Genomic DNA, 55215 nt, shown 5'->3' with positions numbered 1-55215 from the left:
CTCCGAGGCGGAGGAGTACTAAAACACATGGACGACACCGCCCCAGCCCCGCAGGCAGGCCCCGCTCCCGCGACCCCCGTTTGCCGCGACCGCCGGCGCCCCTGGGTGCCGCTGAGCGCGGAGCCCACGGCGCGGGGCATCGTCGACTTCCTGGGCGGGCCGGCCGGGCGCTTTGCCCGCCCGCGCCCGCACTGGATGACCCCGACCCGCGCCGTCATCGCGGTCGCGTGGGTCTTCCTCGCCCTCGGGTTTCTGGCCAAGGCCAACTGTGCGGGCGGCGTCCGGGACGGCGACGGCGCGGTCCAGCTCAACTGGTCCGGCAACCGGCACTACACCTCCGCCTGCTACAACGACATCGTGCCGCTTTTTGCCGGGCGCGGCCTCGACCAGGGCGGCTTCCCTTACGCCTTCTCCTGGGTCGAGGACGGCGTTACCCGCTACATGGAATACCCGGTGCTGGCCGGGCTGTTCCAAGGCGCTATCGCGGCCGTGGCGCGCGCGACCCACCCGTTGGTGGTTTGGGCCGGCATCCCGGCCGCCGGCTGGTACTTCGCGCTAACCGCCCTCTCCATGTCCGTCCTCTGGGTCGCGGCCATCACGTTCGTGATGCGGCTGGTGGGCAACCGCTTTTGGGACACGCTGCTTATCGCGGCCAGTCCGCTGGTTATCGTCCACGCCTTCACGAACTGGGACATCCCCTCCATCTTCTGCATGGTCGCCGCCGTTTTTACCTTCCAGCGCTCCCGGCCGGGCTGGGCTGGGTTCTGGATAGGCATAGGCACCGCGGTTAAGCTCTGGCCGCTCTACGTCCTGGGCGCCTACCTGGTGCTGGCCATCCGCACGAAGTCGTGGCGCCCGTTCAGTGTGATGCTGGGGACTGCGTCCGTGACCTGGCTGGCGGTCAACCTGCCGGTGGCGCTGGCCTACCCGGCGGCGTGGGGCGAATTCTTCCGCCTCAACTCGGAGCGGTCCTGGGAGTGGACCACCGTCTACGCGCTGCTGGCCCGCAACACCGCCTTCAATCTCTCCCCCGGCGTGCTCAATGTAATCTCCTTCGGGCTCTTCGCCGCCCTGTGCCTGTCCATCCTGGTCGTGGGCCTGAAGGCTTCCCACACCCCGCGGGTGGCCGAGCTCATCTTCCTCATCGTGGCCGCGTTCTTGTTGGTCAACAAGGTGTGGTCGCCGCAGTACTCGCTGTGGCTGCTCATCCCGGCGGTGCTGGCCGTGCCGCGCTGGCGCCTGATTACCGCGTGGGCCTGGGCCGAGTTCGCCGTCTGGCCTCTTCTGATGTGGCACATGCTGGGCGCCGAGAACGGCGGCATCCCCCACGAGCTGCTGGACGCCGCCATCCTGGCGCGCGACGGCCTCATCATGGCCATGGTCGTGCTGGTGCTGCGGCAGATGCGCGGCAGCGCCGACGATGCCGTCCGCCGCAGCCACCCCGACCGTCCGTATTCCGATCCCCTGCAACCGGTGCACTAATCATGCTCATCACCATTATTGGCATTATCTCTATCGTCATTGGCTTCGCCAGTGTTGGCACGGCCTACTACCTCTACCAGCAGAAGGGCCAGCGCACCGCGCCCATCGTCCTGGGCCTATTGGCGCTGATTTTCCTCACGATCGTGCCCGCCGGCAGCGCGGTGTTTTTCGCCGCTACCCAGGGCGGCTAGATTTCAGTTTTGGGCCCCGAATGCGGTACTGTAGTGGGGTTGCTTGACGCAACGTACCCTCCTGTCACATCCGCAAAGGTGATGTGGCCGAAAACCATTTACTAGACCATAGGAGGTGATGAGGTCCGTGCGTCACTACGAAGTAATGATCATTCTGGATCCTAGCCAGGATGAGCGCACCGTAACCCCGTCCCTAGACAAGTTCCTCGACTCCGTCCGCAAGGACGGCGGCAAGGTTGAAAACGTCGATGTCTGGACCAAGCGTCGCTTGGCCTACCCCATCAACAAGAAGGAAGAGGGCATCTACGCCGTCGTCAACCTGGAGTGCGAGTCCCACTCGGTACTCGAGCTCGATCGCCGTTTGAACCTGAACGACGCCATTCTGCGTACCAAGGTTCTGCGCACAGACGCTAAATAGCGGATACTGGGGTTTGTAAAAACTACAGTTTCCACGAAAAGGAGTTTAAGAACATGGCACAGGGAGACACCCCAATCACCGTAGTAGGCAATATCGTCGCCGATCCGGAATTGCGTTTCACCCCGTCTGGCGCACCCGTAGCTAATTTCCGGGTGGCCTCTACCCCGCGTTACTTCAATGCGCAGCAACAGCAATGGGAAGACGGCGAAGCTATGTTCTTGACCTGCAACGCCTGGCGCAACATGGCTGAAAACGTCGCAGAGACCCTGACCAAGGGCATGCGCGTTATTGTCAACGGCCGCCTGAAAGCCCGCAGTTTCCAGACCCGTGACGGTGACAACCGCACCGTCTTCGAGATTGACGTTGATGAGGTTGGCCCCTCGTTGAAGTACGCCAAGGCCCAGGTTCACCGCAACCCGCGTGAGGGCGGCAGCGGCAACTTTGGCAATAACCAGGGCGGAAGCAACTCGGGTTCCAACAACTTCGGCTCCAATCAGGGCGGCTTCGGCGGCAACCAGGGCAACCAGGGCAACCAGGGCGGTTTCAGCCAGGGTGGCTTTGGCGGCAACCAGCAGTCCGCGCAGGACAACGATCCGTGGAATTCTGCACCGCAGGCCGGAGGCTTCTCCGGCGCTGATGATGAACCCCCGTTCTAACTAAGTGCGCAGTAATCATCGAATAAACGACTCAATTGAAAGGCAGGGATCATGAAGCTGATCCTCACCGCTGCCGTTGAGAACCTCGGCGCCCCCGGCGAAATTGTTGAGGTTAAGAACGGCTACGGACGTAACTACCTGCTGCCGCGCGGCCTGGCCATCGTTGCCACCCGCGGCGCAGAAAAGCAGATCGAGGGCATCAAGCGCGCCCAGGAAGCCCGCGCAATCCGCGACCTGGACCACGCTCGTGAGATCCGCGATCAGCTTGAACAGCTCAACGACGTCACGGTTGAGGTTAAGACCTCCGAGAAGGGCAAGCTCTTCGGCTCCGTGAACGCTGAGGACATCGTCAACGCCGTGAAGAAGGCTGGCGGCCCGAACCTGGACAAGCGCATCGTCAAGATGCCCAAGGGCCTGGTCAAGAAGACCGGCAACTACCAGGTCGAGCTCCAGCTGCACGCTGACGTTCTCGGCAAGGTGAACTTCTCGGTCGTAGCTGCCTAATTAGGCGCTCGACGGTCAAACCATAGACCCAAAGACAACAGCAGCTTTAAGGCCTTGGGGCCGGCAATCCTATGTGAGGTGGGATTCCGCTCCCAGGGCCTTTTTGCATGCCCACTCTCAGAACATCTTCCCCTTCTCCCCCCGTTTCCCCACCCCACCGGCAACCGCGACTCCCGCAATCACGAGCCGAACTGTGAATGACTGTGGATAAACCTCCCCTTCCTGTGGATAACTTCCGCCGGGCGCGGACGGTTACAAAAAATATACAGCGCGAATGTGACTCCCCGTCCCCGCAGGTAGGAAAGTTATTCACGGTTTTCCTTAAAGTATTCACACTTTTAAACCACTCCTGACCTGCACCTATTAAAACCGCAGGTCAGAAAACCGGGAAGTTATCCACAGCGCCCGGTGGATACTTCGGTGGCGAAAGCAAAGGTGAGAGCGAATTCTACAGATACCTGTGGATAACTCCCCCAGCCTTATCCACCAGGGGCGCCGATTTGTACCCCCGAGGACCACACCGTGGGGGTAGATCCGGGCACCGCTGGCCTGCCGGATGCCTCCCCCGTCCGCGCCCGCGGCGCCCTAAACTAAGAGAATTTCACCGCCGGGGCGCGGGTACTCAATGGCCCAGCCGGGCTAGTTGTCCGCGTTCTCCGCGCCACGGGCGGCCACCGCCGCGCAATCGGGCCGGCCGCAGTGCTGGGTCTCGGTGTGCTGGACGCAGTCGTCGCAGATGAGGACCTGGCGCCGGCAGGTGTCCTCGTTGATGCAGTTGTGGAAGGTATTCGTCCCGGCCCCGCAGTGCACGCAGTGGCCCAGCTGGATAAAGCCGGGATCCTCGGTGCCGATGCCGAATTCGTGGTGCATGCGCTTGTCGAAGACGTACATCGATCCTTCCCACAGGCCGTCGTTGCCGTATTTCTCCCCGTAGCGCACGATCCCGCCATCGATTTGGTAGACCTCGTTGAAACCGCGGTTTTTCATCAGGGCGGAGAGGACCTCGCAGCGAATGCCGCCGGTGCAATAGGACACGACGGGCCGGTCCTTCATCCAGTCGTATTTGCCGGACTCGAGCTCCTTGATGAAGTCGTGCGTAGTGTTCACGTCCGGCACCACCGCGCCCTTGAACTTGCCGATCTCGGCCTCCATAGCGTTACGGCCGTCGAAAAAGACGACGTCGTCGCCCCGCTCGGCGACCAGCTCGTTGACCTGCTCCGGGCGCAGGTGGACCCCGCCGCCCACGACGCCGTCCTCGTCGACCTGCAGCTCCTCCGGCGCGCCGAAGGCCACGATCTCGTCGCGCACCTTCACCGACAGGCGCGGGAAGTCGTCTGCGGAGCCCTCCGACCACTTGAAGGCCATCTTTTTGAAGCCGGGGTAGTCGCGAGTCTTGCGCACGTAGCGCTTGCAGGCGTTCATGTCCCCGCCCACGGTGCCGTTGATCCCGTGCTCGGAGACCAGGATACGGCCTTTAAGCCCCAGGGATTCGCACAGGTCCCGCTGCCACAGCATGATGGCCTGCGGGTCCTTGAGCGGGGTAAAGCAGTAGTACAGGAGAATTTTGCCGATGCTCACGCCTTTGAATTTTAGGCGGGGCATCGGCAAAATCCGAATTGTTGACCTGCGGCTTAGCGCTTGTGGTACAGGCCCTTCTTACGGGCGAAAACCGGGTCCGAGGTCACCAGGACGCCCAAGTTGCGGAAGATACCTTCGTCGACCGAGCCCAGGATGGTGGTGGTGTGGACGTCGCAACCGGTCAGCTCCTTGATGTGCTCGAGGGCGCGGCGGGCGTTGGCATCCTTGGCGGCCGAAGTCGACAGGGCGATGAGCACCTCGTCGGTGTGCAGGCGCGGGTTGCGGGAGCCAAGGTGCTTGGTCTTGAGCGTCTGAATCGGCTCGATGGCCTCCGGGGACAGCAGGTGGATCTCGTCGTCGATACCGGCCAGGTGCTTGAGCGCGTTGAGCAGCATCGCCGCCGAGCAGCCCAGCAGCCCGGAGGTGCGGCCGGTGATGATGGTGCCGTCGGCCAGCTCCAGCGCGGAGGCCGGGTCGCCGGTCTCCTGGGCGCGCCGGCGCGCCGGCTCGACTACCGGGCGGTCCTCGACGCGGATGCCGGCCTTGGCCATGATGACCGCGGCGCGGTCGGACTGGATGGAATCCAGGCCCTCGCGGGCTTCTTCGACCAGGGCCTTGAAGTAGCGGCGGATGATCTCCTGCTGGGAGGCGGCGCAGCAGACGGCGTCGTCAGTAATGCACAGGCCGGCCATGTTGACGCCCATATCCGTGGGGGACTGGTAGGGGGTCTGGCCCGTCAGGCGCTCCAGCAGCGACTTGAGCAGCGGGAAGGCCTCCACGTCGCGGTTGTAATTCACCGTAGATTCCCCGTAGGCCGACAGGTGGAAGTGATCGATAATATTCGAGTCGTTCAGGTCCACGGTCGCGGCCTCGTAGGCTAGGTTGACCGGGTGCTCGAGCGGCAGGTTCCAGATGGGGAAGGTCTCAAACTTGGCGTAGCCGGCCTGCACGCCGCGCTGGTGCTCGTGGTAAATCTGGCTCAACGCGGTGGCCAGCTTGCCGGAGCCCGGCCCCGGCGCAGTGACCACCACGAGGTCCCGGGTGGTCTCGGCGAATTCGTTGCGCCCCAGCCCCTCCTCGGAGACGATCAGGTCCGTGTCGGTCGGGTAACCGGGAATGATGTGGTGCCGAGCGACCTTAAGCCCCAAGCGCTCCAGCTTGTCGATGAAGGCTTCGGCCGGGCCGTTACCGTCCTCCAGCTGGGTCATCACCACGTTGTTTACCAAGAAACCGCGCTCGCGGAAGACGTCGACCAGCCGCAGCAGGTCGTCTTCGTAGAGGATGCCCAGGTCCGCACGCACCTTCTGGCGGGCGATATCCTTGGCGTTAATGCAGATGAGGATTTCCACCTCATCCCGGATGTGCTCCAGCATGGCAATCTTGTTGTCCGGGGTGAACCCGGGCAGCACGCGGGAGGCGTGCATATCGTCAAAAAGCTTGCCGCCCATCTCGAGGTAAAGCTTTCCCCCGATGTCACGCCGCCGGGCACTGATGTGTTCGGACTGGAGTTGGATGTATTTTTCGCGGTCGAATCCAAGTGCGTGCGTCATAAATGGCCCTTCTTGCTCCATCAGCATGGGCGGCGTTACTGCCGTCTTATCGATTTATGTACGCCGCTACAGTCTACGCAACCCCGAGCTAAAAGTCATAGAAATCCTAGTCACCCTATAACGAGACCCGAAAAATTTGTCATCTTCTTTGCGCTGGGGGCATCCGGACGCCGGGGGAGAGCTGGGTGCCAGGGAAGACCCGGATATGTCAAACGGCGCCGCCACCCACGGAAAGGAATATGGGGTGAGCGGCGCCGTTCGCCTCTCTCCAGGAATAAGCGCATCCGACGGTTGCCGCTCTTACCCAACAACCGCCACGCCCGTACCCGACGTCAACCCTCTCGGACGGCGTCGAGTGCCCGTGAGAGTACCGCAGATAGCACCGAAGTTATGAATTCGCTTAAACGGTATCTCGTCCGCAATTGTCCGGTCCACCTTGAGGCTTCCTGATGCTAAAACTGTGCGCAGGGGAGAAGCCCGCAGCGGCGTACAGGAAACGACGATGTTATAGGTAATATGAGTTCCGTCACCAGCCGCGGGCGGCGGCGATGAGTGCCCTGCCGACTAGACTGGGAAACTATGCCCGAAGGTCACGTCATCCACCGTCTAGCCAATCGTCTCAACCGGGATTTCCGGCACCGCGCGCTGCAGGTCACCAGCCCCCAGGGTCGCTTCGCCGCCGAGGCCGCGCAGCTAGACGGGCGCAAAATCGACCGGGCCGATCCCTTCGGCAAGCACCTCTTCGTGCACTTCGATGCACCGCAGCCGGAGCACATCATCTACATCCACCTAGGGCTTATCGGCTCCCTGCGCTTCGAGCCGGCAGAAGACGTCTGGGGACAAATCCGGCTGCGGATCGCCACCGACGGGTTGGCGGCCAACCTGCGTGGCCCGCAGTTCTGCCGGCTTATCACCGAGGAAGACTACGCCGCCCGCCTGACCAAGGTGGGCGAGGACCCGCTGCGCGCGGACGCGAACCCCGAGGTGGTCTGGGAGAAGGTGCACCGTTCCCGGCGCAGCATTGCTTCGCTGCTGATGGACCAGCACCTGTTCGCCGGGGTAGGCAATATCTATCGCGCGGAGGCCCTTTTCCGGCAGGGCATTAGCCCTTTCCTTCCCGGCCAGGAGCTAGACCGTGCGGCTTTCGATGCCCTCTGGGCGGATCTGGTCTTCCTCATGCAGGTAGGCGTGGAGCGCGGCCGGATTGACACCGTCCGCGACGAGCACACCCCGGAGGCGATGGGACGCGATCCGCGCCAGGACGATCATGGGGGAGAGGTCTATGTCTACCGCCGGGCCGGCCTGGGCTGCTACGTGTGCGGCACCCCGATTGCCGAGCGCGCGCTGGAATCCCGCAATCTTTTCTGGTGCCCGAGCTGCCAGCCAGCCTAGGCTGGAGGCATGTTAGCCACCTATAGCACTGCCGCTGTCCGCGCCGCCGAGAAGGAACTGCTCGCCGCCGAGCCCGAGCCGGACCACGTCATGCGCGCCGCCGCCCAGGCCGTCGCCCGCACCGCGGCGGCGATGTCGGCCTCCGGGCGCATCCTGGTGCTGGCCGGACCCGGGGGCAACGGCGGCGACGGACTCTACGCCGGCGCCCTGTTAGCGCAGCTCGGCCGCTCGGTCGAGGCCCTGCTGGTCACTGGCTCCGCCCAGCCGCGGGCCCTGGCCGCCGCGAAGGAGGCGGGCGTCACCATCAACCACAAGGGGCCGCAGCCGGGACAGTTCGATCTGGTCATCGACGCCGTCGCCGGGCTGGGCTCGGCCCGCGGCCTGGACGCGGACGTGCACTGCCTGCTGGCCGGCGCGCAGGTCCTCTCCGTCGACATGCCCACCGGGGTAGACGCCGACTCGGGAGTGGCCGCGGACAACGCGGTCTGCGCCGACGTCACCGTCACCTTCGGCGGAGGCCGGCTGGGCCAGGCCGTGGCGGCCGAGTGCGGCGAGGTCATCGTCGGCGAAGTACCTGGCTTCGCCGAAGCGCTCGGCCGGCATACCCCGGACGCCTATCTATCGACCGAACCCACCGTAGGCAGCGGCTATGTTTGGGACTCGCCATTTCTTTACCCTGCGGAAACTACCGGCCCCATCCCGGATCCCCGACCCGGCATCCACTCCCACAAGTACAGCGGCGGGGTGACCGGGATCTGCGCCGGCAGCCAGCGCTACCCGGGCGCCGGGGTGCTGGCCGCAGCCGGCGCCCTGCGCACGACGCCATCCATGGTCCAGGTCCTCAACAACCCCGGCGCCACCCAGCGCTTCCCGGAGATTGTCTCGGCCACCGGGACGGACGCCCGCGTCGATAGCTGGGTGGTCGGCCCCGGTAGGGCAAAGGCGGCCGCAAAGGAGCTGGAGGCGGTGCTGCAGCGCCCCGAGTGCGCGGTGATCATCGACGCCGACGGCCTGCGCCAGCTGGCCGAAAGCCCGCGCCTGCAAAGCCTGGTCCGCGCGCACCCGGCGGTCCTGCTGACCCCGCACGCGGCGGAATTCGACGCCCTCTACGCCGGCTGCGTGCAGGGCGAAAAGCCCGCCGGGCGCCTGAAGGCGCAGGAGGCTCTCGCCGGGGCATTGGACTGCTGGGTGCTACACAAGGGCCGGATCACCACCGTCGTGGGCCCGGAAAGCGCCGGTACCACCCCGGTCGGCATCAACGCGGGCCATTCGCTGGCCGCCACGGCCGGCTCCGGCGACGTACTCAGCGGGATCCTCGGCGCGCAAGTGGCGCTGGAGGGCATGAGCATGGAGTCCATCACCCACGCGGCGACCATCCACGTCCACGCCGCGGAGATCGCGGCGACGACGGAGTACGGGGTATCGGTAGCAACCGCGGGCCAGATAGCCGCCGCCATCCCCGCGGCTGTCGCGCGGCTACTTGCGCGCCAGTAGCTTGCGGACTAGGCCCTTCGGGCCGATAGGCCGGGTGCGGCGGCGCAGGTTGGGCAGCTGCCACGGCGCGGTCATCGCGGCCCAGGCCGCGCCCACCGCGAGGATCTCGGAGACGATATAGAAGGGCCACGGGCCCAGGTAGTTGATGATGGAGCGGCTGCCCGGCGGGTGGTTCAAGAACCCGTAGTTGCCGTCGGTAAAGCGGTTGACCAGCATGGCGGTGGCCATCCAGACCGGGGTGGTGGCCACGGCCGAGCGGTACCCGGCCCAGGTCGGGCGGTATCCCAGGCCGAAGGTGAGCGCCAGGGGAGTGGCCAGCGCAGTGATGTGGAAGAACCAGTAGGTGGCAAAGCGCAGCCACTTCGGCTCAAAGTAATAGATCACGTCCGGGGTGATGATTGCCTGCGGGTTGAGGATAATCCCCCAGAAATACGTGAGGTTGAGCGCCCGCTCGTTCTCCGTGATGAGACCTATGGCCAGCACAGGCCGCAGGACGTCGCACAGGTGCAGCGGCAGCGACTCCCGAACGTCGAACTGCTTCGGGTCCAGGGAGATAATCGTCCAGGCGGTGCCGGCGACGAGCATGACCCAGCCGGTCATCTTCCGCAGGAAGGATTCCTTGCTGGTGCCGCGCACGCGCCGCGCGGCCACGATGAACACGCCGCAGGCGGCGACCGTGACGGCCAGCATGGTGATATGCGCAGGTCCCCACTGCGGCATCCGGGGATACGCGGTGGGGACTACACGTGCTTTACGTGGGCGTTTTAACATGACCCGAACTAGGTTACTATCGTCTCCTTAATCTTTCCGTCATTGACCTCCACTACGGCGTCGCACTCGGCGGCCAAGCCCCGATCGTGGGTAACCACCACCGTGGCGAGATCGCGCTCGCGGGTAAGCCGGATCAAAAGGTCCATGATCTGCTGGCTGAGCTTGGAGTCCAGCGCGCTCGTCGGCTCATCCGCCAGTAGGACCTCCGGGTCGGCCATCAGGGCGCGGGCGATGTTGACGCGCTGGCGCTGGCCGCCGGACAGCTGCTGCATGCGGCGACCGCCCAGGCCGCCCAGGCCGACCTGCTCGAGGAGCTCGTCGGCGTGGTGCGGGCGGCGCTTGCGTCCGCTGATGTGATCGACAATCTCGAGCTGCTCGCGCACGGTCAGGGAGGCGATGAGGTTGGCCTGCTGGAAGATGATGCCGATGTGGTTGCGGCGGGTTTGGGAGCGCAGCTTGTCCGGGGCATCGGTGAGATCGGTACCGGCGACGCGCACGCTCCCGCTGTCCGGGACCACCAGCCCGGCGCCCACCGACAGCAGGGTGGACTTGCCGGAGCCGGACTCGCCGACGAGCGCGGTGACCTGGCCGGCCGGAACCTGCAGGTCCGCGGCGTCGAGGGCAATGGTCACGGTCGGGCCATCGGGGTAGGTGACGGTGATATTGCGTAGATCAAGTGGGTAATTCATCTTAGGCAGCCCCTCCTAGAGCCAGCATCGGATCGGTACGGGAGACCTTGCGGGTAGCCAGCGCCGCCCCCGCCAAGCCAAGCAGCCAGATGCCCACGGCGGGCACCAGCACGGTGTTGATGGACAGTTCAAACGGCAGCGCCTGGGCCGCGGCTTCGCCCAGCCCCCAGCCCACGACGGCGCCGAGGACCGTGCCCAGCCCCAGGACCACGGCGGCCTGGCCGAGCGCGTCGCGGCGCAGGTAGGAACCGTCGGCGCCGAGTGCCCGCAGGACGGACAGGTCGCGGGTGCGCTGGATGGTCCACACGGAAAGGAAAGCGACGGTCACCAGCGCGGAGATGGCGTAGAGGAAGCCCTGCATGGTCAGCAGCGAGCCGCGCTCCGACTGGTAGCTGGCCAGCCCGCCGAGGGCGTCCTTGAGGGAGACCGCGCCCAGCGCGTCGGCGTCCTCGGTCAGAAGGACAGTGCCGACGACGTCCTGCGGGGCGTGCGCGACCTCGCGCCAGGTCTCCGTGGTGGTCCAGGCAACGGGGGAGTGAGAGTAGAACTCGTCCGGGACGGTCCCGGCGACCCGGGCGTCCTCCCCGCCTACCTGGAGCATCTCCCCGGCGGAGGCGGCGACGTCCTCGGCGGCCGTCTCGGACAGTTGCAGCTGCCCGGATTTCACCGGAGTCTCGGTGCCGGGGACGAGGCTGCCTTCGGGCAGGCCCATCACCGCGACGGTGCCGGCCTCCTCGCTGGAGGCGATCCGGGTCTGGCTTACTCCCAGGGCGGTGGCACCGGGGTAGTCGGCGGCGAAGTCCCGGTCCACCTGGGAGTCGCTGAACGAGGGCTCGTCGCTGCTGAAGACCACGCCAGCCGGGTCGAGCGCCTCCAGGGCGGAAGTGTTTTGCTTGCTGAGGCCGCCGGTGAGTCCGCTCAGCATGACGAGCAATAGGGTAATGAGCCCGACGACTGCGGTCATCAGCGCGAACCGGCCGCGGGCATAGGCGATATCTCGAAGTGCTAAGAGCATACCTTCATCATGGTTTGCCCAGCTCAGAAAGTAATCGGGGCGGCGGTTGATTTGCCAGTCAACCGACTGGTTGATGAAAATCAACCTCCCGCCCGACTAGCGTGGATCGCTGTGAAGTTTGGATTCGACTCCGTATTGAGTGGGCTGCGCGTGGGCCTGCACGTCATGTTCGCTTTCCTGCTGGGCTTTGGCGTGCTGCGCGCCGGCGTGGACGGGCGCCTAGACTACCGCGCCGTCCTGTTGGCGGGCGTCTTGGCCGTGGTCTACGTCGCCGGCACATGGCAGGAAAAGCGGGGCGTGCCGCTGCACCGGGCCACCCGCTATGGCTGGTTGGCGCTGGTCACGCTGCTGTGGCTCGGGCTGGTCGTGCACACGCCGGACTTTTTGTGGCTGGAATTCCCGCTGGCGTTTTTGTACCTGCACCTGCTTCCCACCGTGCCCGGCCTGGTGGCCGTGGCGGGCGCCTGGGCGGTGGCGGCCTTCGTGCCGGCCTGGCTCCACCCGGCGGACTGGACGGTGGCCGCGGCCATCGGGCCGGCCATCGGCACCTTGTTCGCCGTGGCCATCTACTACTCCTACCGGGCCCTGGCGCGCGAGGCGGACCACCACCGGAAGGTGGCCGAGCAGCTGCGCGCCACTCGCGAGGAGCTCGCCGCCGCCGAGCACCAGGCCGGCCGGCTGGAGGAGCGCGAGCGCCTGTCCCGGGAAATCCACGACACCGTGACCCAGGGGCTGAACTCCATCGTGCTGCTAGCCCGCGCCACCCGCGCGCAGGTCCCGGACAGCGCCCAGGAGGGCCTGTCCACCATCGAGTCCGTGGCCCGCGAAAACCTGGCCGAGGCCCGGCGCTTCGTGCGGGACCTGACGGCGGTGGATTCCGCCCGCCCCCTCCCGGAGGCCGCCACCGAGGTGCTAGCGCGGATGCGGCGCCGCGGCAAGGCGCTGGGGGAGCCCACCGCCTTTGAGCTGCACACCCACGGCAAGGCCGCCGCCCTGCCGGAGCCGGTCTACTCCGCCGCGCTGCGCTGCGTGCAGGAGGGCCTCAACAACGTGGTCAAGCACGCCCACGCCTCCCGCGCGGTGGTCACCCTGGGGCTGTTTAAGGACGCGGTGACCGTCGACGTCGTCGATGACGGCGACGGTGCGGACGGGCACTTCGGCTACGGGCTGCGCGGGCTGGCCCGCCGCGTGGAGGATTTAGGAGGTAGCCTGAGCCTAGAATCCACCGGCGCCGCCGGCACCGCCCTGGCAGTCAGCATTCCCCTGACCAGCCAGCACGCGCCCCAGGCCCAACGCCCCGGCCAGGTTTCTGAACCAGGCCCCGGCCCGGCAGAAACGGGCACACAGTAGTAGCGACTCGGTCGCGGACGCACGAGTAGACGAGGAGGACGAGCACCATGGTGGCAGTGATGCTGATTGATGATCACCCCGTGGTCCGCGCGGGCCTGCGCGCCATTTTGGACAGCTTCGACGACATAGAGGTCGTGGCCGAGGGCGCGGACGGCTCCGCGGTCGATGACCTAGACCCGCAGGTCGAGGTCATCGTCTGCGATATCCAGATGCCCGGCGTGGATGGCATTACGGCCACCCAGCGGGTGGTGGAGCGCGGCGGGCCGCCGGTGCTCATCCTGACCACCTATGACACGGAGGCCGACATCGTCGCCACCCTGGAGGCCGGCGCCCGGGGCTACCTGCTGAAGGACTCGCCGGAAGAGGAGCTCCACCAGGCGGTGCTGGACACGGCCGCCGGCCGCCGCACGCTGTCCCCGGAGGTAGCCGGGATGCTCGCCGATAGGCTGGGCCGCGGGCAACAGGCGCTCTCAGCCCGCGAGATTGAGATCCTGCGCGCGCTGGCCACGGGCGTGTCCAACAAGGAGCTGGCCAGCCAGCTGTTTATCTCCGTGGCGACGGTGAAAACGCACCTGATCCACATCTATCAGAAGCTGGGCGTGGACACCCGCACCGCGGCCATCCACCGGGCTCAGGAATTGAAGCTCATCTAATGCTCGACTGCCTGGTTATCGGCGGCGGGCAATCCGGGCTCGCCTGCGGCTACTACCTTCACAAGCGCGGCCTTGACTTCCGGATCCTCGACGCCGAGTCCGCCCCGGGCGGGGCCTGGCAGCACACCTGGGACTCGCTGCGCCTGTTTAGCCCGGCGACGGCCTCAAACCTGCCGGGCATGCCGATGCCCGCCTACCCCGGCTACCCGCCGGCCAGCCACGTGGTGGACTACCTACGCGCCTACGAAAAGCGCTACGACCTGCCGGTCAACCGCCCGGTCACTGTCACGCGGATCTACCACCGCAGCGCCAGCCGCGAGGATAGCCACGGTTGGGGCGGGAAGGATTATTTCGTGGTGGCCCTCCGCGGCGGCGATGCCCCGACGATTACCGCCCGCACCGTCGTGGCAGCGACCGGCACGTGGTCCAGCCCGTTTATCCCGTTCTACCCCGGGCACTTCCGCGGAAAACAGTGGCATTCGGCCTGGTACCCGGGTGCTTCCCCCTTCGCCGGCGCGCGCGTGGCCGTGGTGGGCGGGGCTAATTCCGGCGCCCAGATCGCCGCGGACCTGCTGGGCACCGCGGCCCGGGTGGACTGGTTTACGCACCGGCCGCCGCGCTGGATGCCGGATGACATCGACGGTCGGGACCTCTTCCACCGCAGCCGCGCGCGGCTGCTGGCCCAGAAGGAGGGCCGCCCCGATCCGGGTTCGGAGTCTTCCCTCGGCGATATCGTCATGGTCCCGCCGGTCAAGGCGGCGCGCGATGCCGGGCGCCTGGCCGCCCAGCCCATCTTCGGGCGGCTGGACAAGCTCGATCACGACCACCTCATCTGGTGCACGGGCTTCCGCCCGGCCCTGGGGCCCATCCGGCACCTGGTCGCCGAGGGCAAAGCCCAGGTACCCGGCCTTTTCCTGGTGGGTTACGGCAGCTGGACCGGCCCCGGCTCGGCCACCATCACGGGGGTCTCTCCGTTCGCTAAGCAGACCGCCGCCGCGATCGAGGAAATTGTCCGCGCCTAACCGCGCAGGAGGGTGTAACCCAAGGCGGTGAGCATGAGGGCGGCGACGACGCCGGCTATCAGCGTCAGGCGCCGCAACAGGCGGGTCCGGGCCGCGTGGTCGCAGCGGGCGAACCAGATGCCGCCGAGCGCCGCGCCGATGGTGTTGAACAGCAGATCATCGACGTCGCTGTAACCGAGCGCGAAGATGTACTGGATGACCTCGATGCTCAGGCTGGTGGCCAGTCCCAGAAGCACCGCGCGGCCGGTGCCGCGGGTCAGGGCGTAGAAGGCGGCGCCCACCGGCACGAACAGCAGGATATTGCCGAAGGTATTGGTGTACGGTCCGTACCAGATGGGCGGGGTCTCCCAGCCATCCAGGAATTGCAGATCCAGGCTGCGGATCGCGTGCGCCGAGCCGTTGATGAGGCCGGGGATTTCAATCCACGGCTTGGCCAGGGTCACCAGCCCCACCATCGCGAGGATGACGACGAGGCTGAAGGCCAACCGCCCGCATCCAGCACGACGTGGCCGAGCGGCAGTGGGCTCGGCGACGGCGAGGCGGTAGTTGGCTGACATGTCCTCTACCGTAGCGGCGCGCCCTGCTAATCGGGAGGGGAGACACTGGCAGGAGCCTGAGTCCTCAGAAAAGGTGGTCGTTCTAACAATGCAGATTAGCCGTGGGGCGCATAACATGGTGGACATGACTATTTGGGTAACTCGCAACGATGACGGCTCCGTCCAACACTCGCAGGAGTCCGAGCAGGACTCGGTCAACACCGAAGGTGACGTCGTAGTCGCAGTCAGTCACTCCTCCCTGAACTACAAGGACGCCATGGCCCTGAACGGGGACAAGGGCGTGATGCGCACCAACCCGCTGGTTCCCGGCATCGACGTCGTCGGCACCGTGGAAGAGTCCAGCTCAGAGCGCTTTAACCCGGGCGACCAGGTCGTCTGCAACGGCGACGGCCTGGGCGAGTTCCGCCACGGCGGCTACACCGACCGCCAGCGCGTGCGCGCGGAGGCCACCGTCGCCGTTCCGGAGGCCTTCAGCCTGGCGGAGGCCGCGGCCATCGGCACCGCCGGCTACACGGCCGCGCTGTGCGTGAACTCTCTGCTGGACCACGGGCTTTCCCCCGATGACTCGCCGCGGATCCTGGTCACGGGCGCTACCGGCGGCGTGGGTTCGATTGCGGTCGTGTTGCTCAAACAGCTGGGCTTTTCCGTCACCGCGCTGACCGGCCGCGTGGCAGAACACGGCGACTATCTGCGCAGCCTCGGCGCGGACGAGGTGCTGGACCGCGCGGAGTTCGCGGAGGCCGGCAAGCCGCTGCAAAAGGCCCGCTTTGCCGGCGCGGTGGATACCGCCGGCTCCCACGTGCTGGCCAACGTCCTGGCCCAGGTGACCTGGGGCGGCGTGGTGGCCTCCACGGGCATGGCCGCCAGCCCCAAGCTGGAGACCACCGTGCTGCCGTTCATCCTGCGCAACGTCATCCTGGCCGGTGTTAACTCCGTCGACGCTCCGCTGGACTACCGCCAGCGCGCCTGGGACCTGCTGGCGGACAAGCTGCCGGCCGAGGTGCTCAACAGCCTGACCACAACCATGGGCATCGACGAGGTCGCCGACGCGGGCGAGGCTCTGCTGGCGGGCACCCGCCACGGCCGCACGGTGGTAGAGCTCTAATGCGCGAGGAGGCCATGGCCCGGGTCTATGCCGCCCTGGGTTTTCGAATTCGGTGATTTCGACGAGCTTTTAGAGCTCATCCAGGAGGCCCCGGGGCAGCGGACCATCCCGGTGGACGGCTTCGACGCCGCCATGACCTACCAGGATCCGTCCGGCGCGCGCATGACCGCACTGCAGTACGAAGGCGAGTGGGCCACCCTGCCGGGCTTCCACTCCGACAACACGGTCGACGCGTCCACCTACCGGGTCAGCCCCTACCTGTCGCTGGTGGAGCTGCGCCGCGCCGGCGACGGAGAGGTCTTCAACCAGTTCGCCGCCGCCTCGGACGAGGCCTTCGCACTGCCCGCCGGCAATCCCGCGGGCGGGCGCAAGCTGCGCGCCACCGAGCTGCGCATGGCCGCTGCCGGCACCGATTACACGTTGTACGACTCGGTGGAGGACTGGCGCGAGTCTCAGGACGCCTACGATGCCGCCGCGCCGTCCATGCTCTATTCGCCGTCGACCGAGCGCTTCTACCGCGACTTCCACCCGGGCAACGTCAACCCCTTCGCCCGCCTCGGCGGGGTCATCCGCAGCGCGCAGAAGCGCACTAACCAGCTGACCGGCAACGAATTCGTGGTCGCTACCCTGGCCACCCCGGCGGGCAACCTCCCGCTGCTGCTGACCGGAAAGGTCCCGGAAGAAGGCCAGGTCTTCTTCGGCGCGGCCTGCATGCTGGCCTCCGCCGGTTTCTGGGAGACCGCCCTGGCTCGCTAAGCCCGCAGTCAAGCACCGCGCATCCGGCGCTCTAGTCCGGCGCGTCGCTGCGGCGGCCCGCCGCCTCCGCGAACTCGTCCAGGACCTCGAGCACCTCCGGCGAGCGCCACGCTCGTGTCCTTTTGTCCAGGTTGGCGGCCACGACGATCCCGTCTTTGGACAGTCGGTCCAGCGCATTGCGGGCGTTAGGCGATGACGTATGTAGCTCTTCGGCTACCGCGCTCGCCGTCAGGACAGGACGCCGCAACAGCAGCGGGAGCACGTCCCAGGCCAGGGCATCTCCGCGTGCGTTAAGCCGGGCTTTCCATTCCCGTTGAATCTCCTGCAGCTGGCGGGCCAACCAGGTGCCCTGCTCAGCCGCCTGGACCGCTGCCTCCGCAAAGAGCTTCACGATGGGCTCCACCTTGCCCTCCCGGTAGTCATCTAGGGCGGCAAAATAGGTTGTCGTCTGCGCCAGCAGTCCGGCCGAGACGGGCAGCGCAGTGCCCCGGGATAGTCCGTGCTTTTTCAACATGACGTGGACGAGCGCCCGGCCGGTACGCCCATTGCCGTCGGCGAAGGGGTGGATGGTCTCAAACTGAGCATGAGCCACTGCCGCATGGGCGAGCGCCGGGATATCCGTGCGAGCCATGAAGGCCTCCAGATCCCCCAGGAGTTCTTTCACCTGGTCTTGGTGGGGAGGGACGTACAGCGCATCACGGGGCGAGTCTTCCCGCCCGCCGATCCATACCGGCTCGGTGCGGAGCTCGCCGGCGATTTCCGGCGCATCCTCACGGAGCAACACCCGGTGCATGGCGCGGATGGCATCCGTACTAGGTGAGTCTTCTTCGATCGCTTCCCGCATCAAGCGGGTATTCGCCACAATGAGTCGAGCGTTAGGGCTCCCAGCGGCGGTAAGCTCCGCCTCCAAAACCTTGCGGGCCGAGGACGTCAGGTTCTCAATCCGGCTGGATGCCATCGACTCCGATCGCAGAAGCAGGGGCGCGAAGGGGACCACGCCATGCGCGTGTACCCCTTCGAATTTCGCGACCGCGATAGTCGCGGCGTCAAGCAACGCCCAGGTAGCAGTATCCAGGGACGGAGTACTTTCCGCGATCCGCGGGACAAGGGCACTGCGGTATTCCCGCACACGCCGCCGCGAGAGTCCTCGGTCTAGCGTCGAGGCCCAAGGACGAGTCTCATACTCCAAGTGCGGCCACGTCATGGCACGAGATTAGCAAAAGATCTTTTCCCTTTCCGAAAAACACGAAAATTTAATTGCGTAAGTTTGTGCTTTTTCTCGAAAGGAACAACTTCGATGAAAACTTTCCCTGTCCCTGCGGGCCAGCCGGTGTCCTCGGTGGAAGGACCGATTAGACGAAGACGATGCTGGTGGCCGGGGTATCCAGGTGGGCAACGGCCGTGGCTTCGGTTGTCTCGGCGTCCACTCGATAGATGGTGCCGTCCGGGGAGGAATAGTCCCCCTCCTGGGTGCCGTTGGAGCGCGAGGTGCCCATCGTGGAGTAGAAAATATATCCTTCGGCCCACGCGATACCGTCGGGCCCGGCGGGAGGCTTAGGCCGACACCGGACAGATGACCGGGGTGCCGGCGTCGTCCAGGATGGTGGCCTCGATGCCGTAGACTTGGGCGATGAGTTCCGGCGTGAGCACCTCGGTCGGGGTGCCGTGGGCCAGGGCCTTGCCGCCCTTGATGACCAGCAGGTCGTCGCAGTAGCGGGCCGCCAGGTTCACGTCGTGGATGGCCACGACGGCCTGGCGCGCGCCGTCGGCTACGGTGCTGCGTACCACCTTGAGCAGCTTGATCTGGTGGCGCAGGTCCAGCGCGGAGGTGGGCTCGTCCAACAACAGGATGTCGGGGTTGCCGACCAAGACCTGCGCCACGCTGACCAGCTGGCGCTGGCCGCCGGACATCTGGGAGACCAGGCGGTCAGCCAGGTAGCTGATGCCGAGCAGCTCCAGCGTGTCGGCGCTGGCCTGCACCGGTTCTACCCCGGGGCGGTGGCTGCGCCGGGCGGTGACCATGAGGCTCTCAAACGCGGTCAGCGAGGCCGTCGCCAGGATGTCCTGGGGCACGTAACCGATAGCGGTGCGCCGTTCTTTCTTGCTCAGCTCGGTCTCGCCCCGGGTCAGGTGCACGCGGCCTCCCGCCGGCTGTTTGAGCCCGGCGATGGTGTTGAGCAGCGTGGACTTGCCGGCGGCGTTCGGGCCCAGCAGGCCGGTCACCCGGCCCTCCTTCAGCGGCCCGAAGGACATGCCATCCAAGATGGTGTGCCTGCCGTAGCGGAAGCTGAGGTTGTCAACAGTGATTGCCATGGCTAGCTCCTTCCCTTCCGCCGTGAGAAGACGAGGAAGACGAAGAAGGGCACGCCCACCAGGGCGGTGATAATGCCAATCGGGATAGCCACCCCGGGCACGATGGAGATGGAGACCGCGTAAGCCACGGTCATCAGGACCGCGCCGGAGGCGACCGAGGCGGGCAGGAAGAAGGCCTGATCCTCGCCCACCAGCATGCGGGCGATGTGTGGCCCCACCAGGCCGATGAAGCCGATGATCCCGGCGAAAGCCACGGCCGCGGCGGCCAGGACCGAGGCGACCACCAGGGTCGCAATCCGCAGGGCCTTGACGTTGACGCCCAACGATGCCGCCCGGTCGTCGCCCAGGCGCAGTGCCGTGAGCTTCCACGCGCTGGCGGCGGCATAGGGCAGGGCAACGAGCAGGACCACGCCGATGATGCCGTTGGAGGTCCAGTTGGCCCGCTGCATGGAGCCCATGGTCCAGAAGACGATCTGCTGCAAGGCTTCCGTGGAGGCGCCGTATTGCATCAGCGACAGCAGGGCCTGGAAGAAGAAGGACAGGGCGATGCCCAGCAGGATCATTACCTCCGCGCTGGCGCCGCGCCACAGGGATGCCGCGGCCACCACGAGAACCGCCAGCAGTGCGGAGACGGAGGTCAGCAGCGCGAGGTTGAACTGCGGGTTGGCCAGGATGGTCCAGCCCATCACGATGGAAAAGGCCGCGCCGAAAGCCGCCGCCGAGGAGATACCCAGGGTGAACGGCTCGGCCAGCGGGTTGTCCAGGATGGTCTGCATGAACGCGCCGGACAGGCCGAGGGCCGCGCCGACCAGCAGGGCCATGACGGAGGCGGGCAGGCGCAGCTGCCAGAGCACCGTGTGGGTGCGCTGATCTACCCCGTCGGAGCCGGTCAGCGCGAGGAAGAGATCACGGATGCCCAAGTCGATGGGGCCGACGACGGTCGCCACGACGAAGGCCACGAAGGCGAGCAAGAACAGCCCGACGATGGCCACCACCTTCCGGCGCCCCCGCGATCGGTAGTCCTTGATAGCCAGTTGCTCTAGCTCCGCGTTCTCCGCGCGCGCCGCGGGCTGAGCCTGACGGAGACGGTCCGGGTCTGTTGCTTGCATTAACGCCATCGCCGGTTATTTATCCCCATTGTGAGCGAAGAAGGCGCCGGAGTAATCGAACGGCAGCCAGTCCTTGTGGAAGTCCTCGAAGTCCTTGGCCGCGTCCATGTCCTCGAACTTATCCGGGTAGAGCCACTTCGCGAAGGCCTCCAGGGCGAAGACGTTGAACGGGTTGTCGTAGAACTGGTGGTAGACGGCGAAGTACTTGTCGTTCTTCGGAGCCTCCAGCAGGTCTAGGCCCGGGGTCTCCAGCGGGCCGTCCAGAGTTTCCTGGGCCTTGTCCGGGCTGGACTGGTAGCCCAGCTGGACGTGGCGAACGTCCGGGGTCTTGTCCGTCTCATCGGACCACTCGCCGCCGGTAACGATGAGGTTCTCCGGCTGCATCTCTATCATCTTTTCCGCGGTCAGGGTGTTGTTCTCGGCCGAGGTGATGTCCTCGCCCAGGTTCTTGGCGTGCAGCGCGTCCAGCAGGGAACCGAAGTTCTTGTCCGCGGAAACTGAGCAGCAGTCCATCATGCCAGCCGCGGTCCAAACTAGCGCCTCCGGACGGTCCTCGTCCTTGACGTCGGCAACACGGTCGGTGATTTCCTTGACCTTGCCCTCGTAGAAGTCGTTGAACTTCTCGGCCTGCTCGGTCTTACCCAGCAGGTCGCCCAGCAGCTTGACGGAGGTGGTGGTGTTTTCCAGCGGCTTCTGGCGGAAGTCGGTGAAGACGTAGGTGACGCCGGCCTTATCCAGATCGTCCAGGAAGCCGGTCTTTTCCGCGCCGTCCTTGTGGTCCAGGGACATGACCACGACATCCGGGTCCTGCGCCAGCAGGTTTTCCACGGTCACGTCGCCCTTGGCGATGTTGCCGATCTCCGGCAGGTCCTTGGCCGCGGGGTTCAGGCCGTAGAGCTTTTCTTCGAACTTTGGCGCGGCCTTGGTCAGGTCCGAACCAAAGGCAACGACGTTTTCGAACGGGTCGTCTTGCAGAATCGAGGTGACGAAGGTGTTGCGGCCTTCCGCCAGGATGATGCGCTCCGGCTGTTCCGCAAACTCGACGGTGCGTCCGGCGGCGTCGTGAACCGTCAGGGCCGAGTTCTCCGCCTTTGTGCCGTCTTGGTTTACTTGCGAAGCCCCATTCGAGCCATTCGACCCGTTGGAGCCGTTATCGGCGGAGTCGCTAGAACAGCCCGCTGCGCCGAAAACCAGCGCAGTCGCCGCTACAGCGGCCAGGATTTTCTTCATGATGTGCTGCAACCCTTTCAGAGAAATAAGCAGGTAAAGAAGGACAGGTTTACCTTAGTCCTCCGATGGCTGGCATCAAAATTCTTTAGGCTACCCTGCCCTAAACAATTCCTCTATAACCCCTCCGAGCGGCCTCAGCGACCATCCCGCAGTGAAATCACCCCACCTCACCGCGGGTTTTCGGGCGGATTACCCCAAAAGGAAGTATCCGCCCGTCCCCGACTTGCCCTGCCCGGCTATTTCACGACGAGGTTGACCATGCGGCCGGGCACGTAGATCTGCTTGACCACGTTCTTGCCGCTGATCAGTTCCGCGATCTTCGTGTCGGCGGAGGCGGCGGCCAAGACGGTGTCCTGGTCGGCATCGGCAGCGACGTGGATGCGGGACTTGACCTTGCCGTTGATCTGGACTGGGACCTCGATCTCGTCGTCCACCAGGTATTTGTCCTCGTAGGCCGGGAAGGGCTCGAAGGTGATGGTCTCTGCGTGGCCGAAGCGGCGCCAGATCTCCTCCGCGATGTGCGGGGCGACCGGGGAGACCATCTGCGCGATGGGCTCGACGGCCTGGCGCGGCGCGCCGTTCGAGTAGGCCTTGGTCAGGTAGTTGACGTACTCGATCAGCTTGGCCACGACGGTGTTCAGACGCAGGTTCTCGTAGTCGTCCCGCACGCCCGCGATGGTGCGGTGCAGGGCCTTCAAGTCGTCCTCGGTCAGGGCGGCATCGGTAGCAGCCAGCTCACCCGTCTCCTCGTTGACGGCTAGGCGCCACAGGCGCTGCAGGAAGCGCTGCGCACCCACGACGTCCTTGGTGGCCCACGGGCGGGAGGTGTCCAGCGGGCCCATCGACATCTCGTAGACGCGCAGCGTGTCCGCGCCGAAGTCGCGGCAGATGTCATCCGGAGCGACGGCATTCTTCAGGGACTTGCCCATCTTGCCGTATTCCTGGTTGACCTCTTCGCCGTTGTAGTAGAACTTGCCGTCCTTCTCTTCAACCTCGGCGGCCGGCACGTAGACGCCGCGGGAATCGGTGTAAGCATAGGCCTGGATATAGCCCTGGTTGAACAGGCGGCGGTACGGCTCCTTGGAGCTGACAAAGCCCAAATCGTAGAGCACCTTGTGCCAGAAACGGGAGTACAACAGGTGCAGCACGGCGTGCTCCACGCCGCCGACGTACAGGTCGACGCCGCCCGGATCATTCGCGCCGTGCTCCTCCGGGCGCGGCCCCGTCCAGTAGCGCTCGTTCTCGAGATCGCAGAACTGTTCGTCGTTGGTCGGATCCACGTAGCGCAGCTGGTACCAGGAGGACCCGGCCCACTGCGGCATGACGTTGGTATCGCGGTAGTAGGTCTGCGGGCCGTCGCCCAAGTCCAGCTCGACCTCGACCCACTCGCGGGCCTTGGCCAGCGGCGGCTGCGGCTCCGAGTTGCGATCCTCCGGATCGAAGGAGACCGGCGCGTAGTCCTCTACCTCCGGCAGCTCGACCGGCAGCATGGACTCCGGCAGGGCGTGGGCGTGGCCGTCCGCGTCGTAGACAATCGGGAAGGGCTCGCCCCAGTAGCGCTGGCGGGCAAACAGCCAGTCGCGCAGCTTGTACTGGATCTTCTCCGCGCCCTTGCCGGTCTCTTCCAGCCAGGCGATGGTGCGGGCGATGGCGGCCTTCTTGTCCAGGCCGTTGAGATCCAGCCCGGCATCGTTAGCCGAATTGACCAGGGTACCGTCCTCGGTCCAGGCCTCGGTGCTGACGTCGCCGCCGCTGACAACCTCCGTGATCGGCAGGCCAAAGGTCTGCGCAAACTCGTAGTCACGGGTGTCGTGGGCCGGGACCGCCATGATGGCGCCGGTGCCGTAGCCGGTCAGGACGTAGTCCGCGATGAAAATCGGGACCTGCTTCCCGGAGACCGGGTTGGTGGCATAGGTACCCAGGAAGACGCCGGTCTTGTCCTTGTTTTCCTGGCGCTCCAGGTCGGACTTCGCGGCGATGTCCTCGCGGTAGGCCTCCACGGCCTCCTTCGGGTCATCGTGGCCGTAGGTCCAGCGCTCATCAATGTCGTCGTCGTAAGGGATGGGAGAGAGCAGATGGTCGACCAGCTCGTGCTCCGGCGCCAGCACCACGTATTCCGCGCCGAACAGGGTGTCCGGGCGGGTGGTGAAGACGGTGATCTCCTGGCCCTCCGCGGTGAAGTTCACGTCCGCGCCCCGGGAGCGGCCGATCCAGTTGCGCTGCATGGATTTGACCTTCTCCGGCCAGTCCAACAGCTCCAAGTCATCGAGCAGCCGGTCCGAGTACGCGGTAATGCGCATCATCCACTGCTTGAGGTTCTTGCGGAAGACCGGGAAGTTACCGCGCTCGGACTTGCCGTCCGCGGTCACCTCCTCGTTGGCCAGCACGGTGCCCAGGCCCGGGCACCAGTTCACCGTGGAATTCGACAGGTAGACCAGGCGGAACTCGTCCACCGCCTCGGCCTTCTCCGCCGCGGTCAGGTCCTCGTAGTAGCGCCCGTCCTTGGTGGTGCGCTTGTTGGCCTCCAGCTCCTGGATCAGCTCCGAAATCGGGCGGGCCTTGCCCTGCTCCTCATCAAACCAAGCGTTGTAAATCTGCAGGAAGATCCACTGCGTCCACTTGTAAAACTCCGGGTCCGTGGTAGCCACACTGCGGCGCGGGTCGTGGCCTAGGCCCAGGGCGCCCAGCTGCCGGCGCATGTTGTCGATATTGGTCATTGTGGTCGTCCGCGGGTGCGTACCCGTCTGGATGGCGTACTGCTCAGCCGGCAGGCCGAAGGCGTCATAACCCAGAGTGTGCAGCACGTTCTTACCCAGCATGCGGTTGTAGCGGGCGAAGGTGTCCGTAGCGATATACCCCAGCGGGTGGCCCACGTGCAGCCCCGCCCCGGAGGGGTAGGGGAACATATCCTGCACGTTGAGCTTTTCCGCCGGCAACTGACCATCCGTAGCCAGGTCGCCGACCGGGTTCGGCGCGGTAAAAGTGCCATTATCTGCCCAGTACTGCTGCCAGGTCTTCTCAATCTGGTTAGCCAGTTCCGGCGTATAGCGGTGCGCGGTAGTATCCGTGGAATCACTCGGGTTAGTCATAGGCACACAGTGTAGTCGCCGCAGGTTAGCGGTGTCAGTTTAGGTTAAGTCGTGGCCAGTTATCTAGGCCCGAATCCTGAAGGAATCTGAGCAAGCCGAAACGCTGTCATCACCATACGGAAACTTTGCCCAATTCTTAGTGACAAAGAGCCGCGCGAACGCTGAACATCTCAGCGCCGCGCAGCTCTTGGCGTGCCGGCTAAGTTTAGGGCCTAGCCAAAGATACGGTCGAAGAAGTTCTTGACCGGCTTCATCATCAGGTGCGGTACATACTTCCAGACGGCCCAGCTGCCCAAGCCGAGCGCACCCAGCACGGCTGCGACCAGGCTAAAGCCCCAGAACACGTTGGAAGAGCCTTGCGAGCTAGCGGAGCTACCGTTGCTGCTGCTCGAGCTACCGGAGCTGGCCATTGCTGCTGCCGCTGCTGCCTTCCTTGTTCGGTTCCTTGCTCGGCTTCGCCGGCTCAGACGGCTTGCTCGGCTCAGTGGACTCTTCCGGTTCGCCCGGCTCGGTGGTCGGCTTTTCAGAAGGCTCGGCCGACGGCTCTTCGGTCGGTTCTGGCTGTTCCTCGCGCGGATCGACCAGGGCGCGGTCGCGGTTCTCTAGGGTGACACGGTCGACGAGCGCACCGGTGGGCTCGTCGTAGGTGGTCAGGCGGAGTTCCTCGCCGGTCACGTCCACCCGCAGATAATCCGGGGTGTAGTCTTGGCGCCAGTAGGCGGTGGAGTCGTGCACCAGTTCCTGCGGGACGTGTTCCATGCGGGCGTTCGGCTGCTTTTCGCCATTGACGTCCTGGAAATCGTAGAACTTGCCGCCGCCGGCGCTGGTGGTGGTCAGGTAGAGGACCTCGTTGTCGTTCGGGGAAAGCTTGTCATTGCGCTTGCCCAGGCCCTCAGAGACCGGCTGATTGCCGTTCATCAGGTGGGTGCGGGTGTAGATGTGGTCGTGGCCCGAGAGGACCACGTCGACGCCGAGCTCAGAGAAGGTATCCGCCAGGCCGTCGCGCAGGCGTCCCACGTCGGTGTCGGTGTAGTGGGTGGCCTGCGAGTACAGGGAGTGGTGCATGCCTACGATTACCCAGTCGTTGAAGGCGCCTCGGTTGTCGATGGTGTCCTTGAGGAAGCGCTTGTGGCGCTCAATGTCGTCCTCTTGGCTTGCGTTGGAGTCCAGATTGATGAAGAGCACGTTGTTGCGCTCAAACCAGGAGTTGCGCAGGTCCGGGGCCTGGTTGGGGTTGATGAAGTGCTCGTCGTAGTCACCGAAAGCAATCGCGGAGGGGTAGCCCTCGTGGTTGCCCGGGATAGCACTGAGCGGAACCTGCCGGATGACATCTGGGCTGAAGAAGCCGTCGTACTGGGCTAGGGGAGCGCCCCAGCCCTCAATCTGGTCGCCCAGGGACCAGATGAGCTGCGAGTCCGGTACGTCACCGATCGCCTTGTTGATCGTCTTGTTCCACTGCTCGGTTTGTTCCTCGATCTTCGCGTCCACGCCGATCTGCGCGTCGCTAATCGTGACAAAGGACCAGTCCTCGCCGTGGGAACCGGTGTTGAACGTGTGCGGGGCGGACCAGCCGCCCTCGTCGGAGCCCACCACGTAGGTGTACTCGGTGTCTTCCGCCAGGCCGGTGGCCGTCGCATAGTTGGACAGGTAGAGGATGCGGCCGGCGTTCTTTTCCTTGGCGTCGAATTCCTTCGCCTGGTCTTCCTGCCCGGTCGGGTAGACCTTGAGCTTTTCCTCGCCTCGGTGGTTGGTGCGCCAGGAGACGATGACGGAGGTTTCATCCGCGCCCGGCTGCAGGACCTGGCGGTAAATCGGGGATTCCTGCGCCTGGGCGGTGGTCGGGACGACGGCGCCGGAGGCAAGAGTGACAGACAAGGCGCAACCAAGCGCCACGAATGAGCGGTTGAGGCAAGCTTTAATCATGGGCTTCTTCCTGGTCAGACGGCCCTACCGCGAAACCGGATGACACTGCAGTTATTCATTGGTGTCGGGAGTGCAGTACCAAGTGATCCGTGCGGCAGACCCAAAAGCAGAGTTGTGGGCGAGTTGTTTTACAGCTTTAGAGCCGAGCGGTCACGAGGAAGAATCTTCGGTCGCCTGCGTAAACCACCCGGCTTGAGCAAAACGTTAGGCACATGGAAACAAATACAGGTAAATGCCATGTTAAAGTCAGATTACTCAGGGAATAACTTCTACTTAAGACTCAACTACCAGCTCTTATTCTCCCAGCGAGCGGCCCGGGACTGGGCTAGTTTGTCAGCCATGAAGACAACCCGTTTCTCTCGCCGCACGGCACTGACCGCCGCCTCGCTCACCGCAGCCGGCATCGCCGCGGCCCCCGCTTTTGCCCAAGACCAGCCGACCTCCCCGTTAGATCTTTATACCCAGGATTCCGGTGCCAGCCTGCCGTTCTTGCACGGGGTGGCCAGCGGCGGCCCGCTGCCGAGCTCCGTGGTGTTATGGACCCGCATTACCCCGGATCGTGACTCGCTGCCCGGCTCCGGATTGGGCGAGCCCACCCGCGTCGACTGGGAGGTGTCCACCAGCCCAGAGTTCGGCGACATCGTCGCCCGCGGCACGGAGACCACCAGCCCGGATAGCGATCACACCATCCACGCCGAGCCGCACGACCTGAGCCCGGCCACCGAGTATTACTACCGCTTCCGCGTTGCCGACGGCCCGCACGCCGGGGCCGAGTCCCTGGTGGGCCGCACCAAGACCGCACCCGCCCACGGGGACAGCCCGGACCAGCTGACCTTCGCCGTGGCATCGTGTGCGAACTACGAGTCCGGCTTCTTCTGCGCCTACCGCGACATGGCCGAGCGCGGCTGGTCCGGCGAGCTCGACCTCGTCGTTTTCCTCGGCGATTACATCTACGAGTACGGCACGGGCGAGTACGTGGGCAAGTCCGGCATCGCCCGCCCGCACCACCCGACGTGGGAGATCACGACCCTCGAGGACTACCGCATGCGCTACGGGCGGTACCGCACCGATGCCCACCTGCAGGCCGCTCACGCCTCCGCCCCGTGGGTCGTAACCTGGGATGACCATGAGTCCGCAAACAACGCCTGGCGCGAGGGTGCGGAAAACCACACCGACGGCTTCGTTGAGGGCCAGTGGGCCAGCCGCCGCGACCAGGCCCTGCAGGCCTACTTCGAGTGGATGCCGCTGCGCAAGGCCGGCACCTCGAAGGAAGGCCACCTCTACCGCAGCTTCCAGTTCGGCGATCTCATGGAGCTGACGCTGATGGATCTGCGCAGCTACCGCGACGCGGAGACCACCGCCGCCAACTTCGCCAGCCCGGACCGCACGATGCTCGGCAGCGAGCAATTCGCCTGGCTGACCGACGTCGTGGAGACCTCCCCGGCGCGCTGGATGGTGCTGGGCAACTCGGTCATGATGTCGCCCATGCGCCTGCTGACCATGCCGGGCAACCGCGAGGCCGAAGAAGCAATCCAGGCGATGAAGGCCTCCCGCTCCGGTATCGCGCTTAACTCCGACCAGTGGGACGGATACACCCACGACCGCGACAAGCTGCTCGAGCTTTTGGGGAAGCGCGGCCGCCACAACTTCTTCGTCACCGGCGATATCCACTCCGAGTGGGCCAACTCCATCTACACCGGCGATAAGGAGGTCGCCTGCGAGATGGTGACCACGTCTATCTCTGCGCCGAACGTCGACGAAATCCTGACCGAATACACCGGCATCTACCACGCGGAGGACAACTCGACCTCGCTGCTAGTGGAAAGCGCCATCAAGGACGCGAACCCCAACGTCAACCACCTCGACTACGACGCCCACGGCTACGCGGTCGCGCAGCTGCGCGCCGACGACGTGGAGATGCGCTACTACCGCGTCTCAGACGTCGAGGACCCCGAGGCGAGCGTCTCCCTGCACACCACCCGCACCTGGCGCGTGGACGGAGGCTTCGACCCCTCGGACGGCGAATAGGCAGTTCACAGGGTTTCGGAAGGGCCGAGACGTACAGCAACCCCACAGGAAACTTTCGGTTTACTGCCCCGGAACCCCCACGGCCTTGGCACCCGGGCGGCTTAGTCTCGAGTTCATGACATCACACAGACTCCGCACGAAAGTGGCCGCCCTCCTGGCTGCCGCCACCCTGACCATCCCGCTCGACCGCCTGGTCCAACTTCCCTGTGACCTTCGTGGAACGCAACGGGCTCAACCTCAACGACCTCAACGATGAGCAGCGCGCCGGGGCGTTGAAAGTGCTCGAAACCCTTTTGTCCGAAAGCACCTATGAGCGGGTCGTCAGGTTGCCGGGTAGACCATCGGCCGGCTGATCTTTAGCCCGATGGCGTCGCCGACCTTGGGGTGGTGCTCAAGGCCCACGCTAGCGCGGAAGGTGTGCCCGGAGCCTGCCTGAGCCGTGACCGAGTAGGCCGTGGTCTCGAAGAGCACGGAGGTCAGCGTGGCATCGACCGCCCCCGGCTGGCCCGGCGCGGTGACCTCCACGGTGCGGGGCAGGATGACGATTTCTACCGCCGTGCCCTCGCGCGGGGCATCGTGTCCCGCTGCCGGAGCTGGCTGCGCCGCCCAGGCGAATTCCTCCCAGCCGGTGCCGAGCGCCTGGCAATCCACCCGGTGCCCGCGCAGGTGCCCATCCAGCACCGTGGCGTCGGAGATAAACCGCGCCACCGCGGGGCTGGCAGGGGAGGAGAGCAGTTCCGGGGCCGTGGCTACCTGCTGGATGCGTCCGTCGGCCAGGACCACAATGCGATCGGCGACCGCCAGGGCCTCAGCGCGGTCGTGGGTGACGTGGACCGCCGTGAGCCCCTGGGTGCGCACCAGGGCCGTTAGATCGCGGCGTAGCTTATCGCGCAGCGGCTCATCGAGGGCCGACAGCGCCTCGTCAAGAAGTAGCACGCTCGGGTTCGCCACCACCGCGCGGGCCAGCGCCACTCGCTGCTGCTGCCCGCCGGAGAGGGTAGAGGGCTTGCGCTTGGTCATGCCCTCCAGCCCGACCATCGCCAGCGCCTCGTGGATACGCTCGCGGCGCTGGGCCGCAGGGACGCCGGCCATCTTCAGCGGGTAGCCCACGTTGTCCGCGACACTCATGTGCGGCCAGACCGCGTGCTGCTGGAAGACCATACCCATGCGGCGCTTCTCCGGGGGCAGTCCCGCCAGATCCTCGCCTGCCACGCGGAGCACGCCCGCAGTGGGGTGCACGAACCCGGCAATCGTGCGCAGCAGCGTGGTCTTGCCCGACCCGGACGGGCCGACAAGCGCGACGAATTCGCCTTCCTCGACCGTTAGGCTCACCGAGTCCAGGCCCCGAGTGCCGTCGGGGAAATCGACGGTCACGTCTTGTAATTCCAGAAATGACACTGTTTCTTATTTTCCTTTCGCGGGAGACCGGGCGGACAGCGCGAGGGCGACGATGCCCACCACGCTAAACAACAGCGACAGCGCCGCCGCCTCGTTATAAGCCCCGGCTTGCTGCAGGTTGAAGACCTGGACGCCCAGGGTGGTGGTGCCCGGCGCGATGAGCAGAATCGACACGGTTAGCTCGCGGACCGCGGTCACCGCCACGAGCACCGCCCCGGAGATGGCGGCGGGGATCGCCATAGCACCCGTCGTAGACAGCAACGCCAGCACCTGCCCGGCGCCGGACATCCGCGCGGCTTCCTCCACGGCCAGGGGAGTGGTCCGCAGGGGAGCCCGCACTGCTTGCAGGACCAGGGCGGTGAAGGCACAGACGTACGCGCCCAGGATGACCCAGATCGTGTTGTAGATGCCGGTGTACCGGCCGAAGATCAGCCAGGCGATGCCCACGATCATGCCGGGCAGTGCCGTCGGCAGGAGCACCACGAGCGTCAAAGCGGTATTTCCCCACAGGCGGGTACGGGTCACCACCAGGCCGACTGCCCAGCCGATGATCCCGCACAAAACGGCGGCACTCAGCGCGAGGAAGAGCGAGTTTTGGAAGCCGTCAATAACCCGCGGGTTAGACACCGCGTTGGTGAAATTGTCCAGGGAGATATTCTCCGTCGTAAACGGCACGCCCGGCGCGGGCAGCAGGGCTCGATACGCCAGCCCCGCCAGCGGGCCCACGGCAATCACCAGCGCCATCAACCACGCGATCACAGTGACCACCGGGCGCAGAGCCCCCAGCCCGAAGTGCGCAGGTTCGCCCGTGGCCTGCAGCGTCGTCGCCGCCCGCAGGGACACAACGTGCTCGGCGATCACCGCGCCGATGCCCAGCAGGAGCAGCACCACGCCCAGCGTGGAGACCACCTGGAGGGGATTCGAGACAGTGCCCGAGTCCATGAAGCGGTACATCATCGTCGCCAGCGTCTCGAAGCCCTGCGGCGAGCCCAAAATGGCCGGGATACCGAAGTCGGCCAGGTTGGAGACCGCGGTCAGCGTAAACGCCGACAGCAACGCGGGCCGCAGCAACGGGAGCGTGACGGTCCAGAAGACCGTAAACGGGCCCGCCCCGGAGACCCGGGCCGCCTGCTCCAGGTCCGCTGGAAGCTCCCGCAGCGCCGCCGCGACGATGATGTAGACCATCGGGTAGGAGTGGACCAGCATCAGGACCGTCACGCCGTCCGCGCCGTAGACATTCCAGACCTCAGTGCCGAAGAGGCGGTTGAGGCCCTGTGCGGGCCCGAACAGCTGCATCCAGGCAATCGCCCCGATAAACGGCGGGACCAGCAGCGGGGAGAGCAACAGCAACCGCAGCCACCGCGTGCCCGCCGCGTCGGTGCGGTCCAGCACCAGCGCCATGGCGGTACCCACGACGACCGCACCCACCGCGGAGAGCAAGGTGGTGAAAAACGAATTCCACGCCGCCTGTCCCAGCCCGCTGTCCAGCAACAAGGGCCACTGGTTGCCACCCAAGGCTAGGGCCACGACCAGAGACAGCGGGATGACGAAAAGACCGGCGACCACGAGCCAGGTGCCGAAACGGGCGAGGGAGACCCCGGACAACAGGGACGTGGCACTGGCGGCCGCGCCGGAAGCCTGCCTAGACTTAGCGCTTAGCTGAGTGTTTCGCGTAAGTGTGCTTGCCAAGGCTCTAGTTCATCGCGTCCTGGAAGACCTTAACCGCCGCATCCTTGTCTTCGGTCACGGTGTCCAGATCCGGAGTCATAAGCTCAATCTCATCCAGGGCCGGGGTGTCCTCCGGCACGCCGACGTCCTCACGGACCGGCAGGTAGGACTGCTCCACCGCCAGCTTCTGGCCTTCCTCGGACAGCAGGAAGTTAATGTACTTCTCGGCGGCCTCCTGCTGCTCACTATCGGCGAAGACGCCGGCCGGCTCCGTGATGTAGGGTGCGCCCTCGCTCGGGTAGGCAGTGGCGATGGGCGAGCCTTGGGCGGCCAGGTCACGGACCAGGTAGTCCACGACAATGCCCACCGGGCGCGAGCCGGAGGCGATCTCCTGGGAGGTGGGGCCGTTAGACTCCGCCACCATCGGGGAGTTTTCGCCCAGCTGGTTGATCCAGTCTTCGCCGAGCTGCTCGTCGTTCTTCCAGACCGAGGCGTTGAAGGCCGCTGCGCCGGAGACAGCCGGGTTCGGCAGAACGATCTTGTCGCGATACTCCGGGTCGACCAAATCGGCCCACGACTGCGGGGCGTCAGCCTCATCGATAACGTCGGTGTTGTAGGCGATCACCGTCGGGATGATGCGGGTGCCAACGTAGTAACCGTCCTCCGAGACTGCCTCATCGATGAGACTGGAGGTGTCCACGTCCTTTAGCTGGCTCAAGTCGTCGCTGGCGACGTATTGGTCGAAGGTGGCGGAGTCCGCCGCCCACAGGACGTCGGCCTCGATACCGCCGGAGGACTTTTCGGATTCGATACGGGCATTCAGGTCGCCCGTACCCGCGCGGTAGACCTCCACGGAGATATCCGGGTGTGCCTTTTCGAACGCCGCGTTGATTTCATCGACCTTGTCCTCCGGCTCGGAGGTGTAGACCGTCAGGGTCGTCTGGTCGCCCTCGGCCGCGGGGTCGCCTCCGCCGTTGCCGTTTTCGGCCGGTTCGGAGCAGGCAGTTAACGCCAGACCCACGGTCGCCACGCCCGCGATAACGGCTGCCGCACGCGGGCGGTGGGAGGGACAGTAGCGGCTAAAGGAACCGGAGAGTTTCATGCGCAAACTCCTTCATACAAGTGATAGAGATAGGGACTTTAGCGTGGGCTCTTTAGCTCAGAGCCTCGACACCATGTCTGACCATCCAAGTCCCCGGAGGTTAATACCAGGTTCTCTCCACGTTGCGTTGCGGTGAATTATCTCCCCGGCCGGTTTCGGCCTTTAGCCGTTGATGATGTGCGGGTAGGCTAGGCCCTTCAGTCCCTCCGCGCCGAATTCCACCCCGTAGCCGGAGGACTTAACGCCGCCGAAGGGCACGCGGGGATCCACCCCGCCGTGGCCGTTGATCCACGTGGTTCCGGCCTCCAGCCGGGCCGCCACGCGGCGCGCACGCTCGCGGTCGCTGGACCAGACTGACGACCCCAGCCCGACATCCAGCTTGTTCGCCTGCTCGATGGCCCACTCCTCGTCCTCATAGGCAATGATCGGCAACACTGGGCCAAACTGCTCTTCCACCACGAGCGCGTTATCCGAGTCGATGTCCCCGATCAACGTGGCGGGGTAGAAGTAGCCTGGCGCGTCGTAGTCCGGCTCGCCGCCGAGCAGCACCGTGGCGCCACCGTTCTTTGCCTCCTTGACCAAGCGGTCGACGATCTCGAATTGCTGCTGGTTCTGCAGCGGACCAAGCACGTTGTCCTCCTCGAGACCAACGCCCATGGGGGAGTTTTTAGCCACCTCAATCAGGGCCGCCACGACGTCGTCGTATTGTGCCGCCGGCACGTAGAGGCGCTTCATCGCCGCACAGGTCTGGCCGGTATTAATGAATGCACCCCAGAAGAGATCGCCGGCGATAGCGTCGATGTTCGCGTCATCCAGGACGACGCCGGCGTCGTTACCGCCCAGCTCCAGCGTCAGGCGCGTCAGGTTGGCCGCGGAGGATTCCACGATCTTGCGACCCGTGGCGGTCGATCCGGTGAACATAATCTTGTCGATCCCGGAGTGCGTCGACATCGCCGCGCCTACTTCACCGTCACCGGTAACCACCTGGAGCACGTCCTTGGGCAGCACTTCGTTGATGATCTTCATCAACGCCAGCACGGATAGCGGCGTGTATTCGGAGGGTTTCACGACGACCGCGTTGCCTATCCGCAGTGCCGGGGCCACCTGCCAGACGGTGATCATCATTGGCCAGTTCCACGGGCCGATAGCTCCCACCACGCCTAGGGGGCGGTAGTGCACCGTGGCCGTGATGTCGTCCTCCACCGCGGTGTAATCCGGGGAGTCGAAGGACGCGGTGGCGCGCAGCCAGGCCGAGCACGCACCGACTTCAAAGCGCGCGTTCGGCCCGTTGAGCGGCTTACCCTGCTCGCGAGAGAGCAGCTCCGCCAGCACCTCCGCGTGTTCCTCGATGGCGTCAGCAGCCTTGAGCAAAAGGTCGCGGGGGCGGCATCCCCTAGTCGGTCGAAGTCTTTCTGCGCTGCGCGAGCCTTATTCACCGCAGTGTCGACGTCATCCACCGTGCCGATGGCCGCGATGCCGACGATCTCTTCGGTCGCCGGATTGATGATTTCGCGCCCCTTGCCCGAGTCGACGTCGGGGAGCAGGTCAGAGTAGTTGTGCACAGTGGTCATGGGAACTCTTTGAAGAGATTCAAAGGGCCAAGATTGATCCCAGTATTGCACAGGTCACAACCGCATGGTTTCACGTGAAACCATGCGGTTAATTGGCGGTACCTTCCAGGCCTTGCCGGGCTTCCGCCGAGGCGCCCGGGACGCGCATCTCGAACTTCTCGCGGACTACCGTGTAGTCGAAGTAGCCCATGCGGGCAATCGGCTCGGCCTTGAGGATGTCGAGCAACCCATCCTCGGTCAGGTAATCGTCATTGATGTGAATCTTCTCGACCCGAGCGAATACGACGTCGATACTGCCCTGGTTGGAGTTCCCCATGAGGCATTGCGTGGACAGGTAGCGGCACTCGAAGTGGACCGGGGATTCCTTGACCATGGGGATGGGGTAGTTGTCCGCGTAAATCTTGGTGACATCGAGGTGGTCCCACTCGCTCTCGTCCATCTCGAGCGCCATGGCAGACTTGTTGACCTCTTCGCGGAGGGGATAGGTGGCCATATTCCAGACAAACCATCCGGTGCGCTCAGCATTAATGACCGTATCCTTGCGGCGCCCGTCGGGGTAGTGGTTCGCGGAGAACATCACCATCGGCGGGTCAAAGGGCAGGTTCTGCCACTGACTGTAAGGCGCGATATTTTCTTGGCCGTCTTCGCTCACCGAGGAGAGCCATCCGATGGGACGAGGCACGGTGCAGCCCTTGAACGGGGAGTGCGGCAGTCCGGAGCTTTCAGTTAATGGGTTAAACTTCATGGAAGAAACCTTCCCTGGTTTGGCGGATGGGGCTAGCCGGTTAACGCAATACTATGCGCACCCGGTGAACCCGGCAAGAACTTTTCGCCCCCGAATGCGAATGTTTCACGTGGAACATTAAGGATCAGAACGAGCTGCGACGCAAATAGAGTCGAGCTGCCCTTCAGCACCAAGATGCATTTTCCATCCGACCTGGATGATAGGTTCCGGCTCTTGACTTATTTTCACCATCTTCATACCCTATTCATATCAGTCCCGAAAGACCTTGTTCATGCCAGATCCTGAAAGGCAAGATGCTTAAAAAAACTAGGACCTACGCCCTCTTCCTTGCGATCATTTGCGGAGGTTCCCCAACTGCAGTGGCCGAAGAACCCAGTTTTCCCGAAACAAATGCGAGCGCCTCCTACGGAGTTCAGGAGCTAAATACACAAGATCTCAACTGCACAAAGGGCGAGAAAAACTCTTTCGTCGACGAAAAAGGTTTAACACATGTTTCGGGCTGCTATGAGCTTGGGACACAAACGGCAACCCGCGATAACCATTGGAGTCCGTATGAGGATAAAACTTTCCATTGCGGGACGTCCTACATCCGCAATCAGCAAATTGCCTACCTATTTTACCGCGGCCAAGTACACGCCTCAGGAGACTGGGCAACAGGTCAAGACTGCGGAGGGACAGGGCGCGTTTATCGTGCAAGCATGGCTTATTCCCGTGATGGAAAGACATTGTCCAGCGCAATGGTGACAGCTGGTCAGACTAAGACGATCACGGCAAGGGATTCCGTTGGCCCTAACGCACCTCGCACAGTGTTGAATTACAACTTCATCATTGGTCCCTAAAGGCCTTTCCGAAGTATGTATTCCAACCACGCAGAATTGGAGCTCGACGTTGAGCGTCGTCAAAAGAATTGTTTTGCTGATAACAGCGGCCCTGGCTCTTTTGTGTACTTGCTTAGGCACAGCCGCGACAGTTTCCACCGTCGCCCCTTGGCTCACCGAGGTTACCGGTAATCCGCGGGCCGGCATACCTTATTCCGTCTGCTTTACGGTCTGCGGACTCAGTTTCACAGTCTTTCTTGCCATCTGCACCTGGTTCTGCCTGACCCGGGGCGGGCGATCACGGGCCGCATTCTTGCTGCGCTCCCTAATCGCCATGATCATCTTTTGGATGGTAGCGGCAGTAGCCTGCAGCGTCTGGTTCACCATTGAGGTCAACGACTTCGGCTACCCAGGAATCTTGGGAGTTCTCACTGCGCTGTCCATCGGTACTCTGATGGTCGATGTCCTACGTCGGGTCAAAGCGAGCATCGATTCGCGACCCTAGGGGCCGACCCACAGCAGACTTAACCGGGGCGGATATCGACTATCCACCCCGGTTTTTGCGTACCCGAGGAGCTGGGCTGGACCCTAGCTAGGCCTGGTTTGCGTAGGGATCGCGGATGCCCAGGTACTGGACCTCGGTGTATTCTTCGATGCCCTCGGCGCCGCCCTCGCGGCCCAATCCGGACTGCTTCACGCCGCCGAAGGGGGCGGCAGCATTGGAGATGACGCCGGAGTTAAAGCCCATCAGGCCGAATTCCAGGCCGTCGGCAAGGCGCCAGAGGCGGTCGGGATCCTCAGAGTAGACGTAGGAGGCTAGACCATACTCGGTGTCATTGGCCAGCTCGATGACCTCGGCCTCCGAGCGAAAGGTCATGATGGGGGCGATGGGCCCGAAGATTTCCTCGCGCATCACGCGGGCACGGCTGGATACGTTGCTCAGGACGGTGGGGCGGAAGAAATAGCCCGGCTTTTTCACGGCGCGCTGATCCGTTTCCACGGTCGCGCCCTTGGAGACGGCGTCCTCGACGAGCTTCTCCAGGTTCTTGAGGGCTTTTTCCTCGATGACCGGACCACAGGTTGTCTTCTCGTCTAGGCCGTTGCCGAGCTTCAGCTGGCCCATCCGCTTGGCCAGCTTGCGCGTGAATTCCCTTGCGACGGATTCGTGGACGAAAAAACGGTTGGCGGCAGTGCAGGCCTCACCCATGTTCCGCATCTTAGCGCCCATGGCACCCTCGACGGCCTGGTCGATATCGGCGTCTTCGAAGACGATGAAGGGAGCGTTGCCGCCCAATTCCATCGAGGTGCGCAGCACGTTGTGGGATGCCGACTTAAGCAGCGAGCGGCCGACTGCGGTGGAGCCGGTGAAGGACACCTTGCGGAGGCGGGCATCGGCAAGCAGGGGGTTGGAAATCGTGGAGGCGGACTGCCCGGAGACAACGTTGAGCACGCCCGCGGGCAGGCCGGCGTCCTCCATGGTCTTGGCGAAGTACTGAGCGGTCAGGGGGGTGAGCTTGGCTGGTTTGAGCACCATCGTGCAGCCGGCGGCCACGGCAGGCGCGACCTTGCGGGTCGCCATGGCCAGCGGGAAGTTCCACGGGGTAATCAGCAGGCAGGGCCCCACCGGCTTGCGGCGGGTAATCATGCGCAGCGTGCCCTCCGGGACGGGGGAGGAGTGGCCGTAATCGCGCACGGCTTCCTCGCTAAACCAGCGTAGGTACTCCGCGCCGTAGGTAACCTCGCCGCGGGACTCGGCCAAGGGCTTGCCCATCTCCAGGGTCATCAAGCTGGCAAAGTCTTCCGCGCGCTCGTGGACGAGCTCGAAGGCGCGGCGCAAGATGTCGGCGCGCTCCCGCGGGGACGTTGCGGCCCACTTGTCTTGGACAGAACACGCGGAGTTCAAAGCCGCCAGGGCGTCCGCCGAGGATCCGGAGGCCATCGTGGCGATAACTTCCTTAGTGGCGGGGTTTTCCACCTCATAGGTGGAACCGTCGCTAGAGTCGCGCCACTCCCCGCAGATCAGCAAACCCTTCGGTACGCGACTGAGAAGCTCTTCCACATTAACTGCCATGTCCCACTCCTAAACTACTAATTGAGGTTCCCTTCCGATCGCCACTCTACACTTGTCTAGAAAAATGCGGCCCCGATCACACCTTCGGAAACGAATCGAGGAGGGACACTCACTCGCATCCTTATAGTCACTGTGACGTTATCCCTTGGTGACGTCGGTAACGCTTTGTTGCGACTCTGATCCCACGTTTGGCAAATGGTGGGCGGGGGAGGACATCCGCTAGGGTGGCAACTATGCGGAAGGCGTTACTCATTGGTCTTGGCTGGGTAAGCGTGGCCCTGGCGGCGATCGGGGTAGTGCTGCCCCTTCTGCCGACGACACCCTTCCTGCTGTTGAGCGCGTTCTGCTTCGCCCGCAGTTCCGAACGCTTCCACGCCTACCTCTACCACCACCGGGTCTTCGGCGCCTACCTCCGCAACTACGAGTCGGGCCAGATGAGTACCCGCCACAAGGTCCGCACTCTCAGCATCATGTGGATAGGCATCCTCGTCTCCGCCGCCTTGATCAACAAGCCCATCGTCTGGGTAGTGTTCATCATCATCGCCAGTTGCGTGACCGTGCATCTGTGGCGCCTACGGCCGGCGGAGACCCAAGAGCCCGCCCGGAATAAATAAATCTCCCGATTCGCTCCCACCATCCGGAGTTTCTACGATAGTATAGGTTTCATGAAGCAGAACACACTCAACACCCAGTGGTGGCTCGCTTAACGTAGCGGACCACCAGCTTCTAGTCATGTCCTAGGTCCGCTTAGCGCGGGCCTAGTGGTGTTTCTGCACCTCTCTTGCTCGCGGTAAAGCTAAATTCCCACCGCTTCCACACCTTCGACCCCCAAGAGAGGTCTTCAATGACGCTAGTAACCGCTAGCCAGACGCTGGCTTTTCACGGCGACACCGCGGCCGTGTTCCAAGAGCTCAGCACGCCGCACGACAGCCTCCTGCTGGAATCCGCGGACATCCAGTCCAAGGACAGCCTCAATTCCCTAGCCGTCCTCACCGCCGCCGCCAAGGTGGTCTGCCAGGACGATGAAGTCACCGCCACCGCCCTCACTGCGGCAGGCCAGCAGATTGTCTCGCGCCTGAAGGAGCAGTTTTCCCACCGTTTACTAAGCGAGTCCGCTGCTCAGGCCACGTTCCGCTTTAGCCGCTCCACGGCCATTGACGAGCGGGAGCGACTGCGCGGGCAATCAACGGTCTCCGTCCTCCGGGCTCTCCAGGCGGACGCCGGCTACAGCGACGGGATGCTTCCCTTCGTCGCGGGCGGCTTCGCCTTCGACTACCTCGCCGGCTTCGAAGAGCTGCCTGCCGTCGCGGACGGCGCTAACACCTACCCGGACTACGAGTTCATAGTGGCCCAAGAGTTGCTGCACGTCGACCATCAGGCGGGCGAAGCTCACCTGCACGTGGTGGGGGTTGATGAGGGCCAGGTCGACCAGCAGCTGGGCGAGCTGGTGCGCCGCGTCCACGGCGTTAGGGATACCCTACAGCGGGAGACCTCCACGGTGGGAGAGCCCAACACCACCTTCCAGGCGCGGGCGGACCGCACCGACGAGGAGTTCCGGGCCATCGTCGAGCAGATGAAGGAGCACGTTCACGCCGGCGATATCTACCAGGTCGTGCCGGCCCGGGCCTTTAGCATCCCCTGCCCGGACGCCTTCGCCGCTTACCGAGAACTGCGCGCAGCGAACCCCTCGCCCTATATGTTCTACGTGCGCGGCAGCGACTACGAGCTTATCGGCGCTTCCCCGGAGTCCAACTTGAAGTACAACCCGGAGACCCACGAGCTGCAGCTGTATCCCATCGCCGGCACTCGCCCCCGCGGGTTGAACCCGGACGGCAGCCTCAACGAAGAGCTGGATGTCCGCAATGAACTGGACCTGCGCACAGACTCCAAGGAGCTAGCCGAGCACACCATGCTAGTTGACCTGGCCCGCAACGACCTGGCGCGCGTCTGCGTGCCGGGGACCCGGAAGATCTCCGCGCTGATGCAGGTTGACCGCTACTCCCGCGTGATGCACCTAGTCTCCCGCGTGACGGGTCAGCTGGACGAAGGCCTCGACGCCCTGGACGCCTACCGCGCGTGCATGAACATGGGCACGCTCTCGGGCGCGCCGAAGCTCAAGGCCACGGAGCTGCTCCGCAACGCCGAGGGGACCCGGCGCGGCTCCTACGGCGGGGCAGTGGGTTACCTCCGCGGCGACGGGGTGATGGACAACTGCATTGCCATTCGCTCCGCCTTCATTCGCGGTTCCCGCGCCATCGTCCAGGCCGGCGCCGGGGTGGTGCGGGACTCCTCGCCCCAGGCCGAGGCCGATGAAACCGTCCACAAGGCCTTCGCCGTGCTGAAGGCCATCGCCACCGCCCACCACGCCGAATTGGAGGTTATCCGATGAGCGACAAGCGCCCCACCGTGGCCGTCATCGACAACCACGACTCCTTCGTCTACAGCCTGACCGACGCACTGCGCGCCTACGACGTGCACGTTTTCCGCAACACCGTGGACGTCGACGCGGTCCTGGAGACCCAACCGGACGTCCTTTGCCTCTCGCCGGGGCCAGGCCACCCGCGCGAGGCGGGCAACCTCATGGAATTCGTTGAGCGCGCCGCCGGCCGCATCCCACTGCTGGGCATCTGCCTGGGCTTCCAGGCCCTGTGCGAGCACTTCGGCAGCGACGTCGAGCGCTGCGGCCCCGTCCACGGCCAGTCAGTTCCCATGCAGCTGAACGAGGAAGGTACCGCCAGCGAGCTCTTCGCCGGGCTGGGCACCGACGCCGACCCGGCGGCCGTGCCGGTCGCGCGCTACCACTCCCTGGGCTGCCGAAAGCTCCCAGAACCGCTGCGGCCCCTGGCCACCACGGAGACCGCCATCGGTCCGGTCGCCATGGCCGCTGATAACGCGGAGGGCACCATCTTAGGCCTGCAGTTCCACCCCGAGTCTATCCTGAGCCCGACCGGCCCGCTAATCCTGGAGAGGTGCATCGCCCGACTCAGCCCCGACTAGGGCGATGCTATCCCGAAGCAACCACCCCCTAAAGACTTAGAACTATCACTCAAGGAGTCCAGTACATGACAAACAACGAATCCCGCAGGATTCTGCAGCAATTCCTCGACAACTACGAACCGACGGTGGAGGAGGCTATGGAGGCCTTCGCCCCCTTGGCGGTCGGCGACTACGACGACATTCAGATCACGGCACTTCTTACGCACATCCGCACTCGCGAAGAGACCTTCGCGGACGTGGCCGGCGCGGCCAAGGCCTTCCTCAAGGTGGGCTACCCGTTCCCGATCACGGGCGAGGGCCTCATGGACACCGCGGGTACGGGCGGCGACGGCGCCAACACGATCAACATCACCACCGCGGCGTCGCTGGTCGCCGCCGCCGGGGGAGTGAAGATGGTCAAGCACGGCAACCGCTCAGTCTCCTCCAAGTCCGGCTCCGCGGACGTGCTGGAGGCGCTGAATATCCCGCTCGACCTCGACACCCCGCGCGCCGTGCGCCAGTTCGAGGCTTCCGGCTTCACCTTCCTCTTCGCCCCGGCCTACAACCCGGCCGTCGCGCACGTGCAGCCGGTGCGCAAGGCGCTGGGGGTCTCCACGCTCTTTAACACCATGGGTCCGCTGCTGTCCCCGGCCCGCCCAGAATTCCAGATCATGGGCATAGCCAACCCCGACCAGGGCCAGCTCATCGCCGAAGTCTTTAAGGAGCTCGGCCGCCGCCGCGGCCTGGTGGTCCACGGTGCCGGTACCGACGAGATCGCCACCCACGGCACCACGCTGGTCTGGGAGCTGCGCGACGGGGAGATCACCCACTACGAGCTCACGCCGGAGGACATGGGCATCGGCCGCCACCAATTGGCCGACCTGGTTGGCGGCGAGGGCAAGGACAACGCCGCCGCCATCCGCGCCGTCTTCGCGGGGCAGGGGAGCGAGGCCCACTTCGACGCTATCGCGGCCACCGCTGGCGCCATGTTCTACCTGGACGGCCACGACGAAACCATCGCCGAAGGCGTGGCCCGCGCCCAGCAGCTGATGACCTCTGGCGAGGTCGACGCATGGTTGGCCAAGCACGAGAAGGCCGACTATGCCCAGTAATCCTTCTTCTGCGAATCCTTCCGGGGCCCTGCCCACGGTGCTGGAGAACATCGTGGCGAACCGCCGGAGGCACCTGCCGGAAATCCGGGAGCGCCTCGCCCACGTGGATATCTCCGCGCTGCCGCGCTCCGAGCGCTCGCTCTACGAGTCCCTTAAGGGAAGCAACCGCTTCATCATGGAGTGCAAGTCTTCCTCGCCGTCGTTGGGGCTCATCCGCTCGGATTATCACCCCGGGGACATGGCCCGCATCTACTCGCGCTACGCCGCGGGCATCTCGGTGTTGTGCGAGCCCGACTACTTCGGCGGAGACTACGACCACCTGCAGACCGTCTCCCTGTCCACGCACCTGCCTGTGCTCTGCAAAGACTTCATCGTCGACCCCATCCAGGTCTACGCGGCCCGCTACTACGGGGCGGACGCCATCCTGCTCATGATGTCGATCGTCAACGACAAGGAATTCGCCGAGCTCAAGGCGCTCGCAGACAATCTCGGGCTCGACGTACTCACCGAGGCGATCACCCCGGAGGAGGTCCAGCGCGCGGAGAACTTCGGCGTCGATATCATCGGCATCAACAACCGGAACCTCCACGACCTAAGCATCGACCTGAGCCGCACGGAGCGGCTGGCCAGCCTGGTGTCCCCGGGCAAGGTGGTGGTCTCCGAATCCGGTATCCGCGACCACGCCACAGTCCGTCGTTTGGGCGCGCACGCCAACGCTTTCCTGGTCGGCTCCCAGCTGTCCGCGCAGCCGGACGTGGACCAGGCGGCCCGCGAGATGGTCTACGGCGCCCACAAGGTCTGCGGCCTCACCGCCCCGGAGCACGCCCAGGCGGCCCGCGCCGCCGGCGTCTGCTACGGCGGCCTAATCTTCGAGGAGGCCAGCCCCCGGAATGTTTCACGTGAAACCGCGAAAAAGATCATCAGCGCCGAGCCGGGCCTCCGCTACGTGGCTGTCAGCCGCCGCGAAGACGACTTCGCCGAGCTCGCCCTCCCCGGCGTACGCGCCATCCAGGTGCAGGCGCCGTACAAGGGCAGCCTGGACGGCGAGCGGGCTCTCATCGCCAAGGCCCGGGAGCAGGCCGGGGGAGCGGAGGTCTGGCGCGCCGTCGCCATGACCGACCCCGAGCACTCCGCCCTCGCCGAAGACCTCTCCCGCGAGGCCGACCTCCTGGTCCTCGACTCCGGCCACGGCGGCACGGGCCAAACCTTCCGATGGTCGGATGTCCCCGACGCGGTGAAGGAACGCAGCCTGCTCGCCGGCGGCATCGACCACACCAACTTGGCGGCCGCGCTGGCGGTCGGCACCCGCGGACTGGACCTGAACTCCGGGCTCGAGAGTCGACCGGGCCGCAAGGACACCGGGCTTATCGCCCGCGCCTTCCAGGAAATCCGCTCCAACACCGAAGCAACACCCCTAAACAGCTAGACCCCAACCAGAACATACAAGCACACAAGACAAAAGGAGATTCCCATGGCGGAAGTTTCACGTGAAACCAAAAAGACCATCCTCCCAGCCTATTTCGGGGAGTTTGGCGGGCAGTTAGTGCCCGAGTCCCTCATCCCGGCCCTCGACCAGCTCGAGGCCGCCTTCGTCGAAGCGATGGACGACCCGGAGTTCCACGAGGAGCTGGCCGGCTATCTCAAGGACTACCTGGGCCGCCCGACCCCGCTGACCGAAGCGACCAAGCTGGGCGGCAAGGCCCGCATCTTCCTCAAGCGCGAGGACTTGGTCCACGGTGGCGCCCACAAGACCAACCAGGTCATCGGCCAGGCGCTTCTGGCTAAGCGCATGGGCAAGACTCGCATCATCGCAGAGACCGGCGCGGGCCAGCACGGCACCGCCACAGCGCTTGCCTGCGCGCTGCTCAACCTGGAGTGCGTGGTCTACATGGGCGCTAAAGACGTCCAGCGCCAGCAGCCCAATGTCTACCGCATGGAACTCATGGGGGCGAAGGTGGTCCCGGTCGACACCGGCTCGGGCACACTCAAGGACGCCGTGAACGAGGCCCTGCGCGATTGGACCGCCACCTTCCACGAATCCCACTACCTGTTGGGCACCGCGGCGGGCCCGCACCCCTTCCCCACGATCGTGCGCGAATTCCACCGCGTCATCTCGACCGAGGCGAAGGCTCAGATGCTCGAGCGCACCGGCGGCCTGCCCGACGTAGTGGTCGCCTGCGTGGGCGGCGGCTCCAACGCCATCGGCATGTTCGCCGACTTCATCGATGAAAAAGGAGTGGAACTCGTCGGCGCCGAACCCGGCGGCGAGGGCCTGGATTCCGGCCACCACGGCGCGACCATCAACAACGGCACCGTGGGCATCCTCCACGGCGCCCGCAGCTACCTCATGCGCAACGCGGACGGCCAGGTCGAGGAATCCTATTCCATCTCCGCCGGCCTGGACTACCCGGGCGTTGGCCCGCAGCACGCCCACCTGTCCGCCACCGGCCGCGCGAAGTACGTCGGCATCACGGACGCCGAAGCCCTGCACGCCTTCCAGCTGCTGAGCCAGAAGGAGGGCATCATCCCGGCCCTCGAGTCCTCCCACGCCCTGGCTTACGCACTCAAGCGCAAGGACGAGGACATCACCATCCTGGTCTCCCTATCCGGCCGCGGTGACAAGGACATCGACCACGTGCGCGCCACCCTGAAGGCCCACCCCAAACTGCAACTGAACCAGGAGGACTAAAAATGACCGCCAACCGCTACGAACAGATGTTTTCCGCCCTCACTGAGCGCAACGAGGGGGCCTTCGTTCCCTTCATTATGCTCAGCGACCCGAACTCCGAGGACTGCCTGGCCACCATCCGCACGGTCGTTAATGCCGGTGCCGACGCGCTCGAGCTGGGCGTGCCGTTCTCCGACCCGGTGGCCGACGGCCCGACCATCCAGGCCTCCCATATCCGCGCCCTCGACGGCGGCGCCACTGTGGACCAGGCTTTGGAGGCCATCCGTAAGGTCCGCGCCGAATTCCCCGAGCTGCCCATCGGCATGCTCATCTACGGCAACGTCGCCTTCACCCGCGGCCGCGACAAGTTCTACGCGGAGTTCCACGACGCCGGCGCGGATTCCATCCTGCTGCCGGACGTTCCGGTGCGAGAGGGCGAGCCCTTCGCAGAGTCCGCCAAAAAGGCCGGCATCGATCCCATCTTCATCGCCCCGGCCCGCGCCACCGATGCCACCCTGGCCGGCGTGGCAGCGCTTTCCGAGGGCTATATCTACGCCATCTCCCGCGACGGCGTAACCGGTACGGAGCGCACCTCCGAGACGCTCGGACTCGAGGAGGTCGTACACAACGTCGCGCGCCACGACGGTCCGCCGGTCCTGCTCGGTTTCGGCATCTCCCAGCCGGAGCACGTCCGGGATGCCATTGCCGCTGGGGCTTCCGGTGCCATCACAGGCTCCGCCATCACCCAGATCATCAACGAATACGTCGAGCGCACCGATCCGGGCAACGAGCACTCGCCGGCCCGCGTGACCGACCGAGAAGCACTCGACGCCAAACTTGGCGAGTATGTCTCCGCGATGAAGGCAGCCACCCGCCGCTAGGCACAGGCACGCAGTACTGACCAGAAGACACAAAGAGACCGCCGGTCCGAGAAGGACCGGCGGTGTGGTTATTTTTTAGTCGCTGCTGCCGCTGACTGGCCGAGCAAAGCCATCGGCGTCGTCAGTAGGGGAAGGGGCAGGAGACTGGCCGCTCGCGTTCTTGGCCGGGCGGGCCGGCCACCAGAAGCGTTCGCCCAGCAACTGCACCACCGCGGGCACGACCAGGGTGCGCACGATGAGGGTGTCGAGCAGGACGCCAATGCACACGATAACGCCGATCTGGGCCAGCACCACCAGCGGCAGTACGCCTAGGGCGGCGAAGACCGCGGCCAGCAGAATACCGGCCGAGGTGATGACCCCGCCGGTCGCGGCCAGGGCGGTGTAGATGCCAGAGGAGGTGCCTTCCCTAGCGGCGTCCTCGCGGGCGCGGGTCACTAGGAAGATGGTGTAGTCCACGCCTAGGGCGACGAGGAAGACGAAGGCGTAGAGCGGGGTGGTGGAGTCGAAGTTGTTGAAGCCCAGCAGGTAGTGGGATACCCACCAGCCCAGGCCCAGCGCCGCGATATTGGTTAGCAGGACCGAGGCGATCATGATGGCCGGGGCCACTAGGGCCTGCAGCATGACCACGAGGGCGACGAAGATCAGCACGAGAACGAGCGGGAAGATGACCTGACGGTCGTCGGCAGCTGCGGTCTCCGCGTCGGCGAGCTCCGCGTCCGGGCCGCCCACGAGCGCGCCGTCGAGCTCGCCGCGCAACTCCTGGAAGTCCGCGCCGCTGACTTGCAGCAGGGTCCAACCGTCAACACTGCCTTGTTCGCGCCCGCTAGCGCCCATCTGCTGCAGCTGCTCCTGTGTCAGCTCCACATCCTGGGTGGCCACCACCGGTGGAGTGGCCGACTGATCCGGGAAGTCGCGGCTGAGCTCTTCCGCGGCGGTGATGGACTCCGGGGTGTCGATGAATTGCTCGGACTGGGTCAGCCCGGTGTTGGTCTGGAAATACCCGGTACAGCAAATGCCGAGCACCAGCAGGGCCACGGCCACGACCTTGCGCGGGCGCTGGCACACCCAGGAGCCCACCTTCGCCCACACGCCGTGGTTCGGGGTGTCGCCTTCCCGCGGGATGCGCGGCCAGAAGATCCACCGACCAAACAGGGCCAGGAAGCCGGGCAGCGCGAAAAGCGCGAAGAGCCAGGCGATCGAGATGCCGACGAGGGCGGCCGCACCCAGGCCCTGGGTAGTAGGCACCGACGACAACAGGAGGCAGGCCACGCCCACGATGACGGTAGCCGCGGAGGCGGAGACAGTCTTAGCCGTCGGCGTCCACGCCCGCGCCATGGCGGTGAATCGGTCCGCGGTCCCGGTCAGCTCGTCGCGGTAGCGGGAGATAAGCAGCAGCGCGTAGTTCGTGCCCGCGCCGAAGACGAGCACCGACAGGATGCCGGCCGTGGACTCGTTCCAGGATAGGCCGAAGGCGTCGAGGGCATAGGTGAACGCGGTGGCCGCGGTGCGGTCGGCGACGCCGATGACGGCCAGCGGCAGGATCCACAGGATGGGGGAGCGGTACGTGACGATGAGCAGGAAGGCGACGATTGCCGCCGTCACGCCCAGCAGCAGGAAGTTCGCGCCCTCGAAGACGCCGGCCAGATCCGCCTGGATGGCGGCGGGGCCGGTGGCTTGGGCGGAAACTCCCCCGGGCATCTCCGCGTTGATATCCGCGCGGAGCTTCTCGACTTCCTCAGCGTTTTCCGAGGCGGTGCCCGCATTCACGGTGACGGGCAGCAGTGCCGCGGTGCCGTCCTCGCTGGGGATGAGGGCCTCGCCCCACTGGCAGGTCACTTCCTTGAGGACGGGCAGGTCCAGCGGCTCCGCGGACTTGAGGTAAACCAGCGCGGTGCTGCCGGACGCGCCGTCGGAGTTCTGGGCTGAGTACCTCTCCTGTAACTCGGCAACCGTGGTGGAATCCATGCCGGTCGGCGCGGTGGCCGTGGCGGATTCCGGCTGGTCCACGCCGCCTAGGGCGCTCACGCCCAGGCCGAGGACCAGTAGGACTAGGGAAACCCAACGCAATAAGCGTATTCGATGATGGGTCATTTACCCAGGATAACAGTTTTGCCCAACTGGGCTCAGGGCCTCCGGCTACGGCCGCTCGTCCTGGGCGACCGGGCGCGCGGCCTCCGTGTTAGCAGGCTCGCCCTCCGCGTTGACCTTGCCACGGGCGAACTTGTCCACGATCATCGCGATGGCGCCGTCGCCGGTGACGTTCGCCGCGGTCCCCACGGAGTCGACGGCGATGTAGGCGGCGATCATCAGGGCGACGAGGTTGTCGTCGAAGCCCATGTTCTGGCTCAGCAGGCCGACGGCGACCATGACCGCGCCGCCGGGCACGCCCGGGGCGGCAATCATGGTGATAGACAGCAGGACCATGAATCCCATGGCCGCGCCGAAGCTGACGTCCATGCCGGTCAGGTAGATGATGGCGAAGGCGTAGAGCATCAACTTGATCATCGAACCCGCGATGTGGATGGTCGCGCACAGCGGGACCACAAAGCTGGCGACCGGCTTGGAGATGTTGTTCTTCAGCGCGTTTTCCAGGGTCACCGGGATGGTGGCGGCCGAGGAGGAGGTACCCAGCGCGGTGGCGTAGGCCGGCAGCATATTCTTCAGCGCCTTGAACGGGTTCCTGCCGGTAATCGCGCCGGCGATGAGGTACTGGATGACCAGGTAGACCAGCGTCATGGCGACGGACAGCAGGAGGACCTTGCCGAAGGCGACGAGCACGTCGACGAGGTTGCCGTTCATGCCCAAATCCAGGAACATGCCGAAGATATAGAACGGTAGCAGCGGGATGACAAAGCCCCAGATGACCTTGATCACTACGTTCTCAAGCTCTTTGGTGACGTTGTAGAGGTTGTCGGACTTGACCTGGGTCATGGCCACGCCGATGCAGAAGGACAGCAAGAGGGCGGTCATGACCTCGATGGGCGCGGGCATCTCTACCTCGAAGTAGGGTTCCAGCGCGCCCGCATCGATATCGGAGACGTTGGTATCGATGGTCTGGCCGGCCAGCATCCACGGGTAGACCAGCAGGGAGACACCATAGGCCAGAAGGCCCGCGATGATGGTCGAGCCCCAGGCGATGCCGGCGGTGACCCCGAGCCACTTGCCCGCACCGCGGCCAAGGGCGGCGATCGCGGGGGCGATAAGCGCGAAAATCAGGACGGGGATGAAGAAGTTAAGGAAATTGCCGAAGAGCCCGTTGAAGGTGGCAAAGACCCGGCCCAGCCATTCCGGCGCAATAAAGCTTAAGCCGATTCCCAGCACGATGGCCACGGCGATCCGGAACAACAGGTTCTGGCTCAGTGTTTTCAGTTTCATGATGTCACTAACTATTTTTATATCCTGTGCACCGCCGGTTCGACGGTGCACAGGATGAGACTTTCAAAGACAGCGGGCCAATCACCAAATATTTTCTATCGATCGACCTGAATTAGAGTGTACCCAACGGGTATGACCCGTCGGAAGGGGGGATAGCTAAGTGCACCCGCCGACAATTGCTGCTCGCCCGGCCTAGCGGGTTAGGATATGAGGCATGGTCGTTCTCGGTATTATCATCCTCATCCTCGCCGCGGTTTTGATCGTGGTCGGAGCCCTCGCCACCGCTCGCAAGTTGCCGGGTAACTCGGTTGTGGGCCTGCGCGTCGAGGAGGTCCGCAAGTCCCGCGAGGCCTGGGATGCCGCGCACGCCGTCGCCGGCCCCGTCTGGTTCCTCGGGGGAGTGGCGCTCGCCTTCGGCGGGATCGTCGCACTGACCGCGACCGGCTGGATGTGGCTCATCCCGGTGGCAACTGCCATCATCGCCGTCATTACCCTGTCGGTGGGCGCCAACCTGGGCGCGCGTTCGGCGTTCCTGTGGGATCAGGCCAACAACGCCGACGAGGGGTGCGGCGACAGCTGCAACTGCGGCACCGGCGGCTGCGGCAGCGACAGCCCGGCGGAAGCCACGCCCGCGCAGATCGATCTCGACGCCGTCCGCCAGGCAGCCAACCGCGCGGATCAGTAGCCGATCCCCGGCCTACGACCCCACCGCGGGTAGGGTATAACACCCACCACTATTGTCACTGTGACAAAAACATAGTGGTGGGCCTTTTTGTATTTTCTGCCGCCCGGATAGCTCCCCGGGCATGCCCGGGGCGACGCAAGGATAGCCTGCCGTAAATAGTCTCCCCGCCAGCCGAGGGATAGAGTAGGGTTCATGACTATGAAGTGTTCGCGTCGCATGTTCCTGCTCGGGACCGCCACCACCTTCGCTGGCGCCTACCTCGCCGCCTGCGGCAAGCAGGCCTCGGCAGAGATCGCCGCCACCGAGATCCCGGTCGGCTCCGCCGTCATCGTCGACAACGTGATTTTCGCCCAGCCGGAGGAGGGGCTCTTCAAGGCCTACTCGCAGACCTGCCCTCACCAGGGCAACCCCATCACCGAGGTGGAGGGCTCGCATGTCATCTGCACCTCTCACTACACCGAGTACGACATCACCGACGGCTCGGTCGTCTCCGGGCCCGGCCGCGATCCGCTCGAAGAGATCTCCGTAGAGGACGACGGCACCACCGTGAAGACCGTCTAAAGTTTCACGTGAAACCCCGCCGACGAGGGGAAGGCGGGGCGTAAACTGCGGTACATGCTCAACGCACTGCGCCGACTAGATCCGCTCATCGTTCTGATCGTCACGGCGGTCCTTATCGCGATCGTCTTGCCCGCCCGGGGACAATTCGCCGAGGTCTTCGCGGCTCTCACCAACATCGCGATCGCGCTACTCTTCTTCCTCTACGGCGCGCGGCTATCCACCCGGGAGGCGCTCGCGGGCCTGAAGCACTGGAAGCTCCACCTGACCATTCTGGCGGCCACCTTCGTAGTCTACCCACTCATCGGCATGGCCCTGCGGCCGTTGTCCTTCGTGGTGGGCGACGAGCTCTACCTGGGCATTCTCTACCTGACGCTGGTCCCGTCCACGGTGCAATCCTCTGTCGCCTTCACCTCCATTGCGCACGGAAACGTCGCGGGCGCCATCGTCTCTGCTTCGTTGTCTAACCTCGCCGGAGTCATCCTCACCCCGCTGCTGGTGATGCTGTGCATGGGCGCCGGCCACGGCATCCACATCGACTCCTCGGTCTTTCTGGAAATTTCCCTCTTGTTGCTCCTACCCTTCGTCCTGGGGCAGCTGACCCGCCGCTGGATGAAGAACTTCGCAGCCCACAAGGCCACCAAGGTCGTGGACCGCGGCTCCATCGCGATGGTGGTCTACTCCGCCTTTTCCTCCGGCGTGGTCGGAGGGATCTGGTCCGACATCGGGATAGGCCAGCTGTTCTTCCTCATCGCCTTCGCCGTAGCGCTGGTCAGCGCCGTGTTGTGGCTAACCCGCTGGGTGAGTGCCCGGCTTGGTTTCGCGCGCCCCGACGTCATCGCCATCGAATTCTGCGGCTCGAAGAAATCACTGGCCACCGGCCTGCCGATGGCCTCAGTCATCTTCGCCACCGGAGGCGGGCAGCTGGGGCTGCTCATCCTGCCGCTGATGATCTACCACCAGGTCCAGCTGATGGTCTGCTCGTGGCTGGCCGCTCGCTACGCCCGCCAGGAGCCTGCGGCCGAGGCACGTTAAACATCGGGCGGGCTAGGCATTAGACTTGAGTGCCATGACTTCCGCAGAGACCACCGGCAGCGAAAAAGCGCTGCTCTACGTCAAGACCACGCTGAGCATCCCCGGCGCCGGCACCGCCATCCACGTGGCCGAGATGCAGCAACTCGACGCCCGCAGCTGCCGCATCCACCGTCTGATCGCGCAAACCCCGGACGGGCAGATCGCCGGCGCGGTCAGGGGCGATAAACGCGTGGGCAGCATCGACAAGCCCAACAGCACCGTGCCACACCCGGACACGTACGCGTCCTACCCAGATATCGACGCCGAATACCTTAACTCGGCGGACTTCGAGTCCCTCTGGGTCGAGGCCCAGCTGCGCCATCCGGGGCTCTAGAAGACGAAATTCACCAGCACCATGTAAACGGCGGTGCCGCCCAGGATGGACAGGCCGGACTCGCGCCGCCACAGGTGCAGGCCTGCGGTAACGGCCGCGCTCAGCAGGGCGGCCAGGATGCCGCCCTGGACCGAAGACTGCCCGACGATGGTGTAGACCACCAGCACCACCATCACGCCGACCGGCATGGTCCGACCCAGCACGCCGACCAGATCGCTGCCGCGCAGCGCCCGAACGAAGCTAAACGGGATCTGCCGCAGGAGGATCGTCACAACGCAGACCGGGACGAGCACGGCCAGGATCATGGATAAGCTCACGCCGGCTGGCATTAGCGTTCACCTCCCGGCCCGTCGGCGCCGCGGCGACGCCACTCGATGAGCCCATCAAAGCGCGGAGAATACACCCGGGCCAGCAAGAACAGGAAATAGGCCATCAAGGCCACCATGAGCACCTGGTTGGGCGTGATGACCACGGCCAGAACTCCCAGCAGGGCGGCAACCACCGGCAGGGAAAAGTCCGGGTTGTTGCGGAAGGAATCCAGCGCCAGCACCACGAACAAGGCCACCAGCGCGAATTCCATCCCCTGCACGTTGTCCGGTATGGCCTGGCCCGCCACCGCGCCCACCACGCCGCCGCCCACCCAGAGGAACTGGGCGAAAAGCTGGATGGTAAGTATCCTCCGCCCGGTCAGGGCGGAGTCGTGGGGCAGTGCCGAGACGATAGCGTAGGTCTCATCCGTCAGCGCGTAGGTGGAATAGACCTTCCCGCCCATCGAGGAGATGCGGTGCCGGGGGAAGCTCAACCCGTAGAAGATGTGGCGGAAGTTAACCATGAAGCCGGTCAGCGCTGCGGAGACCGGCCCCCCCGGAGGTAACCATGCTGATGGCCAAAAACTCCATGGAGCCGGCATAGATAACAATTGAAAAGATAGGCGCCCACCACCAGTCGAAACCGGTTTGGATGATCAGGACACCGAAGGCCAGGCCCAGGGGAACCAGGCCCAAAGCTACGGTCCAGGTGTCCTTCAATCCCTGGCGAACATCAGCGTGCATGCGCCTATCGTAGCGGCGGCAGGCCCATCGCCGCCCCAGAAAACAGAGAAATATTCTAGTTGTCGTCCAAGTCGGCGGGGAAGGTGGAATACAGCGGCAACGGCATGGGCTGGCGCTTCATCACGTCCGCCCACAGATCGGCCGGGCCGGGCGTTAACACGTCTTGGGCCAGCGCCGGGGCGACGAACCAGTCGCCGCGGTCGATCTCCTGCTGCAACTGGCCCGGAGCCCACTCGGCGTAGCCGGCAAACAGCCGCATCCCGTCGAGGGTCTGCGCCAGAAACTCCGGGTCGGCGCGCATGTCCACGTGCGCCAGCCGCGGGGCCAGGCGGCTTAGCTGCGGGTGATCCTCGAAGCGCACGCCCTGCTTGGTCATGCCCAGGCCCACCACGGACTGCTGGTTGAGCGGGCCGCCGATGTAGAGGGCCTGCGGCTTGGCGACCAACGGCAGGTATTCCGGCAGCACGTTGAAGACCGCCAGCTCACTGCGGGTCGTCAGGTTCACGCCGAAGGTCAGGTAGTCGTCGTGCTGGATGAGCAGGATGACCGAGCGGGCAAACTCGGCAGAGAACATGCCCGGGGCTGCTACCAGCAGTTGGCCGGGCTCCGGGTCGTTGCGTTCGAGGGCATTAAATAGTCGGTCCGCGTACATTAACTACCAGACTCCCACCAAGCACGTAGCTTTGCAATCGCTTCCTCGCGGGGCAGCGGGCCCTGCTCCAGGCGCAGTTCCTTCAAAAACGACCAAGCGCGGCCCACCTCCGGCCCCGGCTTCAGCCCCAGGATCTCCATGATCTCGTTGCCGTCCAGGTCCGGGCGCACGCGGGCCAGGTCTTCCTTTTCCCGGATCTCCTGGATGCGTTCCTCCAGGTGATCGTAGGTGCGCTGCAGGCGGCGCGCCTTGCGCTCGTTGCGCGTGGTGCAGTCCGCGCGCACCAGCTTGTGCAGGCGCGGCAGCAGCGCGCCGGCGTCGGTGACGTAGCGGCGCACGGCGGAATCCGTCCACTGCCCCTCGCCGAAGCCGTGGAAGCGCATGTGCAGGTAGACCAGCTGCGCGATGTCCTGGGTAATGGCCTTCGGGAATTTCAGGGCGCGCAGGCGCTTGCGCACCAGCTTCGCGCCGACCACCTCGTGGTGGTGGAAGGTCACCTTGCCGCCGGTGGTGTCCCGGGTGTCCGGCTTGCCGCAGTCGTGCAGCAGCGCCGCCCAGCGCAGGACCAGGTCGGGTCCGTCTTCTTCCTGATCCATCGCCTGCCGCATGACCTGTAGGGAATGGGCGTAGACGTCCTTGTGCTGGGCATGCTCGTCCGGGGCCATGCGCATGGCGGGGATCTCCGGGATAACAATCTCGGCGATCCCGGTATCAACCAGCAGGTCGATACCCACCCACGGCGCAGTACCACCGACCAGCTTGTCCAGCTCAACGCGGATGCGCTCGACGGTGATACGCCGGATCTCGCCGGCCATGTCCTGCATGGCGCCGAAGACCCGGTCGGCGACGTGGAATTCCAGCTGGGAGGCGAAGCGGGCAGCGCGCAGCATGCGCAGCGGATCGTCGTGGAAGGAGATCTCCGGCGCGTCCGGGGTGTCGATGATCCCGGCAACGAGATCCTCCAGGCCGCCCAGCGGATCGTGGAATTCGCGGCCGCCGTCGGCCTTGAGCTCAACCGCCATGGCGTTGATCTTGAAATCGCGGCGGACCAGGTCCCCGGCCAGGGTGTCGCCGTAGACGACCTCCGGGTTGCGGGAGTCGCCGTCGTAGGAGTCCGCACGGAAGGTGGTGATCTCGATCTGTTGTCCGCGGTAGACCGCGGAGACGGTGCCGAAGGCGATGCCGGTGTCCCAGACCTTCTCGGCGTAGTCTTCCAAGATCTCCTGGACGACGTCGGGGCGGGCCGGGGTGGTGAAGTCGAGGTCATTGCCCAGGCGCCCCAGAAGGGCGTCCCGGACGGAACCACCTACCAGGTAGAGCGGGAAGCCGCGCGCTGCGAAGCTCTCCACCAGCCCGCTCAACAGGTCACTGAGTTGGGCAATCGCGGATTCTGCCCGCGCCATAACGCCAATTAGCTGAGTGTCCTGAAAATTCACGCACGTTAGTCTACTACGATTAACCAGGATGACTAACCACAACGAGGCCAGCCCGAAGGCCAGCAACACCAACGCCGCGCCCGGCGGCGAGCCTGCGGCTGCCACGGCAGGCGGGAACGGTTCCGGCTCCTCGCGTCGCGGGGGCCGCGGTCGCTCGCGCCGGC

51 protein-coding genes and 2 pseudogenes are annotated in these 55215 nt (G+C 64.9%); 27 read left to right on the top strand and 26 right to left on the bottom strand.

Annotated elements, in window-relative coordinates; all coding sequences use genetic code 11:
* Positions 1–27 precede the first annotated feature (27 nt).
* The 5 genes from HMPREF3067_RS05845 to rplI all read left to right on the top strand — a co-directional run bounded on the left by HMPREF3067_RS05845 (position 28) and on the right by rplI (position 3251).
* Complete coding sequence (locus HMPREF3067_RS05845; RefSeq protein ID WP_083319163.1) at positions 28–1482, top strand: glycosyltransferase family 87 protein; 1455 nt, start codon at positions 28–30, stop codon at positions 1480–1482.
* Positions 1483–1484: 2 nt separating this feature from the next.
* Positions 1485–1673, top strand: coding sequence for a hypothetical protein (locus HMPREF3067_RS05840; protein ID WP_070768788.1), 189 nt, complete (start codon positions 1485–1487; stop codon positions 1671–1673).
* A gap of 127 nt (positions 1674–1800) precedes the next feature.
* Positions 1801–2091, top strand: coding sequence for a 30S ribosomal protein S6 (rpsF, locus tag HMPREF3067_RS05835; protein WP_210400092.1), 291 nt, complete (start codon positions 1801–1803; stop codon positions 2089–2091).
* A gap of 53 nt (positions 2092–2144) precedes the next feature.
* Complete coding sequence (locus HMPREF3067_RS05830) at positions 2145–2747, top strand: single-stranded DNA-binding protein (protein WP_070768786.1); 603 nt, start codon at positions 2145–2147, stop codon at positions 2745–2747.
* Between the two features lie 51 nt (positions 2748–2798).
* A complete protein-coding gene (gene rplI, locus HMPREF3067_RS05825) occupies positions 2799–3251 on the top strand; it encodes a 50S ribosomal protein L9 (protein WP_070768785.1) in 453 nt (150 codons plus the stop codon).
* Positions 3252–3890: 639 nt separating this feature from the next.
* Here the strand turns inward: rplI and HMPREF3067_RS05820 are convergent.
* Together HMPREF3067_RS05820 and HMPREF3067_RS05815 are read right to left on the bottom strand one after the other, a co-directional pair.
* Positions 3891–4829, bottom strand: a complete 939-nt coding sequence (locus HMPREF3067_RS05820) for an oxygen-dependent tRNA uridine(34) hydroxylase TrhO (RefSeq protein ID WP_070768809.1) — start codon at positions 4827–4829, stop codon at positions 3891–3893.
* A gap of 53 nt (positions 4830–4882) precedes the next feature.
* A complete protein-coding gene (locus HMPREF3067_RS05815; RefSeq protein WP_070768784.1) occupies positions 4883–6379 on the bottom strand; it encodes a DUF1846 domain-containing protein in 1497 nt (498 codons plus the stop codon).
* Positions 6380–6958: 579 nt separating this feature from the next.
* Between HMPREF3067_RS05815 and HMPREF3067_RS05810 the strand changes: the two genes are divergently transcribed.
* Together HMPREF3067_RS05810 and HMPREF3067_RS05805 are read left to right on the top strand one after the other, a co-directional pair.
* Positions 6959–7771, top strand: coding sequence for an Fpg/Nei family DNA glycosylase (locus HMPREF3067_RS05810; RefSeq protein WP_070768783.1), 813 nt, complete (start codon positions 6959–6961; stop codon positions 7769–7771).
* A 9-nt stretch (positions 7772–7780) separates the two neighbouring features.
* A complete protein-coding gene (locus HMPREF3067_RS05805) occupies positions 7781–9265 on the top strand; it encodes a bifunctional ADP-dependent NAD(P)H-hydrate dehydratase/NAD(P)H-hydrate epimerase (RefSeq protein WP_070768782.1) in 1485 nt (494 codons plus the stop codon).
* Here HMPREF3067_RS05805 and HMPREF3067_RS05800 read toward each other — a convergent pair.
* Genes HMPREF3067_RS05800 through HMPREF3067_RS05790 form a run of 3 tightly spaced genes read right to left on the bottom strand, consistent with a single transcriptional unit; the run spans position 9248 to position 11740 of the window.
* Positions 9248–9985 (bottom strand): YwaF family protein, encoded by a 738-nt coding sequence (locus HMPREF3067_RS05800; protein WP_070768781.1) that lies wholly within the window; start codon positions 9983–9985, stop codon positions 9248–9250. The genes HMPREF3067_RS05805 and HMPREF3067_RS05800 overlap by 18 nt on opposite strands.
* A gap of 59 nt (positions 9986–10044) precedes the next feature.
* Positions 10045–10725 (bottom strand): ABC transporter ATP-binding protein, encoded by a 681-nt coding sequence (locus tag HMPREF3067_RS05795; RefSeq protein ID WP_070768780.1) that lies wholly within the window; start codon positions 10723–10725, stop codon positions 10045–10047.
* A gap of 1 nt (position 10726) precedes the next feature.
* Positions 10727–11740, bottom strand: a complete 1014-nt coding sequence (locus tag HMPREF3067_RS05790; RefSeq protein ID WP_070768808.1) for an ABC transporter permease — start codon at positions 11738–11740, stop codon at positions 10727–10729.
* Positions 11741–11905: 165 nt separating this feature from the next.
* On the opposite strand from HMPREF3067_RS05790, the gene HMPREF3067_RS05785 reads away from it, so the two are divergent.
* From HMPREF3067_RS05785 to HMPREF3067_RS05775, 3 genes are read left to right on the top strand one after another with little or no spacing between them, the layout of a single operon-like run.
* Positions 11906–13090: a sensor histidine kinase gene (locus HMPREF3067_RS05785; RefSeq protein ID WP_083319164.1), complete on the top strand. Its 1185-nt coding sequence runs from the start codon at positions 11906–11908 to the stop codon at positions 13088–13090.
* A 47-nt stretch (positions 13091–13137) separates the two neighbouring features.
* The gene (locus HMPREF3067_RS05780; protein WP_070768778.1) at positions 13138–13743 is read left to right on the top strand and encodes a response regulator; all 606 of its coding nucleotides are present in this window, start codon (positions 13138–13140) and stop codon (positions 13741–13743) included.
* Complete coding sequence (locus HMPREF3067_RS05775) at positions 13743–14765, top strand: FAD-dependent oxidoreductase (protein ID WP_070768777.1); 1023 nt, start codon at positions 13743–13745, stop codon at positions 14763–14765. The genes HMPREF3067_RS05780 and HMPREF3067_RS05775 overlap by 1 nt, the downstream gene beginning before the upstream one ends.
* On the opposite strand, the gene HMPREF3067_RS11000 is transcribed toward HMPREF3067_RS05775, so the two are convergent.
* Entirely contained in the window at positions 14762–15322 is a 561-nt protein-coding gene (locus tag HMPREF3067_RS11000; RefSeq protein WP_168166951.1) for a VanZ family protein, read from the bottom strand. The genes HMPREF3067_RS05775 and HMPREF3067_RS11000 overlap by 4 nt on opposite strands.
* Before the next feature lie 115 nt (positions 15323–15437).
* Between HMPREF3067_RS11000 and HMPREF3067_RS05765 the strand changes: the two genes are divergently transcribed.
* Complete coding sequence (locus HMPREF3067_RS05765; RefSeq protein WP_083319161.1) at positions 15438–16427, top strand: MDR family oxidoreductase; 990 nt, start codon at positions 15438–15440, stop codon at positions 16425–16427.
* A gap of 27 nt (positions 16428–16454) precedes the next feature.
* Positions 16455–17183: a hypothetical protein gene (locus HMPREF3067_RS05760; RefSeq protein ID WP_070768775.1), complete on the top strand. Its 729-nt coding sequence runs from the start codon at positions 16455–16457 to the stop codon at positions 17181–17183.
* Positions 17184–17214: 31 nt separating this feature from the next.
* On the opposite strand, the gene HMPREF3067_RS05755 is transcribed toward HMPREF3067_RS05760, so the two are convergent.
* The 8 genes from HMPREF3067_RS05755 to HMPREF3067_RS05725 all read right to left on the bottom strand — a co-directional run bounded on the left by HMPREF3067_RS05755 (position 17215) and on the right by HMPREF3067_RS05725 (position 26847).
* A complete protein-coding gene (locus HMPREF3067_RS05755) occupies positions 17215–18141 on the bottom strand; it encodes a Fic family protein (protein ID WP_246819248.1) in 927 nt (308 codons plus the stop codon).
* A 394-nt stretch (positions 18142–18535) separates the two neighbouring features.
* A complete protein-coding gene (locus HMPREF3067_RS11355) occupies positions 18536–18679 on the bottom strand; it encodes a hypothetical protein (RefSeq protein ID WP_168166950.1) in 144 nt (47 codons plus the stop codon).
* Positions 18680–18737: 58 nt separating this feature from the next.
* Positions 18738–19496, bottom strand: a complete 759-nt coding sequence (locus tag HMPREF3067_RS05750; RefSeq protein WP_070768773.1) for an ABC transporter ATP-binding protein — start codon at positions 19494–19496, stop codon at positions 18738–18740.
* A 2-nt stretch (positions 19497–19498) separates the two neighbouring features.
* On the bottom strand, positions 19499–20605 hold the full coding sequence (locus HMPREF3067_RS05745) for a FecCD family ABC transporter permease (RefSeq protein ID WP_210400091.1): 1107 nt from the start codon (positions 20603–20605) through the stop codon (positions 19499–19501).
* Between the two features lie 15 nt (positions 20606–20620).
* Positions 20621–21835, bottom strand: coding sequence for an ABC transporter substrate-binding protein (locus HMPREF3067_RS05740; RefSeq protein WP_070768805.1), 1215 nt, complete (start codon positions 21833–21835; stop codon positions 20621–20623).
* Between the two features lie 236 nt (positions 21836–22071).
* On the bottom strand, positions 22072–24924 hold the full coding sequence (gene leuS, locus HMPREF3067_RS05735; RefSeq protein ID WP_070768772.1) for a leucine--tRNA ligase: 2853 nt from the start codon (positions 24922–24924) through the stop codon (positions 22072–22074).
* Positions 24925–25136: 212 nt separating this feature from the next.
* Positions 25137–25268 carry a hypothetical protein gene (locus HMPREF3067_RS11610; protein ID WP_256381268.1) on the bottom strand — a complete coding sequence of 44 codons (132 nt, stop codon included), beginning with the start codon at positions 25266–25268 and terminating at the stop codon, positions 25137–25139.
* Between the two features lie 49 nt (positions 25269–25317).
* Complete coding sequence (locus HMPREF3067_RS05725) at positions 25318–26847, bottom strand: purple acid phosphatase family protein (RefSeq protein WP_070768770.1); 1530 nt, start codon at positions 26845–26847, stop codon at positions 25318–25320.
* 339 nt (positions 26848–27186) lie between these two features.
* On the opposite strand from HMPREF3067_RS05725, the gene HMPREF3067_RS05720 reads away from it, so the two are divergent.
* Together HMPREF3067_RS05720 and HMPREF3067_RS11645 are read left to right on the top strand one after the other, a co-directional pair.
* Complete coding sequence (locus tag HMPREF3067_RS05720) at positions 27187–28875, top strand: alkaline phosphatase D family protein (protein ID WP_070768769.1); 1689 nt, start codon at positions 27187–27189, stop codon at positions 28873–28875.
* Between the two features lie 206 nt (positions 28876–29081).
* Positions 29082–29228, top strand: a complete 147-nt coding sequence (locus tag HMPREF3067_RS11645) for a hypothetical protein (RefSeq protein ID WP_141759334.1) — start codon at positions 29082–29084, stop codon at positions 29226–29228.
* Here HMPREF3067_RS11645 and HMPREF3067_RS05715 read toward each other — a convergent pair.
* The 5 genes and pseudogenes from HMPREF3067_RS05715 to HMPREF3067_RS05695 all read right to left on the bottom strand — a co-directional run bounded on the left by HMPREF3067_RS05715 (position 29197) and on the right by HMPREF3067_RS05695 (position 35359).
* Positions 29197–30273 carry an ABC transporter ATP-binding protein gene (locus HMPREF3067_RS05715; RefSeq protein ID WP_070768768.1) on the bottom strand — a complete coding sequence of 359 codons (1077 nt, stop codon included), beginning with the start codon at positions 30271–30273 and terminating at the stop codon, positions 29197–29199. The genes HMPREF3067_RS11645 and HMPREF3067_RS05715 overlap by 32 nt on opposite strands.
* Positions 30274–30279: 6 nt before the next feature.
* Positions 30280–31881 carry an ABC transporter permease gene (locus HMPREF3067_RS05710; RefSeq protein WP_070768804.1) on the bottom strand — a complete coding sequence of 534 codons (1602 nt, stop codon included), beginning with the start codon at positions 31879–31881 and terminating at the stop codon, positions 30280–30282.
* An 85-nt stretch (positions 31882–31966) separates the two neighbouring features.
* Positions 31967–33043, bottom strand: coding sequence for an ABC transporter substrate-binding protein (locus HMPREF3067_RS05705; protein ID WP_070768767.1), 1077 nt, complete (start codon positions 33041–33043; stop codon positions 31967–31969).
* 162 nt (positions 33044–33205) lie between these two features.
* Positions 33206–34614, bottom strand: a pseudogene (locus tag HMPREF3067_RS05700) (aldehyde dehydrogenase family protein).
* An 88-nt stretch (positions 34615–34702) separates the two neighbouring features.
* Positions 34703–35359, bottom strand: a complete 657-nt coding sequence (locus HMPREF3067_RS05695; RefSeq protein ID WP_070768766.1) for a flavin reductase family protein — start codon at positions 35357–35359, stop codon at positions 34703–34705.
* 293 nt (positions 35360–35652) lie between these two features.
* On the opposite strand from HMPREF3067_RS05695, the gene HMPREF3067_RS11230 reads away from it, so the two are divergent.
* Positions 35653–36198 carry a hypothetical protein gene (locus tag HMPREF3067_RS11230; protein ID WP_141759333.1) on the top strand — a complete coding sequence of 182 codons (546 nt, stop codon included), beginning with the start codon at positions 35653–35655 and terminating at the stop codon, positions 36196–36198.
* 328 nt (positions 36199–36526) lie between these two features.
* Positions 36527–36682 (top strand): hypothetical protein, encoded by a 156-nt coding sequence (locus tag HMPREF3067_RS11350; RefSeq protein WP_168166949.1) that lies wholly within the window; start codon positions 36527–36529, stop codon positions 36680–36682.
* A gap of 87 nt (positions 36683–36769) precedes the next feature.
* On the opposite strand, the gene HMPREF3067_RS05690 is transcribed toward HMPREF3067_RS11350, so the two are convergent.
* A complete protein-coding gene (locus HMPREF3067_RS05690) occupies positions 36770–38248 on the bottom strand; it encodes an NAD-dependent succinate-semialdehyde dehydrogenase (protein ID WP_070768765.1) in 1479 nt (492 codons plus the stop codon).
* A 233-nt stretch (positions 38249–38481) separates the two neighbouring features.
* On the opposite strand from HMPREF3067_RS05690, the gene HMPREF3067_RS05685 reads away from it, so the two are divergent.
* From HMPREF3067_RS05685 to trpA, 7 genes are all read left to right on the top strand, one after another.
* Positions 38482–38862 (top strand): YbaN family protein, encoded by a 381-nt coding sequence (locus HMPREF3067_RS05685; protein WP_070768764.1) that lies wholly within the window; start codon positions 38482–38484, stop codon positions 38860–38862.
* 230 nt (positions 38863–39092) lie between these two features.
* Entirely contained in the window at positions 39093–40637 is a 1545-nt protein-coding gene (locus HMPREF3067_RS05680; protein ID WP_070768763.1) for an anthranilate synthase component 1, read from the top strand.
* Positions 40634–41245 (top strand): glutamine amidotransferase-related protein, encoded by a 612-nt coding sequence (locus tag HMPREF3067_RS05675; RefSeq protein ID WP_070768762.1) that lies wholly within the window; start codon positions 40634–40636, stop codon positions 41243–41245. The genes HMPREF3067_RS05680 and HMPREF3067_RS05675 overlap by 4 nt, the downstream gene beginning before the upstream one ends.
* Before the next feature lie 65 nt (positions 41246–41310).
* The gene (trpD, locus tag HMPREF3067_RS05670; protein WP_070768761.1) at positions 41311–42336 is read left to right on the top strand and encodes an anthranilate phosphoribosyltransferase; all 1026 of its coding nucleotides are present in this window, start codon (positions 41311–41313) and stop codon (positions 42334–42336) included.
* Positions 42326–43762 (top strand): bifunctional indole-3-glycerol-phosphate synthase TrpC/phosphoribosylanthranilate isomerase TrpF, encoded by a 1437-nt coding sequence (trpCF, locus tag HMPREF3067_RS05665; RefSeq protein ID WP_070768760.1) that lies wholly within the window; start codon positions 42326–42328, stop codon positions 43760–43762. The genes trpD and trpCF overlap by 11 nt, the downstream gene beginning before the upstream one ends.
* 45 nt (positions 43763–43807) lie before the next feature.
* On the top strand, positions 43808–45025 hold the full coding sequence (trpB, locus tag HMPREF3067_RS05660; RefSeq protein ID WP_070768759.1) for a tryptophan synthase subunit beta: 1218 nt from the start codon (positions 43808–43810) through the stop codon (positions 45023–45025).
* 2 nt (positions 45026–45027) lie between these two features.
* Positions 45028–45885, top strand: a complete 858-nt coding sequence (trpA, locus tag HMPREF3067_RS05655) for a tryptophan synthase subunit alpha (protein ID WP_070768758.1) — start codon at positions 45028–45030, stop codon at positions 45883–45885.
* Between the two features lie 75 nt (positions 45886–45960).
* On the opposite strand, the gene HMPREF3067_RS05650 is transcribed toward trpA, so the two are convergent.
* Together HMPREF3067_RS05650 and HMPREF3067_RS05645 are read right to left on the bottom strand one after the other, a co-directional pair.
* Complete coding sequence (locus HMPREF3067_RS05650; protein ID WP_070768757.1) at positions 45961–47952, bottom strand: MMPL family transporter; 1992 nt, start codon at positions 47950–47952, stop codon at positions 45961–45963.
* Positions 47953–48021: 69 nt separating this feature from the next.
* Entirely contained in the window at positions 48022–49260 is a 1239-nt protein-coding gene (locus HMPREF3067_RS05645) for a dicarboxylate/amino acid:cation symporter (RefSeq protein ID WP_070768756.1), read from the bottom strand.
* 214 nt (positions 49261–49474) lie between these two features.
* Here HMPREF3067_RS05645 and HMPREF3067_RS05640 point away from each other — a divergent pair, with 214 nt between their 5' ends.
* The 4 genes from HMPREF3067_RS05640 to HMPREF3067_RS05625 all read left to right on the top strand — a co-directional run bounded on the left by HMPREF3067_RS05640 (position 49475) and on the right by HMPREF3067_RS05625 (position 51911).
* The gene (locus HMPREF3067_RS05640; protein ID WP_070768755.1) at positions 49475–49945 is read left to right on the top strand and encodes an SdpI family protein; all 471 of its coding nucleotides are present in this window, start codon (positions 49475–49477) and stop codon (positions 49943–49945) included.
* 216 nt (positions 49946–50161) lie between these two features.
* On the top strand, positions 50162–50506 hold the full coding sequence (locus HMPREF3067_RS05635) for a Rieske (2Fe-2S) protein (RefSeq protein WP_141759337.1): 345 nt from the start codon (positions 50162–50164) through the stop codon (positions 50504–50506).
* 54 nt (positions 50507–50560) lie between these two features.
* Positions 50561–51538 (top strand): bile acid:sodium symporter family protein, encoded by a 978-nt coding sequence (locus tag HMPREF3067_RS05630; protein WP_070768753.1) that lies wholly within the window; start codon positions 50561–50563, stop codon positions 51536–51538.
* Positions 51539–51572: 34 nt separating this feature from the next.
* Positions 51573–51911 (top strand): hypothetical protein, encoded by a 339-nt coding sequence (locus HMPREF3067_RS05625; protein ID WP_070768752.1) that lies wholly within the window; start codon positions 51573–51575, stop codon positions 51909–51911.
* Here the strand turns inward: HMPREF3067_RS05625 and HMPREF3067_RS05620 are convergent.
* The 4 genes and pseudogenes from HMPREF3067_RS05620 to HMPREF3067_RS05605 all read right to left on the bottom strand — a co-directional run bounded on the left by HMPREF3067_RS05620 (position 51908) and on the right by HMPREF3067_RS05605 (position 55051).
* On the bottom strand, positions 51908–52240 hold the full coding sequence (locus HMPREF3067_RS05620) for a branched-chain amino acid transporter permease (protein WP_070768751.1): 333 nt from the start codon (positions 52238–52240) through the stop codon (positions 51908–51910). The two genes, HMPREF3067_RS05625 and HMPREF3067_RS05620, sit on opposite strands and share 4 nt — an antisense overlap.
* Positions 52240–52963, bottom strand: a pseudogene (locus HMPREF3067_RS05615) (AzlC family ABC transporter permease). Before HMPREF3067_RS05615 ends, HMPREF3067_RS05620 begins: the two are co-directional and overlap by 1 nt.
* Positions 52964–53018: 55 nt before the next feature.
* Complete coding sequence (locus HMPREF3067_RS05610; RefSeq protein ID WP_070768750.1) at positions 53019–53615, bottom strand: YqgE/AlgH family protein; 597 nt, start codon at positions 53613–53615, stop codon at positions 53019–53021.
* Positions 53615–55051 (bottom strand): CCA tRNA nucleotidyltransferase, encoded by a 1437-nt coding sequence (locus HMPREF3067_RS05605; protein WP_070768749.1) that lies wholly within the window; start codon positions 55049–55051, stop codon positions 53615–53617. The genes HMPREF3067_RS05610 and HMPREF3067_RS05605 overlap by 1 nt, the downstream gene beginning before the upstream one ends.
* Positions 55052–55215 lie beyond the last annotated feature (164 nt).

Source organism: Corynebacterium sp. HMSC04H06 (genome assembly GCF_001815935.1).
In the GTDB taxonomy this organism is placed as follows: Bacteria; Actinomycetota; Actinomycetes; order Mycobacteriales; family Mycobacteriaceae; genus Corynebacterium.
Note: the sequence above shows the minus strand (reverse complement) of the source record. Positions and strands in the feature narration are given on the sequence as shown.

What these genes read in the sequence shown, in the direction of transcription:
- HMPREF3067_RS11230 (WP_141759333.1), top strand. Translation starts at nt 35,653, where the DNA reads ATGCTTAAAAAAACTAGGACCTACGCCCTCTTCCTTGCGATCATTTGC.
- rplI (WP_070768785.1), top strand. Translation starts at nt 2,799, where the DNA reads ATGAAGCTGATCCTCACCGCTGCCGTTGAGAACCTCGGCGCCCCCGGC.
- HMPREF3067_RS11355 (WP_168166950.1), bottom strand. Translation starts at nt 18,679, where the DNA reads ATGGGCACCTCGCGCTCCAACGGCACCCAGGAGGGGGACTATTCCTCC.
- HMPREF3067_RS05685 (WP_070768764.1), top strand. Translation starts at nt 38,482, where the DNA reads ATGCGGAAGGCGTTACTCATTGGTCTTGGCTGGGTAAGCGTGGCCCTG.
- HMPREF3067_RS05800 (WP_070768781.1), bottom strand. Translation starts at nt 9,985, where the DNA reads ATGCCGCAGTGGGGACCTGCGCATATCACCATGCTGGCCGTCACGGTC.
- HMPREF3067_RS05845 (WP_083319163.1), top strand. Translation starts at nt 28, where the DNA reads ATGGACGACACCGCCCCAGCCCCGCAGGCAGGCCCCGCTCCCGCGACC.
- HMPREF3067_RS05645 (WP_070768756.1), bottom strand. Translation starts at nt 49,260, where the DNA reads ATGAAACTGAAAACACTGAGCCAGAACCTGTTGTTCCGGATCGCCGTG.
- HMPREF3067_RS05690 (WP_070768765.1), bottom strand. Translation starts at nt 38,248, where the DNA reads ATGGCAGTTAATGTGGAAGAGCTTCTCAGTCGCGTACCGAAGGGTTTG.
- HMPREF3067_RS05775 (WP_070768777.1), top strand. Translation starts at nt 13,743, where the DNA reads ATGCTCGACTGCCTGGTTATCGGCGGCGGGCAATCCGGGCTCGCCTGC.
- HMPREF3067_RS05765 (WP_083319161.1), top strand. Translation starts at nt 15,438, where the DNA reads ATGGTGGACATGACTATTTGGGTAACTCGCAACGATGACGGCTCCGTC.
- HMPREF3067_RS05830 (WP_070768786.1), top strand. Translation starts at nt 2,145, where the DNA reads ATGGCACAGGGAGACACCCCAATCACCGTAGTAGGCAATATCGTCGCC.
- trpA (WP_070768758.1), top strand. Translation starts at nt 45,028, where the DNA reads ATGACCGCCAACCGCTACGAACAGATGTTTTCCGCCCTCACTGAGCGC.
- HMPREF3067_RS05745 (WP_210400091.1), bottom strand. Translation starts at nt 20,605, where the DNA reads ATGCAAGCAACAGACCCGGACCGTCTCCGTCAGGCTCAGCCCGCGGCG.
- HMPREF3067_RS05795 (WP_070768780.1), bottom strand. Translation starts at nt 10,725, where the DNA reads ATGAATTACCCACTTGATCTACGCAATATCACCGTCACCTACCCCGAT.
- HMPREF3067_RS11000 (WP_168166951.1), bottom strand. Translation starts at nt 15,322, where the DNA reads ATGTCAGCCAACTACCGCCTCGCCGTCGCCGAGCCCACTGCCGCTCGG.
- leuS (WP_070768772.1), bottom strand. Translation starts at nt 24,924, where the DNA reads ATGACTAACCCGAGTGATTCCACGGATACTACCGCGCACCGCTATACG.
- HMPREF3067_RS05635 (WP_141759337.1), top strand. Translation starts at nt 50,162, where the DNA reads ATGTTCCTGCTCGGGACCGCCACCACCTTCGCTGGCGCCTACCTCGCC.
- HMPREF3067_RS05815 (WP_070768784.1), bottom strand. Translation starts at nt 6,379, where the DNA reads ATGACGCACGCACTTGGATTCGACCGCGAAAAATACATCCAACTCCAG.
- HMPREF3067_RS05780 (WP_070768778.1), top strand. Translation starts at nt 13,138, where the DNA reads ATGGTGGCAGTGATGCTGATTGATGATCACCCCGTGGTCCGCGCGGGC.
- HMPREF3067_RS05720 (WP_070768769.1), top strand. Translation starts at nt 27,187, where the DNA reads ATGAAGACAACCCGTTTCTCTCGCCGCACGGCACTGACCGCCGCCTCG.
- HMPREF3067_RS05630 (WP_070768753.1), top strand. Translation starts at nt 50,561, where the DNA reads ATGCTCAACGCACTGCGCCGACTAGATCCGCTCATCGTTCTGATCGTC.
- HMPREF3067_RS05675 (WP_070768762.1), top strand. Translation starts at nt 40,634, where the DNA reads ATGAGCGACAAGCGCCCCACCGTGGCCGTCATCGACAACCACGACTCC.
- HMPREF3067_RS05790 (WP_070768808.1), bottom strand. Translation starts at nt 11,740, where the DNA reads ATGCTCTTAGCACTTCGAGATATCGCCTATGCCCGCGGCCGGTTCGCG.
- HMPREF3067_RS05750 (WP_070768773.1), bottom strand. Translation starts at nt 19,496, where the DNA reads ATGGCAATCACTGTTGACAACCTCAGCTTCCGCTACGGCAGGCACACC.
- HMPREF3067_RS05620 (WP_070768751.1), bottom strand. Translation starts at nt 52,240, where the DNA reads ATGCCAGCCGGCGTGAGCTTATCCATGATCCTGGCCGTGCTCGTCCCG.
- trpCF (WP_070768760.1), top strand. Translation starts at nt 42,326, where the DNA reads ATGCCCAGTAATCCTTCTTCTGCGAATCCTTCCGGGGCCCTGCCCACG.
- HMPREF3067_RS05740 (WP_070768805.1), bottom strand. Translation starts at nt 21,835, where the DNA reads ATGAAGAAAATCCTGGCCGCTGTAGCGGCGACTGCGCTGGTTTTCGGC.
- HMPREF3067_RS05680 (WP_070768763.1), top strand. Translation starts at nt 39,093, where the DNA reads ATGACGCTAGTAACCGCTAGCCAGACGCTGGCTTTTCACGGCGACACC.
- HMPREF3067_RS05705 (WP_070768767.1), bottom strand. Translation starts at nt 33,043, where the DNA reads ATGAAACTCTCCGGTTCCTTTAGCCGCTACTGTCCCTCCCACCGCCCG.
- HMPREF3067_RS05810 (WP_070768783.1), top strand. Translation starts at nt 6,959, where the DNA reads ATGCCCGAAGGTCACGTCATCCACCGTCTAGCCAATCGTCTCAACCGG.
- HMPREF3067_RS05610 (WP_070768750.1), bottom strand. Translation starts at nt 53,615, where the DNA reads ATGTACGCGGACCGACTATTTAATGCCCTCGAACGCAACGACCCGGAG.
- trpD (WP_070768761.1), top strand. Translation starts at nt 41,311, where the DNA reads ATGACAAACAACGAATCCCGCAGGATTCTGCAGCAATTCCTCGACAAC.
- HMPREF3067_RS05695 (WP_070768766.1), bottom strand. Translation starts at nt 35,359, where the DNA reads ATGAAGTTTAACCCATTAACTGAAAGCTCCGGACTGCCGCACTCCCCG.
- HMPREF3067_RS05840 (WP_070768788.1), top strand. Translation starts at nt 1,485, where the DNA reads ATGCTCATCACCATTATTGGCATTATCTCTATCGTCATTGGCTTCGCC.
- HMPREF3067_RS05785 (WP_083319164.1), top strand. Translation starts at nt 11,906, where the DNA reads ATGTTCGCTTTCCTGCTGGGCTTTGGCGTGCTGCGCGCCGGCGTGGAC.
- HMPREF3067_RS05625 (WP_070768752.1), top strand. Translation starts at nt 51,573, where the DNA reads ATGACTTCCGCAGAGACCACCGGCAGCGAAAAAGCGCTGCTCTACGTC.
- HMPREF3067_RS05805 (WP_070768782.1), top strand. Translation starts at nt 7,781, where the DNA reads ATGTTAGCCACCTATAGCACTGCCGCTGTCCGCGCCGCCGAGAAGGAA.
- HMPREF3067_RS05725 (WP_070768770.1), bottom strand. Translation starts at nt 26,847, where the DNA reads ATGATTAAAGCTTGCCTCAACCGCTCATTCGTGGCGCTTGGTTGCGCC.
- trpB (WP_070768759.1), top strand. Translation starts at nt 43,808, where the DNA reads ATGGCGGAAGTTTCACGTGAAACCAAAAAGACCATCCTCCCAGCCTAT.
- HMPREF3067_RS05760 (WP_070768775.1), top strand. Translation starts at nt 16,455, where the DNA reads ATGCCGCCCTGGGTTTTCGAATTCGGTGATTTCGACGAGCTTTTAGAG.
- HMPREF3067_RS05755 (WP_246819248.1), bottom strand. Translation starts at nt 18,141, where the DNA reads ATGGCATCCAGCCGGATTGAGAACCTGACGTCCTCGGCCCGCAAGGTT.
- HMPREF3067_RS11350 (WP_168166949.1), top strand. Translation starts at nt 36,527, where the DNA reads ATGGTAGCGGCAGTAGCCTGCAGCGTCTGGTTCACCATTGAGGTCAAC.
- HMPREF3067_RS05640 (WP_070768755.1), top strand. Translation starts at nt 49,475, where the DNA reads ATGGTCGTTCTCGGTATTATCATCCTCATCCTCGCCGCGGTTTTGATC.